Annotated in this window: 59 protein-coding genes and 1 other annotated feature (2 of these 60 only partly in view); of the genes, 6 read left to right on the forward strand and 53 right to left on the reverse strand. The window is 47.8% G+C overall.

From position 1 onward, the window contains the following. The 32 genes from KNQ08_RS07285 to KNQ08_RS07440 all read right to left on the reverse strand — a co-directional run. Positions 1-114, reverse strand: partial view of a dihydroorotate dehydrogenase gene (locus KNQ08_RS07285; protein WP_214805178.1) — the 5' end (the start) only. It extends 819 nt beyond the left edge of the window; only the first 114 of its 933 coding nucleotides appear in the window; it begins with the start codon at positions 112-114; its stop codon lies off the left edge, out of view. Beyond that, on the reverse strand, positions 111-842 hold the full coding sequence (locus tag KNQ08_RS07290) for a dihydroorotate dehydrogenase electron transfer subunit (protein WP_214805180.1): 732 nt from the start codon (positions 840-842) through the stop codon (positions 111-113). The genes KNQ08_RS07285 and KNQ08_RS07290 overlap by 4 nt, the downstream gene beginning before the upstream one ends. Then, the gene (gene carB, locus KNQ08_RS07295; RefSeq protein WP_055968653.1) at positions 839-4,048 is read right to left on the reverse strand and encodes a carbamoyl-phosphate synthase large subunit; all 3,210 of its coding nucleotides are present in this window, start codon (positions 4,046-4,048) and stop codon (positions 839-841) included. The genes KNQ08_RS07290 and carB overlap by 4 nt, the downstream gene beginning before the upstream one ends. Further along, complete coding sequence (locus tag KNQ08_RS07300) at positions 4,041-5,129, reverse strand: carbamoyl phosphate synthase small subunit (RefSeq protein WP_023468786.1); 1,089 nt, start codon at positions 5,127-5,129, stop codon at positions 4,041-4,043. The genes carB and KNQ08_RS07300 overlap by 8 nt, the downstream gene beginning before the upstream one ends. Next, the gene (locus tag KNQ08_RS07305; protein ID WP_214805182.1) at positions 5,122-6,393 is read right to left on the reverse strand and encodes a dihydroorotase; all 1,272 of its coding nucleotides are present in this window, start codon (positions 6,391-6,393) and stop codon (positions 5,122-5,124) included. The genes KNQ08_RS07300 and KNQ08_RS07305 overlap by 8 nt, the downstream gene beginning before the upstream one ends. Beyond that, complete coding sequence (locus KNQ08_RS07310) at positions 6,377-7,312, reverse strand: aspartate carbamoyltransferase catalytic subunit (RefSeq protein WP_149427623.1); 936 nt, start codon at positions 7,310-7,312, stop codon at positions 6,377-6,379. Before KNQ08_RS07310 ends, KNQ08_RS07305 begins: the two co-directional genes overlap by 17 nt. A gap of 123 nt (positions 7,313-7,435) precedes the next feature. Further along, positions 7,436-8,749 (reverse strand): uracil-xanthine permease family protein, encoded by a 1,314-nt coding sequence (locus KNQ08_RS07315; protein WP_050677526.1) that lies wholly within the window; start codon positions 8,747-8,749, stop codon positions 7,436-7,438. A 51-nt stretch (positions 8,750-8,800) separates the two neighbouring features. Next, positions 8,801-9,331, reverse strand: a complete 531-nt coding sequence (pyrR, locus tag KNQ08_RS07320; protein WP_035396895.1) for a bifunctional pyr operon transcriptional regulator/uracil phosphoribosyltransferase PyrR — start codon at positions 9,329-9,331, stop codon at positions 8,801-8,803. Between the two features lie 248 nt (positions 9,332-9,579). Further along, entirely contained in the window at positions 9,580-10,503 is a 924-nt protein-coding gene (locus tag KNQ08_RS07325) for an RluA family pseudouridine synthase (protein ID WP_023468791.1), read from the reverse strand. Beyond that, positions 10,500-10,976: a signal peptidase II gene (gene lspA, locus KNQ08_RS07330; RefSeq protein ID WP_023468792.1), complete on the reverse strand. Its 477-nt coding sequence runs from the start codon at positions 10,974-10,976 to the stop codon at positions 10,500-10,502. Before lspA ends, KNQ08_RS07325 begins: the two co-directional genes overlap by 4 nt. A 72-nt stretch (positions 10,977-11,048) precedes the next feature. Next, positions 11,049-13,784 (reverse strand): isoleucine--tRNA ligase, encoded by a 2,736-nt coding sequence (gene ileS, locus KNQ08_RS07335; RefSeq protein ID WP_214805184.1) that lies wholly within the window; start codon positions 13,782-13,784, stop codon positions 11,049-11,051. Between the two features lie 57 nt (positions 13,785-13,841). After that, positions 13,842-14,082: a binding site (T-box leader), on the reverse strand. Further along, a complete protein-coding gene (locus tag KNQ08_RS07340; RefSeq protein WP_023468794.1) occupies positions 14,083-14,604 on the reverse strand; it encodes a DivIVA domain-containing protein in 522 nt (173 codons plus the stop codon). 25 nt (positions 14,605-14,629) lie between these two features. Further along, entirely contained in the window at positions 14,630-15,400 is a 771-nt protein-coding gene (locus KNQ08_RS07345; protein ID WP_214723655.1) for a YlmH family RNA-binding protein, read from the reverse strand. Then, on the reverse strand, positions 15,397-15,672 hold the full coding sequence (locus KNQ08_RS07350; protein ID WP_023468796.1) for a YggT family protein: 276 nt from the start codon (positions 15,670-15,672) through the stop codon (positions 15,397-15,399). Before KNQ08_RS07350 ends, KNQ08_RS07345 begins: the two co-directional genes overlap by 4 nt. 2 nt (positions 15,673-15,674) lie before the next feature. Further along, positions 15,675-16,001, reverse strand: coding sequence for a cell division protein SepF (locus KNQ08_RS07355; protein ID WP_231496839.1), 327 nt, complete (start codon positions 15,999-16,001; stop codon positions 15,675-15,677). 193 nt (positions 16,002-16,194) lie between these two features. After that, positions 16,195-16,866 carry a YggS family pyridoxal phosphate-dependent enzyme gene (locus KNQ08_RS07360; protein WP_149427625.1) on the reverse strand — a complete coding sequence of 224 codons (672 nt, stop codon included), beginning with the start codon at positions 16,864-16,866 and terminating at the stop codon, positions 16,195-16,197. Next, the gene (gene pgeF, locus KNQ08_RS07365; protein WP_047393727.1) at positions 16,853-17,629 is read right to left on the reverse strand and encodes a peptidoglycan editing factor PgeF; all 777 of its coding nucleotides are present in this window, start codon (positions 17,627-17,629) and stop codon (positions 16,853-16,855) included. Before pgeF ends, KNQ08_RS07360 begins: the two co-directional genes overlap by 14 nt. A gap of 84 nt (positions 17,630-17,713) precedes the next feature. Beyond that, positions 17,714-18,868, reverse strand: coding sequence for a cell division protein FtsZ (ftsZ, locus tag KNQ08_RS07370; protein WP_029342137.1), 1,155 nt, complete (start codon positions 18,866-18,868; stop codon positions 17,714-17,716). 47 nt (positions 18,869-18,915) lie between these two features. Then, positions 18,916-20,220, reverse strand: a complete 1,305-nt coding sequence (ftsA, locus tag KNQ08_RS07375) for a cell division protein FtsA (protein ID WP_029342138.1) — start codon at positions 20,218-20,220, stop codon at positions 18,916-18,918. A gap of 229 nt (positions 20,221-20,449) precedes the next feature. Next, a complete protein-coding gene (locus KNQ08_RS07380; RefSeq protein ID WP_050677530.1) occupies positions 20,450-21,229 on the reverse strand; it encodes a cell division protein FtsQ/DivIB in 780 nt (259 codons plus the stop codon). A 60-nt stretch (positions 21,230-21,289) separates the two neighbouring features. After that, positions 21,290-22,384: an undecaprenyldiphospho-muramoylpentapeptide beta-N-acetylglucosaminyltransferase gene (murG, locus tag KNQ08_RS07385; RefSeq protein WP_214805185.1), complete on the reverse strand. Its 1,095-nt coding sequence runs from the start codon at positions 22,382-22,384 to the stop codon at positions 21,290-21,292. After that, the gene (gene murD, locus KNQ08_RS07390) at positions 22,381-23,727 is read right to left on the reverse strand and encodes a UDP-N-acetylmuramoyl-L-alanine--D-glutamate ligase (RefSeq protein ID WP_149427628.1); all 1,347 of its coding nucleotides are present in this window, start codon (positions 23,725-23,727) and stop codon (positions 22,381-22,383) included. Before murD ends, murG begins: the two co-directional genes overlap by 4 nt. Before the next feature lie 33 nt (positions 23,728-23,760). Next, entirely contained in the window at positions 23,761-24,723 is a 963-nt protein-coding gene (gene mraY, locus KNQ08_RS07395; protein WP_050677532.1) for a phospho-N-acetylmuramoyl-pentapeptide-transferase, read from the reverse strand. A gap of 23 nt (positions 24,724-24,746) precedes the next feature. Beyond that, on the reverse strand, positions 24,747-26,066 hold the full coding sequence (locus tag KNQ08_RS07400; protein WP_244290044.1) for a UDP-N-acetylmuramoyl-tripeptide--D-alanyl-D-alanine ligase: 1,320 nt from the start codon (positions 26,064-26,066) through the stop codon (positions 24,747-24,749). 108 nt (positions 26,067-26,174) lie between these two features. Then, positions 26,175-28,244, reverse strand: coding sequence for a penicillin-binding protein (locus tag KNQ08_RS07405; RefSeq protein WP_236627099.1), 2,070 nt, complete (start codon positions 28,242-28,244; stop codon positions 26,175-26,177). Between the two features lie 65 nt (positions 28,245-28,309). After that, complete coding sequence (ftsL, locus tag KNQ08_RS07410; RefSeq protein ID WP_023468808.1) at positions 28,310-28,696, reverse strand: cell division protein FtsL; 387 nt, start codon at positions 28,694-28,696, stop codon at positions 28,310-28,312. 13 nt (positions 28,697-28,709) lie between these two features. Next, the gene (gene rsmH, locus KNQ08_RS07415) at positions 28,710-29,648 is read right to left on the reverse strand and encodes a 16S rRNA (cytosine(1402)-N(4))-methyltransferase RsmH (RefSeq protein ID WP_029342146.1); all 939 of its coding nucleotides are present in this window, start codon (positions 29,646-29,648) and stop codon (positions 28,710-28,712) included. A gap of 161 nt (positions 29,649-29,809) precedes the next feature. Further along, positions 29,810-31,372, reverse strand: a complete 1,563-nt coding sequence (gene bshC, locus KNQ08_RS07420) for a bacillithiol biosynthesis cysteine-adding enzyme BshC (protein WP_214805187.1) — start codon at positions 31,370-31,372, stop codon at positions 29,810-29,812. Between the two features lie 29 nt (positions 31,373-31,401). Then, positions 31,402-31,758 carry a DUF3397 domain-containing protein gene (locus tag KNQ08_RS07425; protein WP_023468811.1) on the reverse strand — a complete coding sequence of 119 codons (357 nt, stop codon included), beginning with the start codon at positions 31,756-31,758 and terminating at the stop codon, positions 31,402-31,404. Continuing rightward, positions 31,755-32,564, reverse strand: coding sequence for a ketopantoate reductase family protein (locus KNQ08_RS07430; protein WP_035396708.1), 810 nt, complete (start codon positions 32,562-32,564; stop codon positions 31,755-31,757). Before KNQ08_RS07430 ends, KNQ08_RS07425 begins: the two co-directional genes overlap by 4 nt. Before the next feature lie 83 nt (positions 32,565-32,647). Then, positions 32,648-32,821, reverse strand: a complete 174-nt coding sequence (gene rpmF / locus KNQ08_RS07435) for a 50S ribosomal protein L32 (protein ID WP_012370841.1) — start codon at positions 32,819-32,821, stop codon at positions 32,648-32,650. Positions 32,822-32,867: 46 nt separating this feature from the next. Then, positions 32,868-33,377, reverse strand: coding sequence for a YceD family protein (locus KNQ08_RS07440; RefSeq protein ID WP_230088521.1), 510 nt, complete (start codon positions 33,375-33,377; stop codon positions 32,868-32,870). 171 nt (positions 33,378-33,548) lie between these two features. Here KNQ08_RS07440 and KNQ08_RS07445 point away from each other — a divergent pair, with 171 nt between their 5' ends. After that, complete coding sequence (locus tag KNQ08_RS07445) at positions 33,549-34,700, forward strand: tRNA(Met) cytidine acetate ligase (RefSeq protein ID WP_214723661.1); 1,152 nt, start codon at positions 33,549-33,551, stop codon at positions 34,698-34,700. On the opposite strand, the gene KNQ08_RS07450 is transcribed toward KNQ08_RS07445, so the two are convergent. From KNQ08_RS07450 to KNQ08_RS07470, 5 genes are read right to left on the reverse strand one after another with little or no spacing between them, the layout of a single operon-like run. Then, on the reverse strand, positions 34,673-35,671 hold the full coding sequence (locus tag KNQ08_RS07450; protein WP_064299609.1) for a SepM family pheromone-processing serine protease: 999 nt from the start codon (positions 35,669-35,671) through the stop codon (positions 34,673-34,675). The genes KNQ08_RS07445 and KNQ08_RS07450 overlap by 28 nt on opposite strands. Then, positions 35,671-36,162 (reverse strand): pantetheine-phosphate adenylyltransferase, encoded by a 492-nt coding sequence (gene coaD, locus KNQ08_RS07455; protein ID WP_029342153.1) that lies wholly within the window; start codon positions 36,160-36,162, stop codon positions 35,671-35,673. Before coaD ends, KNQ08_RS07450 begins: the two co-directional genes overlap by 1 nt. Beyond that, complete coding sequence (gene rsmD, locus KNQ08_RS07460; protein ID WP_149427632.1) at positions 36,159-36,740, reverse strand: 16S rRNA (guanine(966)-N(2))-methyltransferase RsmD; 582 nt, start codon at positions 36,738-36,740, stop codon at positions 36,159-36,161. The genes coaD and rsmD overlap by 4 nt, the downstream gene beginning before the upstream one ends. Before the next feature lie 46 nt (positions 36,741-36,786). Next, the gene (locus KNQ08_RS07465) at positions 36,787-37,044 is read right to left on the reverse strand and encodes a YlbG family protein (protein WP_023468818.1); all 258 of its coding nucleotides are present in this window, start codon (positions 37,042-37,044) and stop codon (positions 36,787-36,789) included. Positions 37,045-37,068: 24 nt separating this feature from the next. Further along, positions 37,069-37,536, reverse strand: a complete 468-nt coding sequence (locus tag KNQ08_RS07470; RefSeq protein WP_217448912.1) for a YlbF/YmcA family competence regulator — start codon at positions 37,534-37,536, stop codon at positions 37,069-37,071. Between the two features lie 95 nt (positions 37,537-37,631). On the opposite strand from KNQ08_RS07470, the gene KNQ08_RS07475 reads away from it, so the two are divergent. Both KNQ08_RS07475 and KNQ08_RS07480 read left to right on the forward strand, forming a co-directional pair. Then, a complete protein-coding gene (locus KNQ08_RS07475) occupies positions 37,632-38,378 on the forward strand; it encodes an ATP-grasp domain-containing protein (protein WP_241492307.1) in 747 nt (248 codons plus the stop codon). 110 nt (positions 38,379-38,488) lie between these two features. Beyond that, on the forward strand, positions 38,489-38,839 hold the full coding sequence (locus KNQ08_RS07480) for a YugN family protein (RefSeq protein ID WP_023468821.1): 351 nt from the start codon (positions 38,489-38,491) through the stop codon (positions 38,837-38,839). A gap of 145 nt (positions 38,840-38,984) precedes the next feature. On the opposite strand, the gene KNQ08_RS07485 is transcribed toward KNQ08_RS07480, so the two are convergent. The 9 genes from KNQ08_RS07485 to cyoE all read right to left on the reverse strand — a co-directional run bounded on the left by KNQ08_RS07485 (position 38,985) and on the right by cyoE (position 46,278). Then, a complete protein-coding gene (locus KNQ08_RS07485; protein WP_023468822.1) occupies positions 38,985-39,242 on the reverse strand; it encodes a hypothetical protein in 258 nt (85 codons plus the stop codon). Positions 39,243-39,248: 6 nt separating this feature from the next. Further along, a complete protein-coding gene (locus tag KNQ08_RS07490; RefSeq protein WP_050677540.1) occupies positions 39,249-39,854 on the reverse strand; it encodes an SCO family protein in 606 nt (201 codons plus the stop codon). Positions 39,855-39,866: 12 nt separating this feature from the next. After that, a complete protein-coding gene (locus tag KNQ08_RS07495) occupies positions 39,867-40,328 on the reverse strand; it encodes a DUF420 domain-containing protein (RefSeq protein WP_023468824.1) in 462 nt (153 codons plus the stop codon). 18 nt (positions 40,329-40,346) lie between these two features. Beyond that, complete coding sequence (ctaG, locus tag KNQ08_RS07500; protein WP_023468825.1) at positions 40,347-41,252, reverse strand: cytochrome c oxidase assembly factor CtaG; 906 nt, start codon at positions 41,250-41,252, stop codon at positions 40,347-40,349. A gap of 131 nt (positions 41,253-41,383) precedes the next feature. Further along, positions 41,384-41,713, reverse strand: a complete 330-nt coding sequence (locus KNQ08_RS07505) for a cytochrome C oxidase subunit IV family protein (RefSeq protein WP_029342160.1) — start codon at positions 41,711-41,713, stop codon at positions 41,384-41,386. Position 41,714: 1 nt separating this feature from the next. Then, positions 41,715-42,344, reverse strand: a complete 630-nt coding sequence (locus KNQ08_RS07510) for a cytochrome (ubi)quinol oxidase subunit III (protein ID WP_029342161.1) — start codon at positions 42,342-42,344, stop codon at positions 41,715-41,717. Position 42,345: 1 nt separating this feature from the next. Continuing rightward, entirely contained in the window at positions 42,346-44,214 is a 1,869-nt protein-coding gene (gene ctaD / locus KNQ08_RS07515; protein WP_174514739.1) for a cytochrome c oxidase subunit I, read from the reverse strand. A 35-nt stretch (positions 44,215-44,249) separates the two neighbouring features. Then, positions 44,250-45,281 carry a cytochrome c oxidase subunit II gene (gene coxB / locus KNQ08_RS07520; protein ID WP_081637364.1) on the reverse strand — a complete coding sequence of 344 codons (1,032 nt, stop codon included), beginning with the start codon at positions 45,279-45,281 and terminating at the stop codon, positions 44,250-44,252. A 64-nt stretch (positions 45,282-45,345) separates the two neighbouring features. Then, positions 45,346-46,278, reverse strand: a complete 933-nt coding sequence (cyoE, locus tag KNQ08_RS07525; protein ID WP_023468830.1) for a heme o synthase — start codon at positions 46,276-46,278, stop codon at positions 45,346-45,348. A 325-nt stretch (positions 46,279-46,603) separates the two neighbouring features. Between cyoE and KNQ08_RS07530 the strand changes: the two genes are divergently transcribed. Beyond that, positions 46,604-47,497 (forward strand): COX15/CtaA family protein, encoded by an 894-nt coding sequence (locus tag KNQ08_RS07530; protein ID WP_023468831.1) that lies wholly within the window; start codon positions 46,604-46,606, stop codon positions 47,495-47,497. 47 nt (positions 47,498-47,544) lie between these two features. On the opposite strand, the gene KNQ08_RS07535 is transcribed toward KNQ08_RS07530, so the two are convergent. From KNQ08_RS07535 to KNQ08_RS07550, 4 genes are all read right to left on the reverse strand, one after another. Then, the gene (locus KNQ08_RS07535) at positions 47,545-48,900 is read right to left on the reverse strand and encodes a cryptochrome/photolyase family protein (RefSeq protein WP_149427633.1); all 1,356 of its coding nucleotides are present in this window, start codon (positions 48,898-48,900) and stop codon (positions 47,545-47,547) included. Positions 48,901-48,975: 75 nt separating this feature from the next. Continuing rightward, positions 48,976-52,410: a pyruvate carboxylase gene (locus tag KNQ08_RS07540; protein ID WP_149427634.1), complete on the reverse strand. Its 3,435-nt coding sequence runs from the start codon at positions 52,408-52,410 to the stop codon at positions 48,976-48,978. Next, positions 52,403-53,674, reverse strand: a complete 1,272-nt coding sequence (locus KNQ08_RS07545) for an FtsW/RodA/SpoVE family cell cycle protein (RefSeq protein WP_149427635.1) — start codon at positions 53,672-53,674, stop codon at positions 52,403-52,405. Before KNQ08_RS07545 ends, KNQ08_RS07540 begins: the two co-directional genes overlap by 8 nt. A gap of 70 nt (positions 53,675-53,744) precedes the next feature. Continuing rightward, complete coding sequence (locus KNQ08_RS07550; protein WP_023468835.1) at positions 53,745-54,023, reverse strand: Fpa/YlaN family protein; 279 nt, start codon at positions 54,021-54,023, stop codon at positions 53,745-53,747. Between the two features lie 123 nt (positions 54,024-54,146). On the opposite strand from KNQ08_RS07550, the gene KNQ08_RS07555 reads away from it, so the two are divergent. Then, positions 54,147-54,608 carry a hypothetical protein gene (locus tag KNQ08_RS07555; protein WP_214805192.1) on the forward strand — a complete coding sequence of 154 codons (462 nt, stop codon included), beginning with the start codon at positions 54,147-54,149 and terminating at the stop codon, positions 54,606-54,608. Positions 54,609-54,647: 39 nt separating this feature from the next. Here the strand turns inward: KNQ08_RS07555 and KNQ08_RS07560 are convergent, their stop codons facing one another. Then, positions 54,648-55,964, reverse strand: coding sequence for a PhoH family protein (locus tag KNQ08_RS07560; protein WP_023468837.1), 1,317 nt, complete (start codon positions 55,962-55,964; stop codon positions 54,648-54,650). Between the two features lie 40 nt (positions 55,965-56,004). Next, a complete protein-coding gene (locus KNQ08_RS07565) occupies positions 56,005-56,457 on the reverse strand; it encodes a PNPOx family protein (protein ID WP_149427636.1) in 453 nt (150 codons plus the stop codon). A gap of 117 nt (positions 56,458-56,574) precedes the next feature. On the opposite strand from KNQ08_RS07565, the gene KNQ08_RS07570 reads away from it, so the two are divergent. After that, positions 56,575-56,778, forward strand: a complete 204-nt coding sequence (locus KNQ08_RS07570) for a YlaI family protein (protein ID WP_029342171.1) — start codon at positions 56,575-56,577, stop codon at positions 56,776-56,778. A 43-nt stretch (positions 56,779-56,821) separates the two neighbouring features. On the opposite strand, the gene KNQ08_RS07575 is transcribed toward KNQ08_RS07570, so the two are convergent. Next, positions 56,822-57,671, reverse strand: the 3' portion of a protein-coding gene (locus tag KNQ08_RS07575; protein WP_214805194.1) for a PQQ-dependent sugar dehydrogenase. It continues 245 nt past the right edge of the window; the window shows 850 of its 1,095 coding nt (coding positions 246-1,095); the start codon falls outside the window, past its right edge; its stop codon occupies positions 56,822-56,824.

Raw genomic sequence — 57,671 nt, forward strand, 5'->3', positions numbered from 1 at the left:
TGATAAATCATACAACTTCGCATATTCCTCACCGAATCCAAAACATCCGGATGCTGGCATGATCGGATTTTTTAAAGAGAGTCCCGGCAACTCGACACGCAATCGTTCCGTCATAATACGACCTCCTCTGCCCGAAAGACTGGACCATTGGAACACGTCTTGACGTATCCGCCCGTCGGTGTTTGACAGACACAGGCAAAGCATGCTCCGATACCGCACCCCATTCGGTTTTCGATCGACAGATACTTATGTTCGATCGGTTGTTGCTGTAACGTTCGCAACATCGGTTCCGGTCCGCAGGCGAGTAGGACATCGTAGCTTTCTGGACGTAAGGCTGCCGTGACGAATCCTGTCGTACCATGCGTCCCATCGACGGTCGTGACCGTCGTCTTACCGAGTGCTTGGAATTCCGCTTCGTAAAAAACGCTTGTTGCCGTATCGAATCCTAGAATTGCTTCACATGTCACGCCCCGGGCGACAAGTTGGCGCATCGTCTCATACAGCGGCGGGACACCGATTCCCCCACCAACGAGGACGACGCGTTGAGTTGGATGGATAGCAGCAATCGGAAACCCGTTTCCAAGCGGTCCGAGGGCATCGATCGTATCATCCGGACGCAAAGAAGCCAGTTCTGCTGTTCCTTGTCCGATTTCTTTAAAGAGAAACGTGATCAAATCATGGTCGACCCGTGCAATCGAGATCGGTCGGCGTAAGAGTGGCCCGACGCGAAGATGCATGAATCGCCCTGGCGCGATGACCTGAGGTTGCTCAAGGCGACAGACGAGTTCTGTCGCACCTTGAGCTACCGTTCGTCGAGAGACGACCGTCAAGAGTTGCTTCATTGGATCACCACTTTCTTTTCATGTGTGAAGGCTTGGATTGCACTGGCTTCAAACGAGCGACTTTCGATGACACGTAGAATTGCTTCCGCCGTATCGAGTGATGTCAGACAGACGACTTGATTCTCGGCTGCTGCCCGGCGAATGATGAAGCCATCTTTCGTGACTTGCGAGTCCCGACTCATCGTATTGATGACGTATTCGATCTCCCCTTTTTCAATCACGTCGAGCATCGATTCGGAAGACGAGTCGATTTTGCCGACCGTCTGGACCGGTAATCCTTGCTCCGTCAAGTACGCTGCCGTTCCTTCCGTTGCAAGTAACGTGAATCCAAGTGAGGCAAAGCGACGTGCGAGATCCGTCATTTCTGCTTTATCTGGATCTGCGACTGTCAAGAGGACACGACCGTGCTCTGGAATCGCCATCCCTGATGCGAGCAACCCTTTATAGAGCGCTTTTTCGAGCGTCCGGTCCGTTCCGATGACTTCACCGGTTGATTTCATCTCCGGTCCGAGTGTCGGATCAACTTCTTTAAGCTTCGCAAATGAGAAGACCGGTACTTTGACCGAGACGAGTGGTTCTTCCGGTAGGACACCACTTGTTAATCCATAAGAAGCGAGTGTCTCACCGAGAATGATGTCCGTTGCGAGACGCGCGACCGGAAGTCCCGTCACTTTCGAGATGAATGGCACCGTCCGGCTAGCACGCGGATTGACTTCAAGGACATAGAGAGCGCCGTCCGCGTAGACGAACTGGATGTTGAGTAAGCCTTTGATGCCGAATGCTTTCGCAATCCGTGTCGTGTAGTCGACAATCCGGTCCTTGATGTCTTGGGAGACACGTTGTGGCGGATAGACACCAATCGAGTCACCCGAGTGAACACCGGCACGTTCGATGTGCTCCATGATGCCTGGAATGACGACATCCGTTCCGTCGCAGATCGCGTCGACCTCGAGTTCGATTCCTGTCAGGTAGCGGTCTACGAGGACTGGTCGTTCCGGTGAGGCGATGACCGCGTGTTTCATGTAATGTTCCAGTTCTTCTTGAGCATAAACGATTTCCATTGCCCGACCGCCGAGGACATACGATGGACGAACGAGGACCGGGTAACCGAGTGACGCTGCTGCCGTGACCGCTTCTTCAACCGTCACGGCCGTTTTACCCGGTGGCTGTGGAATGTCGAGCGCAGTCAACGCTGCTTCGAACTGTTTCCGGTCCTCAGCCCGGTCGAGATCCTCAAGCGATGTCCCGAGGATTTTTACACCTTCTGCTGCTAATGACTCGGCTAAGTTGATCGCCGTCTGTCCACCGAACTGGACGATGACACCGAGCGGACGTTCATTTCGGATGACTTCCAGTACATCCTCCGTCGTCAGTGGTTCAAAGTAAAGCCGATCGGAAATCGAGAAGTCGGTCGACACGGTTTCCGGATTGTTGTTGACGATGATTGCTTCGTAGCCGGCTTGACGAATCGCTTGAATCGAATGGACTGTCGCATAATCGAACTCGACGCCTTGACCAATCCGGATCGGTCCCGATCCTAGGACGAGAATCGAAGAACGGTTCGTCGCGATGGCTTCATTTTCGCGTTCGTATGTCCCGTAGTAGTACGGCGTGTCGGACGCGAACTCTGCCGCACACGTATCGACCATCTTATAGACCGGGTGAATCGCTTGTGCTTCACGCATCCGGCGAATCTCCGTTTCCGTTTGTCCGGTGATCCGGGCGAGCATCGGGTCACTGAATCCATACCGCTTCACATGCAGGAGTAGTTCAGGTGTCAAACCAGCTGCGACCGATTGCTCGAGCTGCCAAATATGGTGCAACTTCTCGAGGAACAGGCGATCAATCGCCGTCCAGTCATGAATCTGTTCGACGCTGTAACCGCGGACGAAGCCCGCGTACAAGGCGAAGAGTCGATCGTCGGTCGCTTGGCGAATCGCTTGTTGTAAGGCATCGTCTGCCATTTCGATGAAGCGTGGCATATACAGATCCGCTGTACCGATCTCGAGTGAACGAACGGCTTTTAGTAAGGCCTCTTCCATCGTCCGTCCCATTGCCATGACCTCACCAGTTGCTTTCATTTGTGTGCCGAGTGTCCGGTCTGCCGTTTCGAATTTATCGAACGGCCAGCGCGGAATCTTGGCGACGACATAATCGAGTGCCGGTTCGAACGAAGCGAAACTTGTCTCGGTGATCGGGTTCTTTAATTCGGATAAGGCATACCCGACGGCAATTTTCGCAGCCAGTTTTGCGATTGGATAACCCGTCGCTTTTGACGCGAGTGCGGACGAGCGTGAGACACGTGGATTGACTTCGATGACATAGTAGTCGAAGCTCGTCGGATCCAGTGCGAACTGGATGTTACATCCACCCTCAATCCCGAGTGCACGAATGATATCGAGCGAGACGTTTCGTAGCAATTGATAATCGCGATCCGATAGCGTTTGTGTCGGAGCGAAGACGATCGAGTCTCCAGTATGAACACCGACGGGATCGAAGTTTTCCATCGCACAGACGATGATCGCCTGATTCGTCGCATCGCGCATGACTTCGAACTCGACTTCCTTCATCCCGGCAATTGATTTTTCTAGAAGTACTTGTGTTGCCGGACTTGCCTTGAGTCCCCCTTCGACGATTCGCGTGAACTCTTCTGGTGTGTTGGCGATTCCACCGCCCGTTCCTCCAAGCGTATACGCTGGACGGATGATGATCGGTAGACCGATCTGTTGCCGGAATTGTTGTGCCTCTTCAAGCGTATGCACGATTTCACTGTCCGGCACACCATGCCCGCGTTTAAACATCAGTTGACGGAACAAATCACGATCTTCTGCCTCTTCGATTGCTGACAATTTCGTACCGAGTAACTCGACACCATACTCAGCAAGGACACCGAGACGATCCAGTTCGACAGCCAAGTTCAGACCCGTTTGACCTCCGAGTGTCGCAAGCAAAGCATCCGGACGTTCCTTGCGGATGATCCGTGAGACGAACTCTGCTTGGAGGGGCTCGATGTAGACACGATCAGCGACCGTTGGATCCGTCATGATCGTTGCTGGGTTCGAGTTGACGAGGATGACTTCATATCCTTCTTCCTTCAAGGCTTGACACGCTTGTGTTCCAGCGTAGTCGAATTCAGCTGCTTGTCCGATCACGATAGGACCGGACCCGATAACGAGAATTTTCTGGATATCTTGACGTTTAGGCATGAGAGACCTCCTGTTGTTTCGTGATTTCTTCTAAAAACTGTTGGAATAGACCGTTCGCATCCATCGGACCAGGTGATGCTTCCGGATGGTACTGGACGGAGAAGACCGCTGCTGTCGTATGACGGATTCCTTCGACCGTTCCGTCGTTGATCGCAAGATGCGTCACTTCAAGCACGGTATCGCGTAATGACTGTTCGTCGACGGCATACCCGTGGTTTTGCGACGTGATATCGACGCGACCAGTCCGGATATCTTGGACTGGATGATTCGCCCCTCGGTGACCGAATGGGAGCTTGAACGTATCCGCCCCGTGCGCTAGTGCGATCAACTGATGACCGAGACAGATGCCGAAGATGACGACTTTTCCCGTCAATTCTTGAATCATCGGAATCGCTGTCGGGACATCCTTTGGATTCCCTGGTCCGTTCGATAGCATTACACCGTCCGGACGATAGCGTAAGACTTCCGTTGCACTGACGTCGTAGGGCACGACGACGACTTCACAGCCGCGTTTGACGAGTTCGCGGACGATTCCGAGCTTCGCACCGAAATCGACGAGAACGATCCGCGGTCCAGCACCCGGAATGATGTACGCTCGTTCCGTTGAAGCCCGCTTGACTTGATCCGTCTCGATAGGTGCATTTTGAAGATGAACCAGTTCTGCTGCTAAATCGAACTCACCGTCAACGAGTCGTCCACGCATGACACCTTTCGAACGGATATGCCGTGTCAGTTGACGCGTATCGATTCCACTTAATCCTGGAATATCAAGATCTTGAAGTGCTGCATCGAGCGACATCTCACTTCGGAAATTCGACGGCGTCTGACAATGTTCACGTACGATCAGTGCTTTAGCGAGCGGACGCGTCGTCTCATAATCTTCTCGATTAATCCCGTAGTTTCCGATCAACGGGTTCGTCAACACGATCATCTGATCGCAGTAAGATGGATCCGATAACATTTCCTGATATCCTGTCATTCCGGTCTGGAAGACGACCTCTCCTGTTGTTGTCGTATCTGAGCCAAACGCCGTTCCTTCAAACGTCATCCCATCTTCTAGTATCAGTGTCCGTTTACGCATGTGCTGTGTCCTCCTTGAATACGATTTCTCCCTTGACGAGCGTCATGACCGGGAATCCTTTTAACCGTTCTCCTGCGAACGGTGTGTTCTTGCCTTTTGAGCGGAATCGTTCCGGTGATACGGTACGCTCCGTTTCTAGATCAAGCAAAACTAGATCTGCTTCCGCCCCCACTTCGAGTTTCCCGTAAGGAAGTTCAAAGATGGCTGCTGCCTTGTCCGTTAAATTCCGGATCAGTGTCTCAAGTGTCATCTCTCCTTCAGAGACGAGTTTCGTATAGAGCAGTGGGAAGGCCGTCTCGAACCCTGTGATGCCGAACGGGGCACGTTCGATACCGAGTGCCTTCTCTTCTGCCGCATGTGGAGCGTGATCAGTCGCGATGCAATCAATCGTTCCGTCCGCTAGCCCCTCGAGCAATGCTTGGCGATCTGCTTCACTCCGTAAGGGAGGATTCATTTTAAAGTTCGGATCCTGATTCGGTATGTCTTCATCGATCAATACCAGATGGTGCGGTGCGACTTCTGCCGTCACCCGGACCCCTGCTCGTTTCGCGTCACGGATGACACGGACCGATTCCTTCGTCGAGACATGACAGACGTGATAATCACAGCCGGTCTCTTCTGCAATCAGGACATCACGTGCGATGTGGATGCTCTCAGCAAGCGACGGAATACCTTGTAGTCCTTCTCGTCGACTGTAGTTCCCCTCGTGCACACATCCTGCTTTTAGCGAATCATCTTCACAGTGGGCAACGATCGTTTTCCCGAGGCGTGCCGCTTGTTGCATCGCTGTCCGCATGACTGCTGCCGTCTGGACGCCGACACCGTCATCCGTGAACGCGACGGCATCTGTTAATTGGTCGAACGCGACGAGTTCTTGTCCGAGTTGATTTTTTGAAATCGCCGCGTAAGGCAAAACCCGGACGGACGCCGTCTCTTCAATCTTTTGGAACAAAGCATCGAGTGTTTGACGATCGTCTGGTACGGGGCGCGTGTTCGGCATCGGACAAATCGTCGTGAATCCACCCGCTGCCGCCGCTGCCGTGCCGGTCGCAATCGTCTCCTTATGTTCGCCACCCGGTTCCCGCAGGTGGACATGGATGTCGACGAATCCTGGTGCGACGAATAAGCCGGACGCATCAATGACCGTTTCATTCGCTTGCGGTGTTGCTGCTAAATCCGTGATTTTCCCGGCTTCAATCCGAATATCTCCAGTTCGAACTTGTCCCGCCTCGTACCATCTCGCATTCTCAATTCGTGTTGTCATCTGCATCGTCTCCTTTGATTGATTTCGTTGAAAAGCACCATTCCAGAATCGCCATCCTTGCAAAGACACCGTTTTTCATCTGTTCAAAAATCCGCGATCGCGGATGTTCGACCAGTTCGTCGGCAATCTCGACTCCCCGATTGACCGGTGCCGGATGAAGCACGATCGCGGAATGCTTCAGACGGTTCATCCGCTCATGTGTCAATCCGTGCGTTGTGTGGTAGACTGCTGGGTCAAATCGTGTCGTCCCGTCATGCCGTTCGTGCTGGACACGCAGTAACATCAAGATGTCGCACTGCTCGACGGCTTCATCCATCGGAAGATACGGTATGCCCATCGCAGGGTCGTACCACTCAATAGGTCCTGATCCATAAACGATGGCACCGAGTCGCTTTAAGATGTCCGCGTTCGATCGGGCGACGCGACTATGTTGTAAGTCCCCACAGATGACGACGACTTTTCCTTCGACCGTTCCGTACGTTTCGACCATCGTCATCAAATCGAGTAAGGACTGGGACGGATGTTGACCGCTCCCGTCTCCCGCATTGATGATCGGAATATCGAGTGTCTGCATCAGTTCTTCGTAATATCCGGTTGCTCCGTGGCGAATGACCAAAGCATCTGCGCCGATTGCTTCGAGTGTCTTGCATGTATCGCGTAACGTTTCTCCTTTTTGCACGGAGGAAGTCGCCGTTTCGAACGGCAGTAGATGCATGTTCAGACGATGCTCTGCCATCTCAAAGGAAGAGCGTGTCCGAGTCGAGTTTTCAAAGAACAGATTGACAAGCGTCTTATCGGAATAATCTGGCGCTGGCTCGCCTCGTTTAAAAGCGAGACTGCGTTCAATCAAAGAATTAATTTCTGTCGTGGATAAACTTTCTAGGTTGACGAAATGCCGGGTTTTTAGGATCGTCTTCATATCATTCACTCCTCTTCAGGTCATGAAAAAGGCGCACCTTCTAAGTGAAGGTGCGCCGAAAGAAGGCAGAGTGATTCCCTGCATCTTTTCATGGCCTTCACTTTATCGTTCTCTCGGAACGTCTTAAAAGTTGTTAGCTACCGATTGAGTTGTAGAGGTTTCCGTTGTTTCTTCGACCTGCTCTGTCGTTTTTGGAAGGACTAGATTCAGGATGATTCCAAGAATCGTCGCTAGTGCCATTCCTTCGAGAGAGAAGTTGCCGATTTTAAGCGCCGCGCCTCCGATACCTGTGACGAGAATGACGGCTGTAATCGTCAAGTTCCGTTTATCGGCAAGATCGATCTTACTTTCCGTCAGCGTCCGGAGACCGTTCGACGCGATGACTCCGAATAGGAGGATACTGATCCCACCCATGACCGGTGTCGGAATCGTCTTGATGAACCCTTCGACATATCCGAGGAATCCGAAGCTGATCGCAAGAACCGCCGCACCACCGAGGACATAGACACTGTAGACACGTGTGATCGACATGACACCGTTGTTCTCACCATACGTCGTAACCGGCGGTCCGCCAAGCATCGACGCGACTGTCTTCGCGATCCCGTCACCTAGTACGGTCCGGTGCATCCCTGGATCGAGGAGCGTCTCGCGCCCGATGATCCGTGATGTCACTTTTTGTTCGCCGATATGCTCCGTCAGTGTGACGAGCGTCACAGGAACGATCAGAAGCAAGGCGGCTGTATTCCACGATGGTGTGTAATTCAAGAACGGAATCGTGAAGTCCGGCACGTGGAAGAACGTGGCTTGTTGGAGTGGTGTGAAGTCAATGATTCCGACCGATGCCGCAACGAGATAACCAACTGTGATCCCGAACAAAATCGGAATCGTGCTCCACATTCCTTTTAAGTACGTCATCGCAAGGAGTGTGACGCCGAGCGTGACCATCGCAACGAGGAAGTACAGTCCGTTGTACTTACCGTCCGCTCCGTTCATCGCCATGTTGACAGCGGTCGGGGCGAGCGATAGACCGATGACCATGATGACCGGTCCGATGACGACCGGTGGGAGTAAGCGAAGCAACCAAGCAGCTCCCGTGTAGCGGATGAGGAGTGAGACAAGTCCGTAGACGAGTCCAGCGACCATTCCGCCGATTAAGGCATCCTCGACACCCCACCGCTCACTGACGGCGATGATCGGGGCGATGTAGGCAAAACTCGAACCAAGATATGTGGGTACTTTGAAGCGGGTGACGGCGAGGAAAATCAGTGTGCCGACTCCGCTTGCGACGAGCGCGACCGATGTGTTGAGTCCCGTTAAGAGCGGGACGAGCACGGTCGCACCAAACATCGCGAAGACGTGTTGTAAGCTGAGCATCAGCCAGTTTAGAGGGTGAGTAGGTACTTCTTGTACATCAAGTACTGCGGCATGTTTTGCCATATGGATGACTCCCTTTCTGGTCTCTCTGGACCACCTTAAAGGTTTTGAATTTTAGCGTTTAATGAATACTTGATCGGCTTCATCGACTTCGGCGAGCGCGACGACGACTTGTTCCTCACGGGATGTCGGAACGTTCTTACCGATGAAATCTGGTCGAATCGGTAACTCCCGATGTCCGCGGTCGACGAGGACAGCAAGTTGAATCATACTCGGTCTTCCGTGATCGACGAGCGCATCCATCGCGGCGCGAACGGTGCGTCCTGTGTAGAGGACGTCGTCAACGAGGACGACGATTTTCCCGGTGATGTCTTCCGGTAAATCAGAACCTTTGATTTCTGGTTCTAAACTTCGTTTCGACAAGTCATCCCGGTACATTGAGATGTCGACGACACCGAGTAAGACCGGTTTTCCTTCGATTTGTTCGATGCGCTTCGCAAGTCGACGAGCGAGTGTCTCGCCTCGCGTCTTGATTCCGACAATCATCAAATCATGAATTCCTTTGTTACGTTCGATGATTTCATGGGCGATCCGTGTCAGTGCACGTCCGATCGCGGCTTCATCTAAGATGACGGCTGGTTTCATGTTTTCTCCTTTCATACAAAAGACCTTCTGCGGAAATCCGCAGAAGGTCATCGAAGACAGAATCATGGCATACGTCATGTATGCATGCCTACACACAATCGTGGTAGGTTCTCCCTTTCGCAGCCTCTCCGGACTCGATTAAAGGTGATACTAGTTAGGTAGGATCGTAACTCGGACGACCGAAGTGTCAGTAGAGGATGTCTCGCATCGCTCTCTAGGTGATACTCTACCGTTTTATTAGAAAAACGTCAAGACTCTAATTCAAGTTTTTTCAATTGACCGATTTCAAATGTCATCTCTTCTGGGAGCGGTGCTTCAAAGCGCATCCACTCACCTGTGCGTGGGTGTTCGAAACCGAGAACCGCAGCATGCAAGGCTTGACCGTTCATTTTCATCGTCTTGCGTGGACCATATTTCGGGTCACCCGCAAGCGGGAAACCGATATAACGCATATGGACTCGGATTTGGTGCGTCCGTCCTGTTTCAAGTTTACATTCAACGACCGTAAAGCCTTCGTATCGATCGAGAACACGGAAATGGGTTACGGCAGACTTTGAATTCTTATCCGTTACCGTCATCCGTTGACGGTCGTTCTTATCGCGTCCGATCGGCGCTTCGATCGTTCCGAGTTCGTGCGGGATTTCACCGTGCACGAGCGCGATGTAGAGACGTTCCGTTGTCTTCTCTTTTAATTGATGCGCCAGTGACTCATGCGCTAAGTCGTTCTTAGCGACCATCAACAGACCTGACGTATCCTTATCGATTCGGTGAACGATTCCTGGACGTTTGACGCCATTGATGCCTGAGAGATCTTGACAGTGGTGTAATAAGGCGTTGACGAGCGTTCCTGAGACATGCCCTGCCGCCGGGTGGACGACCATCCCTTTTGGTTTGTTGACGACGATGACGTCCGAGTCCTCATACACGACTTCAAGCGGGATGTCTTCCGGTAAGATCTCGAGCTCCACCGCTTCCGGGATATGAACGACAATCGATTCCGTTCCCGATAATTTATAGTTCGGTTTGACGACACGACCATCGACTTCGACACGTCCCGCTTTCAACCATTCCTGTACTTGCGAACGCGACCAATCGTTTTGTTCTGCGAGCCATTTATCAATGCGCCCTGTCGCTCCATCCGCTTGTACGGACCATGTTTCTACTTCATTCATTTATCCATCGTTCCTTTCTTAGTCAACCGTTCTTCGAACATGACGCTGATCAGCATCGTGATGACACCAAACGTCAAACAGACGTCTGCGACATTAAAGATCGGAAAATTATAGCCGAACGGGAAGAAATGGAAGAAATCAACGACTTCTCCTCGTGCCATTCGATCAATGAAATTTCCGATCGCACCACTGAGCAATAACGCGATGCTCCAAGCAAATACCTTATTTTTCGTGCCTTCCTTGTAGAGGAAGTAAATCAATCCAATGACGACGACGACTGTAACGATGAAGAAAAAGCCGAATTTACCTTCGAGCATTCCCCACGCAGCGCCTCGATTTCGATACGAGTTGAGATAAAAGAAATCCGGAATGACCGTGATCGCTTGACCGATCGTCATGTTTTGAACGACAATCCATTTCGTCAACTGGTCGATTCCAACGAGTAAAGCAGCAATCCCTAAGTAAAGCCACATCCTATTGTCCTCCGCATCCAAAAATAATGAGGGACGTCCTGCGAAGTCGCAGTCGCCCCTCCCTTTGTATCATTATAAAGAATTGACGACTTCAGTACAACGTGGGCAAAGCGTCGGATGAGCCGGATCTTGTCCGAGTTCCGTCGAATATGTCCAACAACGTTCACATTTTTCACCGTCAGCTTTTTGAACCGTGATGCCGGTCGTCTCATACATCTTATCCGCCGTTTCCACGAATTCGAGTTGTGAGACTTGGAGTAACTGCTCAAGATGATCGATTGTTCCGAGCAAGGCTTTCGTCTCTTCCTTTGGTGCAAGCAAGAGTTTCGCTTCGAGTGTCTTACCGACGAGTTTCTCAACACGCGCTTCCTCGAGTGCTTTTAAGACATCATCGCGGAACGTCAGGAACGCGTTCCATTTCTCGATGAGGGCAAGTCCTTCTTCTGAGACTTCGACCGTTTCCGGAAGGTCTGTCAGGAAGATACTCTTCGTCTCAACAGCTGGTACGAATTCCCATGCTTCGTCTGCTGTGTGAGGCAAGACTGGTGCCATCAATTGCAATAAGGCAACGACTGTATCATACATGACCGTCTGAACCGCACGACGCGATGTCGCGTCTGCTTTTTCGATATACAGGATATCTTTCGTGTAATCGAGGTAGAACGACGACAAATCAAGGACACAGAAGTTGTGGAGCAATTGATAGACCGACATGAAGTCGTACGCATCATAAGCCGCTTTTACTTTTCCAACAAGTTGGTCCAGTTTCGTCCGCATGAAACGGTCTGACTCTGGTAAGTCTTCAAATGCGACGCGGTGCGTCGCAGGATCGAATTGATCCAAGTTTCCGAGGAGGAAACGAACCGTGTTGCGGATTTTACGATAGGATTCTGAGACTTGTTTAAAGTTATCCATCGATGCCCGGACATCAGCTTGATAATCGACAGATGCGACCCATAAGCGAAGGATCTCTGCTCCGAATTGTTGCATGACTTGGATCGGTGCAATCGTGTTACCGATCGATTTCGACATCTTGCGACCTTGACCATCCAGAACGAATCCGTGACTGACGACCGCTTTGTATGGTGCTTTTCCTGTCGTTGCGACGGCTGTCGATAGCGACGAGTTGAACCAACCACGATATTGGTCAGATCCTTCAAGATAGAGATCCGCTGGACGTGTCAATTCAGGACGTGTCGCAAGGACACCGGCATGTGATGAACCAGAATCGAACCAGACATCCATGATGTCCGTTTCTTTTTTGAAGATACCGTTCGGGCTTGCTGGATGTGTGAATCCTTCAGGAAGCAAGTCGACTGCTTCGCGCTCATACCAGACATTTGATCCGTGAGCTGCAAATAAATTCGCGATATGATCAATCGTTTCTGGTGTGACGATTTCCGTTCCATCTTCAGCATAGAAGATTGGAAGTGGAACGCCCCAAGCACGTTGACGTGAGATGACCCAGTCGCCGCGGTCTTTGAACATGTTGTGGAGACGTGTTTCGCCCCACTCTGGTACCCACTGGACGCCTTTGATTTCATCAAGGATTTCCGCACGGAAGTCTTTGATTGAAGCGAACCACTGTGGCGTTGCCCGGAAGATGACCGGTTTTTTCGTCCGCCAGTCGTGTGGATACGAGTGTTTGATGAACGACAGTTTTAAGAGAGCGCCTGCTTCTTCGAGTGCGAGACCGATTTCTTTGTTCGCATCTTCATAGAACATGCCTTCGAATCCAGGAGCTTCTGCTGTCATGACCCCTTTATCGTCGACTGGGCAAAGAACGTCAAGACCGTACGCTTGACCGATACGGAAGTCATCTTCCCCGTGACCTGGAGCCGTATGCACGACACCTGTCGCTTCCGCTGTAACGTGATCGCCAAGCATGACGAGTGATTCACGGTCGTACAATGGATGTTTTGCTTTCATGTATTCGAAGTCCGCACCATTAAAGATACGTCCGACTGTTGCGTCTTCCAATCCGAGTGCTTCGATGACTTCAGGGACGAGTGTTTCCGCTACGATATAGCCTTTTCCTTGATATTCGATCCGCGCATATGTCAGTTCCGCACTGACAGAGATTCCGAGGTTCGCTGGAATCGTCCATGGTGTCGTCGTCCAGATGACGAAATGATCCGTCGGCTCTAAGATGTTTTTCCCGTCCATGACTTGGAACGCGACATAGATAGCAGCTGACCGTTTATCTTGATATTCGATTTCTGCTTCAGCGAGTGCTGATTCAGAAGACGGTGACCAATAGACCGGTTTCTTCCCTTTGTAGATATAGCCTTTGTTCGCCATATCCCCGAATAAACGAATTTGAGCTGCTTCAAATTCTGGTTGCAGGGTGATATATGGGTTGTCATAGTCACCGAGAACGCCGAGGCGTTTGAACTGTTCGCGTTGGTGATCAACTTGTTCGAGCGCATATTTCGCACATAATTCACGGAATTCAGCGACCGTCATCGATTTACGATCAACACCGGCTTTTTGAAGTGCAGTTTCGATTGGTAATCCGTGTGTGTCCCAACCAGGCACGTACGGAGACTGGAAGCCATTCATCGATTTATAACGAACGATGATGTCTTTTAAGACTTTGTTTAATCCGTGACCCATGTGGATGTCACCATTCGCATACGGAGGACCATCGTGGAGGATGAACGTTGGCTTTCCAGCATTCTTTTCCTGGACCGCAGCGTAGAGATTCATCTCTTCCCATCGTGCTTGCATATCTGGTTCACGTTTTGGCAAGTTGCCTCGCATTAAAAACTCCGTTTTCATCATCAATAAGGTTTCTTTGTAATCCATCTGACCATCTCTCACCTTTCGCTTTAAAAGTACAAAAAAAGCCAAGCTCATCCCTGAGATAGGGACGAGCTTGGCTGAACTCGCGGTACCACCCTACTAATCCCGCTCGCCAGTTTGACGACGCAGGACCGCTTAAGAACTCGATAACGGGAGTGAGCCGGCATGACTTACTGTTCAGCGAACGTTCAGTCATGCACTCCAAGGGGATACCCCATCTTTTTCGTTGCTCGGGCTTCCACCATTCCCCGATTCGCTGTCAACCGTCCAAGATGCGACGTGTCCTTGTCATTGATTTTATTTATACGACATCGTCGTCATTATACGCAACTGCTGGAACATCGTCAAGCGCTCCACGAGAAGAGAAATCAAACGCATCCCAGTCATGGCTCGTCAATAATTCCATCTGCGCATCGATCAATACTTTGAATCGATTACGATAGAGTTCGATTTTTTTGCGCATTTGCTCTACTTCGAAGTCCGTCCGTTGTGCCCGGCGTTGCGCCGCATCTTGCAACTGCTCTGCTTCACGTTCTGCTTGCTTTAGGATCAAGCTTGCTTCTTTTGAAGCATTGGCTTTGACTTCTTCAGCCGCTTCCTGTGCGACGATGATCGATTTATTCAATGTTTCTTCCATCGAACTGAAGTAATCGACGCGTGCTTGCATGTTTTGGATGACTTCTTGTTGTTGACGATTCTCACGTAACAACAATTCAAAATCCTTGATGACTTGATCTAGGAATTCGTTCACTTCATCTTCGTCATAGCCGCGAAACTTTCGTGTGAACTCCTTATTATGAATATCGAGTGGCGTTAATGGCATGATGAATTCCTCCTCCGCATTTATCTTATCCTTTTAAAATACCGTATTGTAGCTTGATCCGGTCACGTTTCGTTGATCCGAGGATTGCAATCAACTTGACGCGTCCTGTTCCACGCAAGGAAAGCAAGTCGCCTTCTTCTAGCATGAAGCTCGAATCATCCACTACTTTGTAATTGACCTTACTTTCACCTTGTTTGATGAGCGTCTGTGCTTTTTGACGTGAGAAACCGAGAATTTCACTCACGACCGTATCGAACCGAAGTGAACTGACGAACCCAAGTGTCTCTTCCCACTCTTGATCCTTCACTTTCAAACGGTCTTCCGCCTCAACACGCGAAAGACGAATCTTCGTCTTCCCTGCACGTTCGACGTTTGCTTCGATATAGGTCGCGACTTCGTCCGCGACGGCAAACTGTACTTGATCCTGAATGATGACGTCGCCGAATTTAGATCGTTTCAATCCGACGTTCAATAATGTACCGGTGACTTGACGATGAGAAAGTTCAACGAATTTAGTAGGATAATGAATGCGATAGATGGAAATGTCAAAGTCATCCGCGTTGTATTCATAATAATCTGGTGCGAGGATTGCGCGTTTACGTTCAGCGCCTTCGAAACCGCCCTCAAAAAAGAGGGCGCATTTCGAGCCGACGAGTTCTTGTGTGATTTGTTGTTCACGTGGATCTAGGAAATCCGTTAATTTGAACGTATAGGTCGCTTCCACATGATCGATCCAGTTCAAGACTGAATCGACGAATTCCCGCTCGCTTCCACGATAATGATCGTATACGCTCATACTAAAAAGATTGCTCGGATACCCGATTGAGCCAAGTTCAAGACGAGGAAGGCTACAATCGGTGAGATATCCAGCATGCCCCCGATAGGCGGGATGATACGACGGAAGGGCGCTAGGAATGGCTCGACTAACATCGCGAGCACTTGTCCGAATTTAGAATCACGGGCATTCGGGAACCACGAAAGCAGGATATAAACGATCATGACGTAACTGTAATACTGTAATAACGTACTCAATGTACGACCAATTGCGTACATCACTTGAGAATCCATACTTACCACCCCTTATGATTAATATCATCTTCTCCAAGAAGATTCGAGATGCTACCAGCTAACTCGACGTTGTTCGGAACACAGAGGAGGGTATTCTGACTGATCGTCGTAATCGTTCCATCGAGAGCGAAGACGACACCAGATAAGAAATTGATCATCTGTCGTGATTGATCTTTTGACATACGCTGCATATTGACGATGACAGCACGGTTCTGACGAAGATGTTCCCCGATTTCCTGGGCTTCGTTGAAGACACGTGGTTCACTCAAGATGACTTGCGATTTCGTTTTTTTCGTCGCATGAAGCGGCACGATATTCGATTGTCTCACGCTGTCCTCCTTTTGAGTAACACTTGGGGTAGATTCCTCGTAATACTCTTCATACTCTTGTTGTGAAGCACCTCTACCTTTATTTATTGTAGCATCATTTTCATATTCAAGTTCATCTAAATCGTCGCTGTTGCCGAGAAATAGATTTTGCATTTTTGATTTAAAACCCATATCCATTCTCCCTTCTTCTCGTTTAGGTGTGAACGAGCGTCGTCCCGATTCGGACGAACGTCGCCCCTTCTTCGATGGCGATCTCAAAATCAGACGACATTCCCATAGATAACTCCGTACATGGAGCATACGACAATTTTTTCGCCTTGACCTCTTCTTGCAATGTTTTTAATGACCGGAATACCTCACGGATACGCGTCGTATCTTCCGTTAACGGTGCCATCGTCATCAGTCCGATGACACGAATCGCTGGATACTGACCGATTTCATGTAAGAACGACGGTACATCCTCAGGCGCGATGCCTTGCTTCGATTCTTCTCCAGAAACGTTGACTTGAATGAAACAATCAATGATTCGGTCCGTTCGTTTATTGATCTCTTCCGCCAAATGAAGACGGTCAAGGGAATGCAGCACGTCAATGGCATCGATGATCTGACGAACTTTACGCGTTTGTAGCGTACCGATGAAGTGCCATGTACAGGCGGTTCGTCCGAGCTCTGCCTGTTTTTCGAGCAATCCATCCGGACGATTTTCACCGAGATGGGTCACACCTGCTGCTAATAATTCAGAAGCAACTTGACTTGAGACTGATTTCGTCACGCCAATCAACTGTACCTGCTTTTCTGAAGAACTCTTTTCACTCGCTTGTTGCATTCGTTTCGTAACCTCTTGTACATTATCAAGAATTGACATCCAATGACTCCTTTACGATCAAACTTGCAAAGCGACCACCGTGGTCGCCGTGGCGATAAGAGAAGTAATCTTCCGCCTGACAGTGTGTACATAGACCTGTGTCAAGGACATCACCGACTCCACAACGCTCAGCTAGCGCAGCGTTCGTTTTTTGTAGCGATAACATCGCTTTTCCATCTTCCTTGCGTATGTAAGGAGACTCATCGAGTTCAAGCGCATCGATTGCATCGATGACGGGTTGATCGACTTCGTAACAACAATCACGGATCGATGGACCGATGACCATTTGAATCGATGAACGACTCGCACCCGCACGTTCCATTTGCTTGACTGTTTCCTCGACGATATTGCCGACAGTTCCGCGCCAGCCGGCGTGCGTATTCGCGATGATTCCTGTCGTCGGATCACAGAAGACAAGCGGCACACAGTCAGCGAACAGCATCATCAATAAGACATTTGAATCGGTCGTCACCAATCCATCTGTACCCGGAATCGCTGTTTCGTAATCCAAAGCACCGCGCCCAGAGTCAAGTGTCGTCACCTGTTCGACGTGATTTCCGTGAACTTGCTGTGCCCAAATCGAGTTCTCAAGGGAGAGATCAAGCTGACGTGCGATGACTTGTCGGTTCTGGATGACACCGTCGCGATCATCGTTGACATGTAATCCTAAATTTCCGTTCTCATGAGGGGCTGCGAACTTCGTCGTAAAGGCGGCACGTACGGTACCCGTCGGTGTATCCCATTTGATCCATTGTCCAAACATGTTCATGCCTCCTTTGATTTTAAAAAAAGAGGCGCCGCTTTCGCGACACCTCATCATTTAGCAGTCGTGTCACTGGAACATCGATCAACGATTATTCCGGCGAAGGAATGATGGGATGTCCATCGTTTCTTCGACATCTGGCGCTTTAGCCGGTTCAGGATTCGAGCTGACAGGTGTCTCTTCGACTTGTGGTTTAGACTCCTCAGTTGGTGGTGGAGTCGCTTGTTTTTTCTTCAAGAGGTTTTTCATCATCTCTTGTGCCGATGGGATTTCGAAATCGAGTGGTTCGTTTTCGAATTCCGTCGCGATGACTGTGACGATGATTTCATCTTCTAGGTTATCGTTGATGACAGAACCGAAGATCAAGTTGACTTCCTCATCGGCTGCACTCTGGACGATTTGTGCGGCTTCCGTCACTTCGTACAAGCTGAGGTTCGCACTACCTGTGATGTTCATCAGAACACCTTTTGCGCCTTCGATCGATGTCTCAAGCAACGGACTCGAAATCGCTTTTTTCGCTGCTTCCGTCGCGCGGTGCTCGCCTGTCGCGACACCTACACCCATCAAAGCAGAACCTTTCTCAGTCATGATCGTCTTCACATCGGCGAAGTCGAGGTTGATCAGACCAGGTACGGCGATCAAGTCAGTGATACCCTGTACACCTTGACGCAAGACGTTATCCGCTTCTTTAAACGCTTCAAGCATTGGTGTATTCCGATCGACGATTTCAAGTAATTTGTCGTTCGGAATGACGATTAACGTATCGACTTTTTCTTTGAAGTTCTGGACACCTGAAACAGCATGTTGCATCCGTTTACGTCCTTCGAACATGAATGGTTTTGTGACGACACCGACTGTCAATGCGCCGATCTCTTTTGAAATCTCCGCGATGACAGGAGCTGCTCCTGTACCCGTTCCGCCACCCATTCCCGCTGTGACGAAGACCATGTCAGCACCAGAAAGGATTTCTGTTAATTGCTCACGGCTCTCTTCCGCCGCTTTTTTACCGATTTCCGGATTGGCACCCGCACCGAGACCGCGTGTCAATTTAGCACCGAGTTGTAGTTTTACGTCAGCTTGTGACATGTTCAATGCCTGCGCATCCGTGTTTACTGCGATGAATTCTACGCCTTGGACACCGTGTTCAATCATTCGGTTGACGGCGTTCGAACCGCCACCACCTACACCGATGACCTTGATTTTTGCTACTTGGTCCATCATTTCATCAAAATGCAACATAAAAAGGGCCCCCTAATATTTTTTACTCATTGGATTTTTTGTAGGCATTAACCAAAGAATTTCTCAAAGAAACTGCTGAATGACTTTTTCTCTTTTGGAGGCTGTTCACGTGTCGACCGTTCTTCTCGAACAGGTGTCGCTTGTTCGTTCATGAGCAGTGCATCCTGTTCACGTCCGTGTGCTACGACTTCCTTCTCTTCCGCGCGGTCGAAACCTGATTTCGATACGGCGCTTCGTGACAGTACATAACGTAACATACCAGCTGCGACGGCATACTTCGGATGACGAATACCAAGACTAGCAGGTTGATAGACATTGACGCTCTGCTTGAAGATTCGTTTTCCAAGCTGGTCGATTCCCGGCAGTGAAGAACTTCCGCCACACAAGATTAAACCGCTGTTCATATGAGCGTATCCGGCTTGCGTCATTCGTTTTTGAATCATCTCGAAGATTTCCTCAAGTCGTGCTTCTAACACGAAACCGATTTCTGATTGTGGCTCGAAACGATGTTCCCCGTTGATCGTGACGTAAGAAACTTTCTCTTCCGGATCACCGAGTGCTTCAAGGGCAACACCGTACTCTTCTTTTGCGAGCTTCGCATCTTGATATTTACAATTCATCTTATACGTCAAATCACGTGTCAGATGATCGCCACCGTATGGCAACGTCGTCGAGTAGACGAGATCATTCTTTTCATAGATGGAAAGTGTCGTCGTCTCATGTCCGATGTCGATGATTCCGACACCGAGTTCGAGTTCATCAATCGATGCTGCGATTCTAGATACCGCTAAACTCTCCAGCACATATCCAGCAAGCTCTAAACCAGCCCGTTCAATGGAACGTTTAATGCTATGTAGGATCGTCTTTGCTCCGATGATGAGCTTCCCTGTTACTTCGAGACGATAACCAATCATTCCTCTAGGATCAGTGATCTCCGTTTGCTGATCGACCGTAAACGTCTTCGGTAGAACATCGACGACACTGAGTTCGTTTGGAATTCGCATGACCATCGCAGAATGCAGAACATCTTTCACGTCATCATCTGTGATTTCATTGTCCTCACCTTTGATCGATGTCATCCCCTGGCAATCCTTCACTTGAATGTGTTCGCCAGAAATAGCGACATATACTTCACCAATTGGTTCACCAAGTGTACGTTCCACTTCCGTGACCGCTTGTTTAATGGCATGTACCGTTTGATCGATGTCAACGATGACACCTCGTTTAACACCCGCGGATGGTGCAGAACCTTCAGCAAGAACGTTCAGCGTTCCACCAAGTAGTTCACCGACGATGAGTTTCACCTCCGATGTCCCTATGTCGAGTGCGGCAATCGTACCTTTCGTTTCCATGGGAGTGACACCTCCACTTTCATAATACTAATCCTTTTTATTCCTAATTATATTCTAGGAACAGGACAGGCTTCTTCTCGTTTAAGTCTACACTATATAAATACTTACGAAAAGAAGTTATTGCCCGTCTTAGCGTTCGAATAGATTACGATTTGATGACGATTCGAACAACGGTCGACGAATGAAAACACACGTTTGTTTTTTTGTTCGTCAACCCTTTACGAATCTTCTATTTTTTCCCTTTATATGGTTTGAAATAGATACCGCCATCAATTGTAATTGTTCCCGTCTTTCCTTTCGGTAAGGCAGAAATGACCTTCACGTATTCATTCAAGGAATTTGAAAAGGCAGACGTACTGAGTAATACCGTATTCCCATCCGTCATGAATAACTTCAGACCGCCTTTGTCCGTCTTATCGTTTGCGACGATCTCGGAAATCCGGCTTCGTACTTTCGGCTCGATTTTAACAAGTTCCTTCGTCAATCGATTTAATGACTGATCCGTGAATCCTGTCAAGATCGGAGCATCGAATAGTTCTTCCTTCGACTTTCCAGGAATGATCGTCCCGTCCGCAAGCACGATCCGGTCTCCCGGTTTATCCTTCGCGTAAGCAATCTCTTTCTCTTCCGTCACCGTCACGCGATATTGATGCAAAAACTGTTTTTGCATCGTCGCTTCTTGAATACCCGGAACCTTCTCGATTCGCTCAAGAACGTCTTCTTCCGATACATTAAAGGCGTGTGTTTCCTTCACCTTAATCCCGGACGCTTGCAAGATATCAGCAGACTTCACATTGACATTACCCTCGATATCAAATTGAGCAACCCGAGAATAACTCGATTGTAGATAAAAGACGACACCGACCAATAGACCAATCAGAATCAGGACATAAATGAGTCTTCGGTTGGCTTTTTTGCGACGTTGTTCACGGATATAAGGTATCTTATCCTCGAGGCTACGGACGTTCTCGTCCTCTTGTGGTCGTCCGACCGCTCTCCGTTCCCTCACGTCTCATTCCCCCTCTATACGTAACAGTTCATTTCCCTATCGGTCTTTTCCTGCAATAGTTTAGTTTTTTTGTGCCGTCAATCGTAACAATTCATCAACCAAGTCCCGTGAAGCGTTCGGCATACCGAGCGCAAGCGCCGCTTCAGACATCGTTTGTTGTTGTGCTAACGCTTTTTCACATGCCTCAAACAACCGATCACCTGTCAGTTCCTGTTCACGAATCAATAGACTCGCACCTGTCTCGACGAGCGATGAGGCATTGACCTCTTGATGATTTTCCGTCACGTAAGGACTTGGGATGAGCACACTCGGTAAGCCGAGTGTCGTCAGCTCTGCAAGCGTACTTGCTCCCGAACGCGAAATGACGAGTTGGCTGGCTTTTAAGATATTCGGTAAATCATATACGAATGGACGAAGTTGAATGCGTTCTGGTACGGAACCGACGCGTGACACAATCGTATCGTAATGAATTTGACCCGTAACGAAGAGGAGCGACCAGCCTGCTTGCTCGACCTTTGGCATCATATCGACGACTGCTTCGTTGATTGCGGGTGCGCCACGACTACCGCCATAGATGACGATGAGAGGGCGTCCTTCCTCAAAACCGAAACGTTGTCGCTCTTCAAGCGGATTGATGTTGAGCTCTGCCACTTCAGAAGCACGCGGATTTCCAATTAAAACCGTCTTCGCTTCATTCTTACCGAAGTGATGTCCAGACCCTTTAAAAGAGAGTGCAACCCGGTCCACATACCGAGCTAAGAATTTATTCGTGATACCAGGTAAACTGTTTTGTTCATGAACGAGTGTCTTGAAACCCATTTTTGCAGCCGTATACAATACCGGTCCACAAACGAATCCACCTGTACCGACGACGATATCCGGTTGGAACTGACGCAGTAGTCGACGAACACGCCGGACGCTCTTGACGAACCGGATACCGGTCTTGACGTTTTCGAACGACAAGGAACGACGGATGCCAGAAATCTCAATCGATTCAAATGGGATTCCCGCGCGACGGACGATATCCGCCTCGAGACCATTTTCTGTTCCGATATAGAGGACCTCACACGGCATGCGTTTTTCGAGCTCCCGGATCATAGCGAGTGCCGGATAAATGTGACCGCCTGTACCGCCTCCAGAGACGACGATTTTCATACTGTTGTTCCTCCTACTTCATGTACGGCACGAACGAAATGATCGCCGCGCTCTTCATATGTCTTGTATTGATCCCAACTTGCAGATGCTGGTGACAGAAGAATGATGTCGCCGGGTTGTGACACTTCAAACGCGACTTTCACCGCTTCATCCATCGCCTCAACAACGGTCGACGTATAGCCATTTTCTGACGCAAGCGTTCCGAATCGATGACCCGTCTCACCAAGTCCGATGACGTGTTTGACGTGCTTCATTGAATCGAGTAACGGTGTCAAATCCGCTCCACGCTCGAGTCCGCCACATAACCAGATGATAGGTGCCGTAAATCCGGACAACGCCGCTTCTGTTGCAACATTATTCGTCGCTTTTGAGTCGTTGTAAACTTTTCGACCAGCAATTTCACCGACGAACTGTGTCCGGTGCTCTACACCACCAAACGTCCGTAGAACGTGTTGAACGTCAGATAATGCTAAGTTAAACGGTTCGACGAGTGTTAAGGCTGCGAGAACGTTCTCGACATTATGCCCACCACCGAGAGCCAGTTCATCAACAGGTAAGATACTCGTCCCATTGATTGTCAACGTATCGTTCATGACTTCTGCGTACGCCGATTGACGACGAGAGAACAAGAGTGGCGTTACTTCAGCAGTCTTTCCGAGCGCATTAACGGACGTATCATCGGCATTCAAGACAAGACGATCCGTTTCTTTCATGTTCTTAAAGATCCGGGCTTTCGCTTCGCCATACGATTCAAAATCACCATGATAATCCAGATGCGCCGGTGATAAATTCAAAAACGCTGCCGTGTATGGTCGGAACTGCTCGATCCCCATCAATTGAAAACTTGATAATTCAATGACGATGATATCGTCCTGTTTCGCCTGACATGCGATTTCAATTGCCGGGAATCCAATGTTTCCTGCCAAATGTACACGCCGCGTACCGGTTTTCAACAATTCATGGACAAGCGTCGTCGTCGTCGTTTTCCCGTTCGATCCTGTGATGGCAATCCACGTCGCATCGGTTGCTTGATACGCCAGTTCTACCTCTGTCCAAACCGGAATATCGCGTCGCAAGGCTTCTTGTAGCAGATCAATGTGATACGGAATTCCTGGATTCTTGACGATCAAATCGATGTCGTCGAGTAGTGTGAGCGGGTGCTCACCGTAGACCGTCTTAACGTCGAGCGATGCAAGCGTCGCTTGATCACTCTCGGACGGCGTTTTCCCGTCATTGACCGTTACCTCTGCACCAACACTCGCTAAATACCGAGCTGCTGCGATTCCACTTTTCGCCGTTCCGAGAACGAGCACTTTTTGATCATTCCATTGTCGTTGTTCCATTGTTGAATCGCTCACTTTCTCTCTTCTTTTTTATTACACGAATAGATAGGCGATGAATGCCATCAAACAGCTGATTCCTGCGAATGTACCGACGATCCGCCATTCGCTCCAACCGACCATTTCGAAGTGATGGTGAATTGGGCTCATTTTGAAAATCCGTTTCCCTGTCGTCTTAAAGGAGATGACTTGTAGAATGACGGATAATGTCTCGACAACGAACACGATACCGATTAAGACGAGTAGTAATTCCAGTTTTAAGACAATCGATAGACCTGCTAGTGCAGCACCGAGTGCAAGTGAACCTGTATCTCCCATGAAGATCTTCGCTGGGTGCGCATTGAATAACAAGAATCCGATCAATGCACCGACTGCTGAGAAAGCAAAACAAGCAGCGCCTACTTCATCCGCGATAAACCAACTGTATAATCCGAAGAACAAGAATGTTGGAATCGCTGTGAATGATACGAGACCGTCCAATCCATCCGTCAAGTTGACTGCATTTGAGAAGCCAACTAACCAGAACAAGGCAACAAATGGATAGACGATACCGAAATCAAGCTCAAAATCGGTAAATGGAATCGATAGATACGTCGCATCACTCGTGAATCCACCGCTCAACCAGACGAATAACAATCCGACGACGATTTGTCCAATTAATTTTTGTTTCGAATTCAGACCAAGGTTACGTTTCTTGACGACTTTGATGTAATCATCAATGAAGCCGATGACGCCATAAGCAAGTGTTAAAAACAGTAACGATAATTGTGTCGTCGATAGATCGCCCATGACGACTGCACCGAGAACGCTGACGATCATCGCGACAAGAATGACGATTCCACCCATCGTCGGTGTTCCGGATTTGACCTGATGCCATTGCGGTCCTTCTTCCCGAATTTCCTGACCGAACTTCAATTGGTGTAGAAATGGAATCGCCTTTGGCATGACGAGTAGTACAACAAGAAATGCAAGAATAAGACTGATGAATAATGTGATCATAGCAGACACCCTTTTTTCAAAAATTAGTTTTCGTTCAGATAGGTTAATATCCGTTCAAGCGCCATCCCACGTGACGCTTTCAATAAAACGATTGTTCGTTCTCCGAGCAATGGACGCAATCGTTTTGCAGCATCCTCGACGGTTGTCGCGAATTGGATTTGAACAGACGGGTCGCTGATTCCTTCAGCAATCCACGCGCCTTTCTCCCCTACTAGGATAGCATGCGAGACAGGTAACGCAATCCGCTTTCCGACCGAGGCATGTAATAAGCGTTCTTGGTCCCCTAATTCATACATATCGCCGAGGACGAGAACGCGTGTCGTATACCCTTCCAGCGCAGTGACCGTCTCAATCGCTGCATTCATTGATGTCGGACTCGCGTTATACGCATCATTGATGACCGCAGTCTCTTCAAAGAGTAATCGTTCCATCCGCATCGGTGTCAATTCAACCGCATCGAACCCTTCTTGAATCCGGGCGTCCGTCACGCCAAGTGCACGTGCTGTCGCAATTGCATATGCTGCATTTCGGACTTGGTGTTTCCCTAGCACTGGTAGGTGAAAAGCGGTGCCATCGTAAGTAAAGGTCGTTCCAAAGAACGTTGCTTCCTTCGTTTCGATCCGGTACGTATTTCCGATTTGATAGCCGATCTTCTCCGCTTCGACTTCTGCGAGAAGTGGTTCGTCACCATCAACGAATAAATGACCACCTGGTTTGAGTCCGGATTGAATCTCAAGCTTCGCTTTGGCGATGCCACTGCGTCCACCGACTTGCTCCGCATGCGATTCGCCGATGTTCGTGACGAGTGCGATATCTGGCTCAGCTAGATTCGATAGGAATTCAATATCGCCAAACCCGTTCATTCCCATCTCAAGCACAGCGACTTCCGTATCAGCTGGCATCATGAGAATCGTTAATGGCATTCCGATATCCGAATTGAAGTTTCCTTGTGTCTTATGTGTCTTAAACGTCGTCTTGAGTACGCTCTCGACCATGTCCTTCGTCGATGTCTTCCCATTTGATCCAGTGATGGCGACAATTTTCGGCGCAATCTGCATTAAGTATCGTTTTGCGATTTGTTGCAGGGCAACCAATGGTTCATCGACTTCCAAGAAAACGATATCGATGTCTGGTCGATCAATGCCTTTCTTCCATAAGGTGACGATCGCTCCTTGGTTTTTTGCACCTTCAAGGAATCGATGACCATCGACGCGTGCTCCCTGAATCGGAACATAGAGACCGTCTTCCAGTTGTGCGCGTGAATCCGTTGCAAAATGACGAACGATACGATCATCTTTGACATCGAGATGCAACCATTCAGCGAGTTGCGTAATTGTTAACATGATATATACCTCCATTCGATGACAGCAAAAGAGGACGAATGCAAAAGTCAACGAATGACTCCTGTTCGTCCTCGTCTTCCTGTAGAAATCAGGAAACTTGCTCTACCGTTACTCTTTAGGTTCAGCTAGTTCGACCGTCAACTTTCCATTTTCCTTCACTAGTGTACCAGTTCGAGCCGATTGTTTGGTTACAAAACCTTTACCGATGACGTCGAGCTTCAAATCATATAAGCTGACAAGCTTTTTGACATCTCGTTGCGACCAACCGGTCAAATCCGGCATCTTGAACGTATTTGATGTTTTCAGCAAGACACGTTCTCCGCTGACGAATTCCTGTCCACGGGATGGAATCTGTGAAACGACTTCAGCACCATCGCCTAGGATGATCGCAACTGCCTCTTGTTCTTTTGCTAAATCAGTCGCTTGTCGAGCACTCTTCTTGATATAACTTGGCGTGATCTTCGCTTTGACATCCACCGAATCCTTTTGCGTTTCCGGTTGGATACTACGATACTGTAGTGCCGTATTCATGACACTTTTGAACACAGGACTCATGATGAGCGGACCAGAAACAGATGATTCGTTTTTCGATGGACGATCTACCGCGATGTACATGATCAATTCCGGATCATCTTTGGGGGCCATACCGATAAACGAGTGAATGAATTGTCCTTGAATATACTTTCCATTCTCAGAAATCTGAGCCGTTCCGGTCTTCCCAATGACCCGGTAATCTTTCAACTTATACATTTGACCTGTACCAAGCTTACTATTGACGACACCGTCGAGTGCTTCGCGTGTTGCTTTTGCCGCTTCAGCGGAGATCGGTTTACCGACGACCTCTGTTTTCGCTCGGTATGGTGCCTTATCCGTATGATCCGCTTTTTGGATGATATGCGGTTTGACCATCTCGCCGTCTCCAGCGATCGCTGTCGCTCCTTGAAGCAATTGCATCGGCGTGACCGCAGTCGATTGCCCCCATGAGGTGATGAGCGCATTCAACGGTTTAGACAAGTCGGATTGACTATTTACTTCTCCCGAGATGTCTATACCCGTTCGTTGGTCAAAATGAAACTTCTTAAAATAATCTTTATACCGTTCGATCCCAAGTTTTTCTGCTGTCAACTTCGAGAACATGACGTTTGAGGAGTGATAGACCCCTTCAATCATCGGAATGGTTCCCCAACCGACATCGTTATAATCCTTGATGACCGTTCCTTTGTAGTTATAACTACCCGATTTATACATCTCATTCGGACGGAAGACTCCCGCATCAATCGCCGCTGCGAGCGTAAAGATTTTCATCGTTGAACCTGGCTCGAATCGTGACGAGACGGCAAAATTCGTGAAATCTTTCATATCACGTAAATTCGGGTTGAACGATGGGCGATCCGCCATAGCGAGGATTTCACCAGTCTTCGCATCCATGACGATACCTGTCGCATTTTTCGGTTTGTACGTGTTGTACATTTTTTGCATCTCTTTTTCAAGCGACTGTTGGATTCGATGATCGATCGTCAAATAGAGATTCGATCCATCCTTCGGTTCGTTCGAGACACGTGACGCACCTTGAATCAGCGGATTACCGCTACGATCCTTTTCAAAGACACGGGCTCCGTAAGATTCACTTAAAGCATTATCATACTGCTTCTCGATTCCCATCTGACCTTGTAAAGCGACCCGACCATTTTCCTCGGTGATCTTTTGAACGAACCCCAGTGTATCAGACAAGAAGATGCCGTTCGGATAGTATCGTTTCGGCTCTTCAATCATCCGGATGCCAGGAAGCTTCAGATTGTCGATCTTCTCTTTTTGATCAAGCGTCAAATCATTTCCTTTTTTTCCGAATTCAATTTGAGAACGGTCTTTGTTTTCAATCAGATAGGTCTCCAGTTCCTTCGTCGTCATCCCAAGAATCGGCGCAAGACCTTCAGCCGTCTTTTTAAAGTCGACGATCGTCTCATCTGGATCTTTGACACCACCAAGTCGATAAACGCCAATCAGATGATAGGATGGAATATTGATCGCAATCGGGGAACCGAGACGGTCGAAAATCTCGCCACGTTCTGCTCCAAGCGTTTCTTGAGACTCCCATCGTTTCTTTTCCGCATATGCAATCATATCTTCACCGTGGAACTGTTTTGTCGTTGCTAAATACAAAAATCGGCCAATGAACACAAAAAAGAGAGTAGCAAATATCACCATGATAAAGGCTACTCTCCAACGGGATTTTTTCAGTGGATTCATTTAGGAATCACCTTGATGTTCCCTTTACGCATATCAAGACCCTGTTCTTTTGCAATCTTATAAATCCGTTCCGGAGAGCTTAAGTTCGTGACCTCTAGTTGTAAACGTTCGTTTTCTTTTTTGAGTGATTGTGTGACTTGGTTCTCTTTCGCTAAATCACGGCTCACATTATACGCTTCGTTATGCGTACTGATCGTCAAACTCCCAAATAACACAAGACCACCAATCATCGCGCTGTATAAGAATTTTTCAAAGGGATACAAGCGATACTTCGGACGGACGGCGACGCGACGCGCGATATCTTCCGTCTTTCGTGGTTCCTGAACAGGTTGTTGACGAACGGGTTGAACCGTTTGGACCGATTTACGAAGTGGTTCTGCCATTGGAATGCTCCTCTCAAGTTTCTTTCATTTTTTCAGCAACTCGTAATTTTGCCGATCGGGCGCGACGGTTATCATCGAGCTCTTCAACACCAGCCGTAATCGGCTTGCGTGTGACGAGTCGGAGTTCCGGCTCCATTTCGACGGGAATCATCGGTAACCCCGGTGGAAGCTCGGGTAGTGATGATTTTTCTTTGATTGCTTGTTTACACATGCGATCTTCAAGTGAATGGAACGTAATGACACATAGACGTCCACCGACCCGTAATAAATCAATGGCTTGGTGTACTGCACGGTCAAAGACATTCAGTTCATCATTGACGGCGATCCGGATTGCTTGGAATGTCCGTTTCGCAGGGTGACCACCTTTACGTCGTGCTGGTGCCGGAATCGCATCCTTGATCAATTCGACGAGTTCGAACGTCGTCTCGATCGGTCGCTCTTCCCGCGCTTTTTCGATTTTGCGCGCAATCTGTTTCGAGAATTTCTCTTCCCCGTATGTAAAGAAGATACGTACGAGATCATTGTACGGCCACTCATTGACGACTTCGTAAGCAGAAAGTGGAGAAGATTGATCCATGCGCATGTCGAGACGTGCGTCGTGATTGTAACTAAATCCTCGTTCCCCTTCGTCTAATTGTGGTGAAGAGACACCGAGATCGAATAAGATGCCGTCCACTTTCTCGACGCCATGTGCTGCTAATTGCTCTTTCAGATAAGCAAAATTACTCTTTATTAAAGTAAAGCGACCTTCATACGCCGCGAGACGTTCTGCTGCATGAGCGAGGGCGACATCATCTTGATCAAATGCGTATAGATGACCTGTCGTCAATTGCTTGACGATCTCTTCGCTGTGTCCTGCTCCACCTAATGTACAATCGACGTAAATACCGTCGGGTTTAATCGCGAGTCCTTCGATCGACTCCCATTTCAATACTGTTTCATGCTCAAACATGTCCTGCCTCACCTTTCACTGTCCTTGAAGGACGTTACTCTTTTTCAATGTATCACATTCTCTCGTGAAAACGTTACGAAAATGAGACAGTTTCCTTGATTTATTTAACTTTTGTGTAATTTTCGCTAAAAAAGAGAAAAAACCTGCTAGTTTCAGCAGGTTTAAAGGAAAATCTTCAGTTGATCACTCGCATTTGCTTCATAGGCTGTTCTTAAGTCCCGAACAAAATCAAGACCATGGTAATTCAACCACGGGAGGACAGAATGAATCCGCTCTTGCAGCGCTCCATCAGGAAGAAGATGATAAGCGGTCTCTTTATATTGCCGTGTTTGTCGATCGAACCGACGTCGATCTTCTGCCAGTAGACTAGCGACTGCTTGATCGAGCTGTCTCTTGACCTTCTCACTCTTACTCGATGTCCGCAGTAGATTCTGTTCGAGCGAAAGGAATTCGGAGACGAAACTGTCTTTTAACATTGCTGCCGTCTGCATACGTCCTGTCATTTTCTCTTCTGAATAAACCGGAATCGGAACGCCTGATCGGACGATTTCTTCGAGCGACACCTCGAGTTTAGCAAGACGTTTTTCATCGCTACGACGCACGAGTAACCCACCCATGCGGGGAATCAATAACGGCATCGTCCAATTCAGATGATGAAAGAGCGGTCGTAAGCGTGTCCAGTATGCTAACTCCCCCGGACCCCCGATATAGGCAAGCGTCGGGAACAGGTAATCCTGCATCAATGGACGTGTGACGACACTGTTGGAGAAACGTTCCGGACTGGCGTACAGCAACGCGATCAATTCAAGCTCCGTATATTGCTTTCCTTGTTTCGTTTCGAATCCGTCTGCTGTCGGATACAGTAACTGACGACCGTGATCATCGACGAAAAGATGCGCCGCTTCCTCGTTCAAGAATGTATCCGGTAACTCTTGCGTCTGTGAAATACCATCCGTCAATGCTCGTCTAAATTCCGCATTGTCTTGAATCAACCGTTCAAAGAACGGAATCTCGAGTTCACGGACAGAATGTGTATCCGCATCAAAGAAGACAACATCAAAATCGATCAATTCACCGATCAATTGTGAGAAAAACATCCCATACGATGTACACGCTTCAACGAGTTGCTTCAGGCGCGCAACTAATTGTTTCGTATGAACCGTTTCTGGCATTGCTCGGAATGTCTCTTCGATGATTTCAAGAAGTGCTGCTTGATCAAAAGAGAGCCGACTGACCGAACGGGCAATCGATTCTGAAGGTGTGACAGCGATTTTACGCGTTTGATAATCCGCTGTCGGAACGTAAACATGGTTAATCTCATCAAAATCGTGATCTTCGGTCGCGAGCCAAAAAATCGGAACGACAGGCCGCCCAAGTGTCGTTTCCGCCTGCTGCGCGACCTTCAGACAGGTCAACAATTTATAGATCGCATATAATGGTCCGCCAAAGATACCCGTTTGTTGCCCTGTAATGACAACTTGAGCTTCACCCGTACGAAGCTTCGCGACACGTTCCCGCAAACGCTCCGTCATGTTCGGATTTTGGCGTTCGAGTTCGTCTGTCAGTGCCGCAAGATGCGGGTAGTGACGTTCTTCAAGCAAACGGCTCCTCGACGCTAAACCACTCTCTCCAAGGTGGTCGACATATGTTAAGAATTCTTCTCGTGAAGCACGATGCATCAACGAGTTATCATCGTATAAGGCTTCAAATGGTTGTACCTTCAAACAAAATCCCTTCTTTCTTACCTAACTGGTCAGCTGATGAACAGTTGACGAATACCGAGTACGAACAGTATGAAATGGACGGGTAATGCCAGCAAGATGATGATCCGCCAACTGTGGCGAATCATTTGTCTCAAATCAACATCAAGTTGACGAATTCGTTGCCAGAGTGCATTCAACGCAAACACCAACAACACGACGATGACGATCCACCCTAAGTAATTTGTTCCGGTCAAGGCAATCAATGCAACATGAATCGCATACAGAACGATGAATGTTCCAAAGTCGAGTGCAAATCGAACAGCCTTCCCATGTTTCCGAAATAGAAGTAGAAAGACGAGATACAACGCAATCAGGCTGAATAAAGGAAAAATGATGAAGACTGTCACTGCGGACCCTCCCTCTGTTTGATCTGTTCATAATAAAAAGATAAACGTGGCGTCGCAGTCGTCGCCTGACGTAATGCGTATCCAAGTATCGGTTCTACTTCCGTTCGTCGTCCATACTCAAGATCTCGTAACATGGAAGAACGATTTTTGCTCGTATTCTTCATGATCCGCTCGATTTCGGAATAAGTAATGTCATGGTGCGGGAAAATCGTCCGCATTTCGTCAAATAATTGACGGGCTTCTTCTCGATAAGGCATCTCTAATAAGGATCCATTCTCAACACCGTAATAAGCCGTCACTGGATTGATGACGACGTTGATGAACAGCTTCGTCAATAAAACGGCTTCCATATCTGACTCAAGTTCAAAGCACAGCTGCTTTGACGACAAGTTCACTACCTCTTGATTTCCGTAGCGGATGCGTCCTTTTCCAGTATGCTGGACTTCAAACGGTGCAGTGCGCATGGCACCATGTTCGACGACACCAAATAAGACATGCGGCAATTGCTCTTTCCATTTCAAATGATCCATTCCATTTTGCAGGAACATGACGGGACACGTCAGCCGTTTAAGGAATGGAATCACACTTTTTATATCATACGACTTTGTCGCGACAAACACCAAGTCTTCTGACTCGAGCCGATCAATCTTCCGGATCCGTACGAGACGACTCGCTTGTCCATCGCGAATGATTGGTCGTTCCTCATCTTGTTCTTGTCGCACATAAAGCGTGACTGCATGATCTTCCGATAAATAAGAGGCAAGCAATAACCCGATGGCACCCGCGCCAATGATTCCAACATTCATCTATTCATATCCCCTTTCATGAAAAAAGCGACCTTAAAACCGATTTCTCGATTCGAAGGTCGCTTTTATACCGATCAATCAGCTTATTTGCTGACGATTTCTTTACCTTTGTACGAGCCACATGCTTTACAAACGCGGTGTGAAAGTTTCATTTCACCACAGTTTGGGCACTCGACCATACCTGGTACACGGAGTTTGAAATGAGTACGGCGAAGACGTTTGCGTGTTTTCGACGTTCTGCGGAATGGTACTGCCATCGTTGTCCACCTCCTTGAAAAAATACACTCGCCTTTACTTCAGAAATCAGGAATCCTGATCTTTTTTAAAGAACTGAGCGAGACCCGCGAGTCGCGGATCGATTTTTGGTTCGGTTTCCTCTGGATCTTCTTCAGAAAGAATCGTCCAGCCTTCCCCCTCAACCAACTGATTCTCTTCATCATCCCCATGCACTTGCACTGGCACATGAAGTAAAATCAATTCTTGCACGAGCGGTCGAAGATCGACCGTATTCCCGATCGGCACGTTGATGTCATCTGCTTCGTTCGAAACAGCATCGACCTCGAGCAGGAATGGCTCGATGGATTCAATCTCGAATGGATAAGCGACGTCATTTAGCGTCCGGGCATCCGGAAGCGTCATTTCGCCGGTAATCCGAAGATTGAATATTAATTGATTCGATGTAAACGATGCATTTGCACGAACGTGCACAGGTTGCACCGCCCGGATATCCGGATGGAGGGCGACTAGCTCATTGAGCTCGATCGTCTCGTTAACCTGAAGTTGACCCAGATTGCGCAATTTATTCAATTGCATCAGGGACCATTTCATCCGAATCACCTCAATTGCAACAATATGAATTATAGAGAGGACATCTTGTTTTGTCAATGTTTTTTCTTTACACTGAAATCGCTAGAGAACGAACACTTTTGGACGTCTTTATCCATATTACCGCACTTAATTCGGTTTGCAAAGGAGAAAGTTTTCATGAGGATGACAGCTATCATTTCAGAGTACAATCCGTTTCATAACGGACACTATTATCAAGCGACGACAGCACGACGGGAAACGGATGCCGACGTCATCGTCGCCATCATGAGCGGGACGTTCATGCAGCGTGGTGAGCCCGCCTTTACGGATAAATGGACACGTGCTCAGGCAGCCGTCGCGAGCGGTGCCATCGATCTCGTTCTTGAACTTCCCTTCTATTTTGCTGTCCAGCGTGCTGATCGCTTTGCACTCGGTGGTGTAACGATTGCCGAGACAATCGGCTGTCAGTCGCTTTCGTTTGGAAGCGAGTGCGGAGATATCGAACCTTTTCTCCATGCAGCAGCGGAACAGATCGAAGAGACACCTGCATACAAGCAAGCGTTACACGATGGATTATCAGCTGGGCTCTCTTCTGCTCACGCCGCCAGTCAAGCATTCAGGAGCGTCTCACGGACGCTTGATTTGACACAACCGAACAATACGCTTGGCTATTATTACGCTCGCGCCGCAAATACCCTATCGCTTCACACGACGAAACGGATTGGAAGTGGCTACCACGACTTATCCACCGGGGACATCATGAGCGCCACCGCGATACGCGCCCATCATCAGACACACGGTCAGCTGCTCGCACTTCCTGAACAGACCGAAGACGTCTTAGCAAGTGCCTCTTTCGCCAACTTCTCGCATTATTATCCATGGATTCGACAACGTCTACTAACGACTCCAGTAGCCGAGTTGATGCGAATCGCTGGGATCGACGCTTCGTTAGCACCACGACTCATCGAAGGGGCTAAACAAGCAACGACATTCGAGACCTTTCTGAATCACGTCAAAACACGCCGTTATACGCGGACGAGCCTGCAACGTGCCCTGATCTATCTGTTGACCTCAACGACAGCAGAGGAGGTCGCACGGATTGATTACGACCATATTGATTTCGTTCGTCCCCTCGCCTTTTCAGAACGAGGACGACAGGCACTCAAAACCATCAAAACGCGGACTACCGTCTTCAGTACCTTCACGAGTCATCCTTGGCTAACGAAAGAGAGCCAAGTGACAGCTGCATACGCACTGCCCTTGGCTCGCTACGACGCGTTGCTCGAACACCGTCGTTTTCCTTATTTTGCTGGAAGTTCTTCTAAATAATCAATCGCATCTTCGACTGTCTTGATCGGAACGAGCTTCATGTTCGTTCCGAGTTTTTTGATGGATGGTTTTGCTTCTTTGTAGTTCTCTCCTGCTGGCACGAACATGATTTCTGCTCCTGCCTCGTCAGCAGCGACGACCTTTTGCCATGCTCCGCCAATCGGTCCCACCTTGCCGCCTTCTTCAATCGTTCCCGTGCCAGCGATTTTATGCCCTTTCGCCAAATCCCCCGGCGTCAATTGATCATAAATTTCAAGGGTGAACATCATTCCAGCAGATGGTCCACCGACACCTTCGACCTGAAACGCAATATCAGGATCCGTCGTCACGTTTGAGATCGGAAGCGGTTCGTAAATACCTAGTCCGACTCGCTTGACCTCTTTAGATAACTGATCCACTCGAATCGTCGTCTTCTTGTCTTCCGATTTACGCGTGAACTGAATCGGAACAGCTGTTTTGGCTTTTTTCGCTTGAATCGTCTTCATGAAACCTTCAAATGACGTAATCGGTTTTCCGTCAACACTTGTAATCCGATCCCCTGCCTTCAGTTTCCCCTCGGCTGGACCACCGGGAATGACGCCGGAGACGTAGACCCCTTCGAAATCGACATCGACCTTTTGATCCGCCAATTCATACGCTTCGATCGTTGCGTTATGTTGCGCTTCTTCCATATACAGCTTCTGACGCGTTTCATACTGCGCGTCCGACTCGCCGTCGTACAGATAATCACTTACACTCGATGTTTCGGAGAACGGTAGAAATAAGCTTTCAATGAGAAAGTAAGGCGTGGCCCGGCGTTGTGCGATCGTCAGCATCATCAAATCTCCCGGTTCCTTGTCGCCTCCAGACACATCGATCAAATCTTCCGTCGACGTCGCGTCACCCGGATAGGAGATGAAATAGGGAAGCGGTACGAAAAATACGATCAAGGCAGCGATGATTGCTGCTAAGGCAGGTTTCCAAGCTTTCATCACAGTTCTCCTTTCGTATATTTCTGACGTAGCGCTTCTTCGACAGAAGGCGGTACGAGATCGGCAACGGAAGCACCATATTTGGCAGCTTCCTTAACGATCGAAGAACTCAAGAAGGAATACTGATTATTCGTCATCATGAATAGTGTCTCGATTTGATCATTCATCTTCTTGTTGATGGAAGCGACTTGCATTTCGTATTCAAAATCCGAAACTGCTCGTAGACCGCGTACAATCGCGGTTGCTCCGACTTCCGCCGCATAATCGACCAGTAGACCATTAAAGGAATCCACCTTGATTTGAGGTAAGTGCGATGTCACATCGGCAATTAACTCCATCCGTTCCTGGACAGAAAAGAGTGGTTGCTTCGAAGAATTATTCAGTACGGCAACGATGATCTCATCAAAAATCGGAACGGCACGCTCGATGATGTCTAAATGTCCGTTTGTGATCGGATCAAAGCTACCTGGGCAAATGGCGATTCGTTTCATTCGTGGTCTTCCTCCGCTTCCATGAATTCGTACAATGTAATCGAGATGACAGCGGAATAGCGAAGTCGACGCACGACTTCCAGTCGTCCGATCTGGTCCGGCAATTCAACCGCTGAGTCATGTTCACAGACGATGACACCGTTGTCCGTCAGCATATCGTGTTGCTCTATGTACGTGACATGTTCCGTCAATCGCTCTTTTGCATAGGGAGGGTCTAGATAAATCAACTTAAACGGCTCTTCAGATGCGAGTTCCGTTAAAGCGATCGCTACATCTTTTTTTAAAACACGTGCTTGGTCCGTATAGCGCGTCGTTCGTAAATTATCTTGGATCGTTTGGATCGCTTTATGGTGTTGGTCGACGAACACCGCCTCATCGCATCCTCTTGAAAGAGATTCAATCCCAAGACCACCGCTCCCTGCAAACAGATCCAGTGCTCGTCCTCCGTTGAAATAAGGACCGATGACGTTGAATAAGGATTCTTTTACCTTATCCGTCGTCGGTCGTGTTTGATCCCCTGGCACTGCTTTTAATCGTGTACCTTTCCGTTCCCCTGAAATGACTCGCATTTCCTTCATTCCTTTCAACAAAGAAGCGACGAGGATGTCCTCATCGCTCCATGGATTATGCTTCTTCTGGCATTTTACCTTTTTTGTTCGCGAACGTCTCCGTGATGAACGGTCGTTCTGAACGTTTGATCGATTCGACGAACGGGAGAGTCGAAATGACTTCCATCACCTGTTCATGCTGATCTAAATCGACATACAGATGAACGTATCGTTCACGTTTAGACGTAAAGTAGACGTTCCCGTAACGGCGTAATTGACGGGATGCTTTCATCGCATTGACATAGACGATGAGTCCCACTCGTTCCTTGATCACGCCAGCCTACCCCCTTCACCTTCGTTATCCGCTACAGCTACAGCTGCCACCGGTCGAACAACCTCCAGCGCATCCTTGATCGAAGAAAGGATTTCCCGTCGGTACTTTAATTTGCGGTGATACTTCTCCAGCGAGCTTCAGACTGATTTGTCCGAGTAACGTCTCGAGTTGTTTTTCCGCCTTTTTAAACTGCGCGACTTCCTCTTGTAAATCAAGTCGCCGTTTGACTTCATGGACCCTTTTCGTGATCGTCTGATAGTCAGGATGATACCGTCCGAATCGCTGTACGAGTTCGTAGTCCTCCTTGACTTGATGAAAATCGCGAATGACAGCCTGTGCCTCTGTTGACTCTTGCTGTGCTTGTTTCGCACATCTATATGCTTGCCCCGTTTCACTTTGAGCGAGAGATCGAATGAGGTCTTCCGCTGCGTTGATGAGGTCAATCGTCTTATCGGTATATATCACAACGAATCTCCTCCTTAACTTTACCATCTTATCATAACATTTCTCTCCCTCCTAGCCTGTTGAATTGTGTATAATTTGTTCAGAAGGAAGGAATGAACTTTATGCAACTGCTCTCTTTTAATATGTTCCGGACGATTGGAATCAAGACGGAACATGCCAAATCAGATTATCACTTTGATTCCTTGAAAAAAATCGAACAGGCGGATGTCGTCCTGTTCCCGGAATACTGGCAAATCCACTCAATCATCTACGGAATGAAAAAACCGATTTTCCCGTCGGCTGCTACGTTCCACTTAGGTCATGACAAGATCGAGATGACGCGGATTTTTCAAACCGTCATTCCGGATAACATCCCTCGAACCGGCATCTATGGAAAAAATGAATTCACCGTCGAACGTGTCTTACGTGAATTTTCGTTTCCGTTCGTTGCGAAGACAGTCCGTAGCTCCATGGGACAAGGTGTCCATCTCATCAAAAATGAAACAGACTGGAAAAAATACACGGATACACACGAGACGTTCTACATTCAGGAGTACATTCCGAATGAGAAGGACTTACGTGTCGTCGTCGTCGGCGATCAAGTTCTTGCTGCGTACTGGCGCGTCGGTGGTGCTCAGTTCTTAAATAACGTCGCTCAAGGTGGTGTCCTTGATTTTGATGATGTGCCACAAGGAGCAATCGACTTCGTGCTCGCTCTCGCGAAACAGCTCGATATCGATCACGCCGGTTTTGATCTCATCATCCGTGACGGACAGTGGTACGTTCTTGAGTTCAATGTCTTCTTCGGTGGAGAAGGACTGAATCATCTTGGTATCCACGCACCGGATACGATCCTTGAATATGTCGAACGAAAATATGGAAGTTCATGAATTCTTCAAAATGACTTCACATCTTTTACGTCATCGTTTCATTCATTATGGTATGATAGTTTGGAAAGACTAGTATCTACTAGCAAACTGGGGTATAGGGGGATTCAAACATGAAGTTTGAACAATATGGCATCGAAGGCAAGGAACTGAAGTTCGGTCTTCTCGAAACAATCATGGAACATCACCGCTTCGTTCGTGAAGGACAGTGGGATTACGAACGCGCGATGTACGACATGAAATATGAAAAACAATCAACAGGTGAAGTATTCTACCTGCGTGTTCCTGTCTACGCGATCCAAGGCGAGATTGAAGACCGCCATGCTGTCGTTCGTATGATGACACCACTTCTCGGGAAACACTACTATCCACACGGTGTCGAGTATGATGAGACGTTCCCTCCGGAAATCGTCAAAGACTGCGAACGTCGTTTAGCAGCATTGCTCGAAACACTCGAAAAATAAGATCCACACGTAGAGGTTCCAATGAGGAGCCTCTATTTTTTGTTCTTCATTCCAAACAAAAAAGCTAACGACCTCGCATCATCCACGAAATCATTAGCTGTTCTGTCCACCTGATTGTTATTCCTTAATACACGCGAAACGGCTTTTAACGCGCGACGAATTGTACATACGATACGACATCGTCTCCGAGCTGAATCCCGAGTTGCTCGCGTACATGAAGATAAAGTGCGTGAAGTGATGTTGCCGGTGCATTGACCTTTACGCTAAATGCGATTTCTTCCCGGTCCATCCGTTTGATCCGGGAGTGATGGATTCCATAATCCTCGATCGCACAAGCAAGTAATTCCTCGATGGCTTGAATAGAGACGGTAACATCTCCTTGCATGTACTCTTCATAAGTCATCTACCTTCACTCCTTTGCTAATTGTGTGACCGAAGACATGACCTCTTCTAAGTCGACCGGTTCATCCGGTGTCTTCGCCATCGATGAAATCGCCCGCACTTTATTCTCACGGTCCAAAATGAACATTTGTGTTCCGTGTGTCACTAAGCCACTCTCAGCCTTCGAGTAATAGAAATTCAACTGACGTGTCAGACGATCGATGACGACTGGATCTCCCGTCAATACTTTCCATCCCTTAGCATCCGCTTCAAAGTTCGAAGCATACTTTTTCAAGACTTTTGGTGTATCCACTTTTGGATCAACCGTCACAGCGACGAGTTCGACGTCATTTCCGTATAACTCTTCACTCCGAAGCTTCTTCTCAAGCTTTCGGTAATCATTCAATGTCAACGGACAAATATCAGGACAGTTCGAGTAGAAGAACGTCAACACTTTGACCTTTCCGTCTTCCGAATTGAATGATTTTCCGTCTACGGCATTCGTTAATTCAAATGGCGTCGGTTCAGCGATGACTGGTAACTTCTCTTTCATGAAGAAATAATAATATCCCCCGGCTGCCGCAACTAAGATAAGGACGACGGCAGCGACCGTCAAGTAACTGTTCTTTTTCAAGTTGGCTCCCCCTTAATGACTCCAGATCGCCCGGAATACGTTCGTCGTCTCACCCGGATCGTAGACGACATATAATAAGCAGTATACGATCACACCGGTAATGGCTGTTAAAAACCACACGATTGAGGCAACCGGTCCGATTTTACGGTGACGTGCAAAGTTCTTCTTATACGCGTGATAGAGTGCCATCAAACCGAGCACCCCACCAGATGTCGCAAGAAGGATGTGGAAGATCAAGAATCCTGTGTAGTAGGCTTTGACGGACTCTGGACCGCCAAAGGCTGTGTTACCGAGCAGAATCGTACGCAAGGCATACATGATGAAGAATAATAAAGCGAGTGCAGCTGCAATCGTCATCACGGTTTGGTGAGCTTTCATATTACGACGCGTTTGGGCGATTAAAAACCAGCCAATCGCTACGAAAATCGCACTGATGACAATCAGCGACACACAAATCAACGGCAAATAACTCATGTTCCAACTTCCTCCAATTTAATCCGCTTTTGGTGTGAAGGACATGCCTTCATCCACGGCAGTACTTTTTGAACGGCGCACCCATGTAAAGAAGGTCAGTCCGAAGAATAGACCATACACGAGTTCTTGACCGAGCTTCATGAGGACACCACCAAAGCGTTGGTCCTCTAATAAGTCATCTGTCGTTCCGAGCAATCGTTCCAGGTTCAATCCGCTTAAATCATTGTTCGGCATACAGTAAGCGAGTACTTTCGCGAACGTCGCCGGATCCTGATACGCTTGATACTGAAAACTTTGACTGAAGATCATGAAGGCACAGGCTGGTGTCAACAACACACCATTCGCTACGATGTAGACCATCTTCTTCAGGTCAGAAAGGCTGTCCGCCTCATTGACCGGTGCAATGATCGGATACCACATCGTCATACTCAAGAAAATCAATGTTCCGTGGAACAGACGGTGAACGGTATAGTTCGTCAAGACATAATCAAAAATAAATGGCATGTGATAGAACGTAAACAAGGCATTAAAGACGACAAGTGCAATCAGCGGCTTGATGAAGAAGCGAAGAATCCTACCAAGATACGGTGTATCGAACAAGCGCTTATAAAGCCACTCTGGTATCGCAATCAACAAGAGCGGCGGTGCGACCATATAGACGAATACCATCTGCAGCATGTGTGCTGAGAACGTGATATGTGCTAGCAGGTCTAATGGACTTCCAAAACCGATGTAAAAAACGATCAATGCCGCGAGCATCGAAAACTTTTGCCCAAGCGTTGTTTCCGGCTCATCCGGACGACGCAACTTTTCTGTCACGACAGCATATAGGATATACAATCCAACGAGTATCAACGCATAATACGGACTCCATAAGACAGTCCATTCGAATTGCGAAAGTGCTCCCCTTAAATTGCCTAACATATTTTTTCACCCCGTTCCTTTCTCTTACAAACTAAGATTACCGTTCCCCTATTTCATTGTAAAGGTTTCTCATAAAACGATTCCAAAATAAAAGACCATCCTGCTAAACGTTAGCAGAATGGTCACATTTCTTACCAGATCAACAGACGAAGCGTCGCAACGATCGTCAAGGCGACGAAGATGCCAAGACCCATCATGACTTTGATCCATGTGTTGCCTTTGTTGTTCATATGCATGAACATGTAAAGCTGAAGGTAAACCTGAACGATTGCCATGATGATCAAGAAACCACCAGCTGCCCAGTGCGGCATGAGATCAGCCATGACAGCACCGAAAGCGATGAGCGTCAAGAAAATCATGAGTGCGAAACTGATGAGTTGCAGTTGTGTCTCACGACCACGTTCTGCTTTCATCTCAAGCTCGATTTGATTGCGCGTAAGTTGCGGTTCGTGTTTTTCCATCTTATTTCACCATCCCCATGAGGTAGACGACTGAGAAGATAAAGACCCAGACGACGTCAATGAAGTGCCAGTAAAGACTTGAAACATAGTACTTCGGCGCATTCACGACCGTGATGCCACGGTTCCAGTTCCGGATGAGCAATGTCGAGATCCAGAGAAGACCGAACAAGACGTGCGCACCGTGGAAACCGACGAGAGTGTAGAAGGCAGAACCAAATGCACTCGACGTGAATGTATGACCGATGTGGTAGTAATGATTGAACTCATAAATCTCACCCGCTAAGAATGCTAGTCCAAGAACAAGTGTGATAATTAACCACATTTTCATCTTCTTGACATCATTACGTTTCATCGCCATCATCGCAAGAACACTTGTTAATGAACTTGTGAGAAGGAGCATCGTCATGATGAAGACGAGACCCATTTCGAAGATGTCATAACTGCGTAGACCTTCTTTTGCACCGGAGTTATGGAGACCGATGTATGTCCCGAAGAGAGAGGCGAACAAAGTCGTCTCTCCTCCAAGGAAGAACCAGAAGGCTACATATTTATTCTTACCCTCAAGTGTTGCTTTTTCAACATGATCCGGAATACCCGTGATCGGGTTATTCGGTACTGAATGATGACCCATCTTACTTCGCCTCCTTTTCTGCTTCAAGGCGTAGATCTTCTTCGACGACTGATTTCGGGATGTAGTATCCTTCATCATCGATCCAAGAACGGAGGAACATCGCGATCAATGTCATCGCAAGACCAATCAAGGCAACGACAAGACCAACAGTTCCATAGTCTAGGCGAAGAATGAATCCGAGACCTGCGAGGAATAGACCGACTGACATGACGAATGGCAAGATCGTGTTGTTCGGCATGTGGATATCGCCGACTTCTTCCGATACAGAAACTGTTTTGTTTCCTGCCATTTTTTCGAGCCAATACGTATCCAAACCTTTGACGAGTGGGATTTGAGCGAAGTTATACTCTGGAGTTGGAACTGGAAGTGTCCACTCAAGTGTACGTCCATCTCCCCAGACGTCGCGTTTTACATATTCTTTTGACATCAATGCTGCTGCAATCGAAATGACGAGAACGATCGTCGACACACCCATGAAGGCTGCCCCAATTGATGAAAGTAAGTTCATTGTTTCCCAGCCTTGGTTTGGCAAGTACGTGAAGACACGACGTGGCATACCTGTAAGACCAAGAATATGTTGCGGGAAGAACGTCAAGTGGAAGCCGATGAAGAACAACCAGAATTGAATTTTTCCCCAGAATTCGTTGAGCTGTTTCCCGAACATGAGTGGGAACCAGTAGTAAAGACCTGCGAAGAGACCAAAGACAACCCCACCAACGATAACGTAGTGGAAGTGAGCTACTACGAAGTAACTGTCATGGTACTGGTAATCGGCAGGTGCAACAGAAAGCATAACCCCTGTCATACCACCAACAAGGAATGATGGAATGAACGCGACCGAGTAAAGCATTGCGACTGGGAACGTCAACTTACCGCCCCATAGCGTAAAGAGCCAGTTGAAGATCTTGACCCCTGTCGGTACAGCAATCGCCATCGTTGCTACGGCGAAGATCGCGTTTGCGACCGGACCGAGACCAACTGTGAACATGTGGTGGACCCATACCATGAATCCGAGGAAACCGATCAACATCGTCGCAAAGACCATCGTCGTGTAACCGAAGAGACGCTTACGAGCAAATGTAGGAATGATTTCAGAGAAAATACCGAATGCCGGTAAGATCAAGATATAAACTTCCGGGTGACCGAAGATCCAGAAGAGGTGTTCCCAGATGACGATGTTCCCGCCCGCTGCCGGGTCGAAGAAGTGCGCTCCGAAGAGTCGCTCGAACGTCAAGAGGAACAATCCAACCGTAAGTGGTGGGAATGCGAAAACGATCAAGGCAGAAGCAACGAATGCTGTCCATGTGAAGAGCGGCATCCGCATCAGTTTCATACCTGGTGCACGCATGTTCAAAATCGTAACGAGGAAGTTAATTCCCCCCATAAGTGTACCGAAACCAGAAATCTGAAGTCCTAACGCATAGAAGTCTACACCGAGAGACTCAGGTACTGTCGAGAGTGGTGCGTATGCAGTCCACCCTGCGTTCGGTGCAGCGCCGAAGAACCAAGAAAGGTTCAACAAGACTCCACCGAAGAAGAACAACCAGAAACCAAGTGCATTCAAGAATGGGAACGCAACGTCACGTGCCCCGATTTGAAGCGGTACTGCTGCGTTCATGTATCCAATCAACATCGGCATCGCTGCCAAGAAGATCATCGTCGTACCGTGCATCGTGATCAATTGGTTAAAGAGTTCACCGCTGACGAAATCGTTCATCGGTTTAATCAATTGAAAACGAATCATTAGGGCTTCTACGCCACCGACTAGAAGGAAGAACAATCCAGACATGATGTAGAGAATCCCGATTTTCTTATGGTCGACTGTCGTTAGCCAGTCCATGATGCCGCTTTTTTTCTGCGGCATACCCATAGTATGTGTCCCCACTATGATTCCCCCTTAAAAAATTATTGGAGCTTTTTGTCCAATAGATAATCTGCCAATTCGCTCAATTCTTCATCGCTGATCTGATCTTCAGAGAATCCAGGCATTTTCGTACCTTGTTTCTCTTTTTGAGGATCGCGAATCCATTTTTCGAGGTTTTCTTTATCATGGTCGAGGTAACCCGCGATACGTTGACGATCACCGAAGTTCGTCAAGCTAGGTGCGACTTTTCCGCCACCATGACAGCTGAGACAGTTCTGGGCATAGACTTTCTCGCCAGTCGTCCAGTTCTTTTCATTCTTTTTATCAAGCTGCTTCGTCTCTGCTTCTTTCGCAGCTTTCATATCTTTCAACCAGTTGTCGTAGTCGTCTTGTTCAAGTGCAACGACTTTGAAGTCCATCAATGCGTGAGAAGGACCACACAACTCGGCACATTTACCGTAGTAAGTGCCTGCTTCTTTTGCTTGTAACCACATTTCGTTTTCAAGACCTGGGTTCGTATCTGTTTTACCAGAAAGAGCTGGTACCCAGAATGAGTGAATGACGTCTTTAGACGTCAAGTTAACAGCAACACGTTTACCGACTGGAATGACAAGTTCTTGTCCTGTCGAAACACCTTTGTCTGGGTATTCGAACTCCCACCAGTAGAGGTTTGCTGTAACGTTGATTTGTTCGTTTTTCTTCGCTTCTTTTGCATCTGCGAGTTCAACCGTTGTTTTGATCGTCGGAATTGCAAGAACGATCAAAAGAAGAATCGGAATGACTGTCCAGATGATTTCAAGCGTATGGTTCCCTTCGACTTGCTTCGGAACCGTGTTATCACCTGATTTACGACGGAATTTCATAAGTACGTAAATATAAATGACGGCTACGATCGCAAGGACGAACAACATGACCCACAAGCTAAGCTTGATGATCTCAAGTTGCATCTCAGCGCCTTCTCCGCGAGGCTGTAGCGCAGACAATTCCGGAATTCCACAACCTGATAACATGAGTGCCATCAAGCCGATTGGAAGAAGCCGGAAGAGCATTTTTACTGATTTTTTCACAACCATCCCCACTTTCTTTGTCCCCAATTTTGTCTTTCGTAATGGTGTACGTGAATTATGTCAAATCGTTTTAGAGAGAAACGAGTACGACCGTCACGATCCAAGCCGTGAAATAAAACAGTGAGAAGAAGAACATCTTCGACGCCCATTTGATTTCGGCTTGTTCATCTTGGATCTTCAGACCTTTCAGTCCCATATAGAGCCAATATCCACCGAGCAATGCCATGACGATCATGTAGATGATGCCATAGTGTGCTAAGAGGAGTGATGATGGAATGAGTACTGCAATCCACCATACAATTTGTCGTTTCGTGATCGCGAATCCGTTTACGACAGGTAACATCGGGATACCTGCTGCCCGATACTCCTCTGTCCGTCGCATCGCGAGTGCAAGGAAATGTGGTGGTTGCCACACGAACATGATGAGGAATAAAATCCACGCATCAATGTGAAGCGTCGGAGTGACTGCCGCAAATCCAATGATTGGTGGCACAGCTCCTGATATACCACCTACGACTGTATTGATCGTGTGCGTCCGCTTTAACCACATCGTATAAATCACGACGTAAACGAATGATCCGATCAATCCGAACACTGCCGCCACATGGTTGACGATCAACAACAATACCGTACCGGTCGCAAGAATACCGAGTCCTAGTGCGAGTATCCGCTGTCCATCCATCTTCCCAGTAACGCTTGGTCTTCCCATCGTCCGTTCCATCTTGTAATCGATGTCCCGGTCAATGTAGTTATTGAGGTAGCAACTTCCGGCAATGACCAATCCACTCCCGAGAAGCGTCCACAGTAACATCCACTTGGTTTGCCACAAGTACAACAGGACATCATCCGTTATGTACGATGCTGCTACGACATACCCCGCGAAGACCGTAATCAGATTGGCACGGACAATCCCCATTTTTGCTAGGGTAATATAGTCCTTGAATGTCGGCTGATCTGCTTGCTCGATCGCCATATCCAGTGCCTCTCCAGTAACTTTCGCCATGCTGTTCCCTCCTTTTCACCGTCTGCTTCCGTTTAGCACCTAGGCTTCACGTAATTTCTTCACAGAAATAACACAGACATGCCACGAAACGCCCTTTTCTCTATAAAAGATACCACATATCGAGGACCGTGACGTATGAAAATACTTTCGACATAATGAACAAAATGTGAAATCTATGTGATTTTCATCACAGTTCACCATATTTACCTAATACTAGAATAGCGTTGTTCTAAAAGATTGCAACCCTTTCAGTACTTTTTATGCGATACTAGACCTATGGAAATCCATGTATTTCGTATTTTTTTAGAAAGGTGGTGTCCAAATCTTGAATCGAAAACTTTCGATGTTTTCAGCCTTCGTCACGTTTACGATGATGATCGTCTTACTGATGGGTGGGACAGTCACAAAAACGGATTCGGGAGATGGTTGCGGAACGGATTGGCCACTCTGTCACGGGGAACTCATTCCGACGAACCCAAGTGTTGAAACGATGATTGAATATAGTCACCGCGCTGTGACTGGAGTCGTTGGACTCTTAATCATCGCCTTATGTCTCTGGACGCTCGTTGCCTTCAAGGATCGATTAGATACGAAGATCTTTGCGTTTCTTGCTTTCATCTTCATGTTGATTCAATCGATCGTCGGTGCTGGAGCAGTCGTTTGGCAACAATCAGACCTCGTCATGGCGTTACATTTCGGAATCTCTTTGATTTCCTTTGCTTCGCTATTGATTTTGACACTGTTGATCATGGAGCGTCCGGGTCAGGAATTCAGGGAATCTGTCCCAGCATTCTTACGGAAGCTCTTGTACGGTCTACTCATCTATACGCTGATCGTCGTTTATACGGGTGCTTACGTACGCCACGTCGGGGCTACATATGCTTGCGTTGGTTGGCCTGTCTGTTCTCAACCTTCCATGACATTCGAAGCGTGGGTGCAGATGATTCACCGGATCATGGCAGGATTACTGTTCCTGTTCACCTTATTCGTCCATGTCGTTGCGATTCGCTTAAAGCATCGGACGACAACGATTGGTATGGCGTTCGCGACGTTCTTCATCTCGTGCCAAGTCGCCACTGGGGCTTGGATCGTTCTTGGTGGACATGCAACGTATGTGCCGTTACTCCACGCCTTCTTGATCACATGTTACTTCGGGGTCTTATCTTACTTGACGTACCATGCATTCCGAACACGTAAGGCAAATAGTCGTCTTCAATAAGGTCGTAAAAAAAGGATGTTCCTCAAGCGAGGAACATCCTTTTTTCATTATTTGAATCGAGCAATCGCACGCTTTCGCGCTTCGTCATGTGCGACGATTGGTTCTGGATAGCCATAATCCTTGCGTTGCTCAGCAGTCGGTTCATGAATATACTGCTTTGATAAATCCTTGATTTCCGTGACATACTTTCGAATGAACTCTCCATCCTTATCGAACTTCTTCGATTGAGTCGTCGGATTGAAGACGCGGAAGTACGGGACGGCATCCGTTCCGACTGATGCTGCCCATTGCCAACCCCCGATGTTTGATGCCGCTTCATAATCAACGAGTTTCTGCTGGAAATATCGTTCGCCTTTCTGCCAATCGACCAACAAGTCTTTTGTCAGGAAAGAAGCGACGATCATCCGTAGACGATTATGCATCCACCCCGTTTGATTCAATTGCCGCATCGCTGCATCAACGATCGGATAGCCCGTCTTGCCTTCACACCACGCCTTGAAGCCCGCTTCATCTTCTTCCCATTCGATTTCCCGATATTGCGTATTGACGGCTTGTCGTTTTGATTCCGGGAAATGCATTAAAATCATGTAATAGAATTCACGCCAGATGAGTTCGGTGATGAAGGTCTGTTTCCCTTTTGATTCTTTTGCCTCCTGAACAGCCGCATAGACGGTCCGAATGCCGACTTCTCCAGTCCGTAAATAGCGAGAAAGTAAACTCGTACCGTCGACAGCAGGAAAATCACGATTCTCTTCGTAATCTTCAAGCGATTGTTCGATGAATTTCTTCAAGCGTTGTTTCGCCTGCTTTTCACCAGGATGGAAGACGGCTTCCGACTCTGCCTTTTTAAAATAAGCGTTGATGAAACTATTATCGTGCTGACGCTTTTGATAATGATCCCGCAGCGTTTGCCATTTCACTTCATATGGTGCAGGAATATCTTTTTTCATGAATGCATTCTTATATGGCGTGAATACTTTATAGAACTTTCCATCTTGCTTTTTAATGTCATGTGGGTGAAGAAGATGTCGGTCTAGTAGTCGCTCCGTCTGACGATCTTTACGCTTTTTAATGATTTTTTCATCTCGCGTCTTGAATGGTTCGACATATTCCGCATTAAATAACAAAACGTCCGCATCACCAGTTGCGTCTAAGAAAGCCTGTTCATCGCCTTCGATGAAACGGATTGGCATCTCTTTCTCTTTGCAGGCATCAGAAAACATCTCGAGCGCTTGGAAGAAATATTGTTGCCGTGCTTCATATTCTCCGATGTAATCCGGATTGAGCCAAAAGACGAACTCGACCGTCGCCTTCGGATTTTCATTTAGTAATTCAACAGCACGTGCCAACATGTGGTTATCTTGTAATCGAAAATCACTTCGTACCCAACAAATAATGTTCAATCGTATCCTCTCCCACTACGTATTGAATGAAAAACAGGCAGCCCGCCGAGCGTGCGCCTGTTTTTCGTTGTGACCTTATACGAATTCAATCAGTAAGTCTTGACTTGCGATGGCTTCGCCTTCCTTGACGTGGACGGCTTTGATTTCACCGTCTTCCGGTGCTTGGATCGTCGTTTCCATCTTCATCGCTTCCGTGACGAGGAGTTGCTCTCCTTTACGGACACGTGTACCCGTCTCGACGAGTACCTTCAGCACGCTACCCGGCATTGATGCACCGATTTGTTTCGCATTGCTTCGATCTGCTTTTGGACGACTTGATGAACTTTCCTTAATACTGATGTCTTTGACTTCGACTTCACGAGGAACACCGTTCATCTCATAATAGATCGTCCGCATCCCATGATCGTCTGGCTGACCGATTTGAATCAACTTGAGGTAGAGTGTCTTGCCTCGTTCGATTTCAACCTCGATCGTCTCCCCTAGACGCATTCCATGGAAGAACGTATTCGTATCAAGAACAGAGATATCACCATATCGCGCGACATACGAACTGTAGTCCATGAAGACTTTTGGATAGAGCGCGTAAGCGAGTGCATCAAATTCTGTAACTGGACGTTCAAGTTTTTCGAACAACTCATGTTTGATCGCATCAAAATTGAGTGGTTCCATCATCTTACCTGGACGTTCTGTCAGCGGAGCAGCTCCCTTGAGAATAGCCTGTTGAACGTCTTGCGGGAAACCATCTGGTGGAGTTCCGAGCTCCCCTTTCATCAGTTCGACGACTGAATCCGGGAAATCAAGTCCACTTGCACGGTGCAAGACATCCTCTTCTGTCAGATGATGTTGAACCATGAAGAGTGCCATGTCTCCGACGACTTTTGACGATGGTGTGACTTTGACGATATCGCCAAACAGCATATTGACACGCGCATACATCTCTTTGACTTCAGACCAACGATCCGCAAGTCCAACCGCTTTTGCTTGTTGCTGTAAGTTCGAATACTGTCCACCCGGCATCTCATGGTCGTAGACCGTTGGATTCGGTGCGATCATATCGAGTTCGAATGCTTGATACAGATGACGCACGTCCTGCCAATAATCCGAAATCTGTTCAAACTTCTGTGCTGATACGAGCGGTTGACGTGGATGACCACTTAAGGCATGAATCAAGCTACCACCCGCTGGCTGACTCGTCAGTCCCGACATGCTTGATGCCGCGACGTCTACGACGTCGACACCTGCATCAATCGCACGCGCATACGTATAAATCCCGTTCCCACTCGCATCGTGTGTGTGGAGATGGATCGGTAGCGATACCGCATCTTTAAGTGCTGATACGAGCGCGTAGGCTGCCTCCGGTTTCAAGAGACCCGCCATATCCTTGATGGCAATGATATGAGCGCCGCTTTCTTCCAGTTGTTTCGCTAGATTGACGTAATACGGCAGGTGATATTTCGGTCGATTCGCATCGAATAAATCCCCTGTATAACAGACAGCTGCTTCCGCGATTTTACCTGTCGGCAAGACCGCATCGATGGCAAGTTGAATCGACTCCGGGTTGTTCAAGCTATCGAAGATTCGGAAGACGTCGACTCCTGCCTGCGCCGCTTCCTTGACGAACGTGTGAATGACATTGTCCGGATAGTTTTTGTAACCAACGCCGTTCGCACCACGAAGCAACATTTGAATGAGGACGTTCGGCATCTTTTCACGTAATTTCATCAGACGAACCCATGGATCCTCCGATAAGAATCGGTAGGCGACATCAAATGTCGCGCCTCCCCATGCTTCGACAGAGAACAGTTCAGGTAGCAGTTTCGCTTCCGCCTCTGCAATCGCAACGAGATCCTTCGTCCGCATCCGCGTCGCAAGGAGCGACTGATGGGCATCACGGAATGTCGTATCTGTCAACATAACGTTCTCCTGAGCTGCCAACCATTTTGCGACGGCTTCTGGACCTTCCGCATCGAGAATCGCTTTTGCACCTGGTGTATAGTCTGTCGGGAGATTTCTCGGAATCCGGACGTCACGCGCAAGCGGCTTGTCCAATTTTCCGATTCCCGGGAATCCATTGACGGAAACCTCTCCGATGTACGTCAAAAGTTTCGTTCCCCGGTCTTGACGTTTCGGGAAGATGAATAATTCTTGTGTATCATCAATGAACGATGTATTGTAATCCCCGCTGACGAACGCATGGTGCTTCAAGACGTTGCTTAAGAATGGGATATTCGTCTTGATCCCACGGATTCGGAATTCACTTAAGTTTCGACGCATCTTCGCAACGGCTTGATCGTATGTCAAACCATGCGTCGAGATTTTAACGAGCAGTGAGTCATAATATGGTGAAATTTCCGCTCCAACATAAGCATTCCCACCATCGAGACGTACACCAAAACCGCCTGGTGAACGATAGGCTTTAATTTTCCCTGTATCCGGCAAGAAACCGTTCTCCGGATCTTCTGACGTGATTCGGCTTTGGATCGCAAAACCAAGCATCTTAATGTCTTCTTGTTGCGGAATACCAACGAGGTCGCTATGTAACGATTCGCCTTCAGCAACACGGATTTGTGTCTGGACGATATCAACGCCCGTGATCATCTCCGTAATCGTGTGCTCGACTTGGACACGTGGGTTGACCTCGATGAAATAGAACGATTCATCTTGTGTCACGAGAAATTCGACCGTACCCGCATTTTCGTATCCGACATGCTTCATCAATGTGACGGCTGCGTCACAAATCTTTTGTCGACCTTCGTCTGATAGCGTCACACAAGGTGCCACTTCGACGACTTTTTGGTGACGACGCTGTACAGAACAATCACGTTCAAACAAGTGAATGATGTTCCCATGGGCGTCACCGATGATTTGAACTTCAATATGTTTTGGTCGTTCGATTAATTTTTCGACGTAAATCTCATCCGAACCAAATGCTTTCAAGGCTTCAGATTTCGCACGTTCGATCATGTCTGGAAGCTCTTCTTCTGTCCGGACGACACGCATACCGCGTCCACCACCGCCAAGCGATGCTTTGACCATGAGTGGATAGCCTGCTTCCTTTGCGAACGCATACGCTTCATCAATGGATGAGATCGGACCATCCGTTCCTGGAATGACAGGAAGACCGGCTTCAATCGCTGTCGTTCGTGCCCGTACTTTATCCCCGAACTTATACAGATGCTCTTCTTGCGGTCCGATGAAGATGATTCCTTCTTCACGGCAACGTTTGGCTAGCTCAATATTCTCAGAGAGGAATCCATAACCAGGATGGATCGCATCACATTCGGCTTTTTTCGCTGTTGCAATGATATCTTCAATATCGAGATAAGCTTCGATCGGTTTTTTCCCTTCTCCGATCCGGTAAGCTTCATCGGCTTTATAGCGATGAAGAGAACCCATATCCTCTCGCGAATAAATGGCAACGGTACGAATACCGAGTTCTGTCGCTGCACGGAAAACGCGAATCGCGATCTCCCCGCGGTTTGCTACGAGAATCTTCTGGATTTTAGTCAACTGATGCTCCCCCTTTAGTTAATGAGCTTGTGGCACTCATCGAACGTGCAGTCCGCACTTCTTTCTGATAAGCCACTCGATATTTGTTTTGCATGGAAATGTTCGCCATTACACCAAGCATCGTACTCATGACGAGTAACGATGACCCACCGTAACTGATGAATGGCAAGGTAACACCTGTACCTGGAAACAGACCGGACATGGCCGCGATATTGATACATGTCTGGATGAAGATGATACCGGATATCCCGAGAGCGAGCATGCTCGAGTAAAGCGAGACACACCGATTAGCGATGACCGCACCTTGAATCATCAAGTAGAACAGTAGACCAAGCACGACGAGGACACCGACGAACCCGAGTTCCTCCGAGATGATCGACATGATGTAGTCGGTTTCAGGTTCAGGCAAATAACCATACTTCTGAAAGCTATTCCCGAGACCTACTCCGAATAATCCCCCGTGGGCAATCGATATGACGGAGTTGATGAGCTGATACCCCTTCCCTTCTGCGTCAAGGAAGGGATTCAAACTTGCTTGAATCCGTTGCATCTGATTATCCGAAAAATTATTCCATGCGTACAAGAAGATGATTGGTACGGTGACGACACATAACATGATGTAACCACTCGGTAATCCAACTGCGAATAAAATCATCGCCGTGATGAGTAACAGAATGAACAATCCGCCGTCATCCGGTTGCATGCGAATGATGATCGCGTAAGGTGCAAGTAATACAACCATCGGAATCAAGATCCAGTCCGAGAAACTAAGTAAAATCCGTCTTCCTGGAGACGTCGCTGGAATTTGACGATGGATGAAGTGATGGACGATCCCAATCACGCCGTCCATTTTCCCTTTGTGCTTTTGATCAAAATAACTCGCAAGTCCGACGACGAGCACGAATTTACAAAGCTCGATTGGTTGAATCAAGAAGATACCGAAGTTCAACCATGCGCGAGCCCCGTTTAGTGGTGCCGAAAACAGCGTCGCCATCAACATCAACCATGTAATCGCGTACAAGAGTAAACGAATCACTGGTCCACGGAACACCTCATGATTGATTTGTGAAACGAAAAGGAACAGCACGATCGCCATCGCATCAAACATCAACTGCTTCTCAAAGAAGGACGTATTCGCATAATCTCCACCGTTCCACACGCTCGCACTATAGACCATGACCGTACTGATCGCCATGAGGATGAGCATCGTAAAGAAGAGACCATAGTCAAAAAATGCTCGTTTTTCTTTAAACTTCGCTAACATATGTACACGTCCTTTTTTCATTTTCTAAAAAAAAATACCCAAACGCCGCATTTCACGTTTGAGTAGAAAATCAGCACGTCTCCGCATCATGTAAATCAGATAATTGCTGTTCAAGTGATTCGAGTAATTGTTTCCCCTCACCCGCATCAATCAGTTCAAGACGTACCGCAAAATCAATTTGACGGGATAATCCGAACATTTGTGTATCCAATACTTCCTCGTAAAGAGGACATTGTGGCATCGTTAAATTCGCAAGCTGGACCTCGATCAACCGGCGGATTTTTTGTGCATCCGCTTCTAGTAGCTCAAGAGCGCGCTGGCGATGAACTGTCTCGATTTCAGTTGACAATCCAATCCCTCCTCATGAAATGACGCGTTCCTGTTATAGCTAAACTTTACCTTACTTTCGCCAACAATTCAACGTTTCGGTATAATGGATTTGTTGGACTTACACATTTAGGGGGTAGAACAAATGATTTTTCCGATTAACGGTAAAGTACGACATCAGTTAACGATTGATCCGACAGTCTGGATCTTTGATGAACGAAAGGTGGAAATCGAGAAAATCGGTCAACCAGCCGACACAAGTGAACAAGAAGCGTACTACGCGAAAATGGGGGCTGCGTGGGATAAAGGCATCATGGAAGGCAGTCGTACGGATCACAATCGTCCGATGACACGTGCTGAAAAAGAAGCTGCGCTTCAAGGGTCATTCGCCATGGCGCTTGCGCCGTTCATCCGGAATGCCGAGCTCTTACCGGACGCGATCGCTATTCGTTTCGAAGGCGAAGAAACGGTTGAACTTTCACTTGAGCAACTCGACGAAGTGTATCTGCAGTTCTCACAAGACGGCAAAGTGTTAGCAGATGGACCCGTTCATCTGTTACACGGACAACGGATCGTCAAATCCGTTCATACGGTTACCGTCATATAAGGAAAACGTGGTGCGCCTGAATAGACGCACCACGTTTTTTCATAGTAAATCGGCTGCGAGGCGTGCCAAGTTCGAGCGCTCCCCTTTGACGAGTTTGACGTGTCCCGTCATCTTCTCATTTTTAAGTCGTTCTACAGCGTAGGATAGACCATTGGAATACTCATCTAGATACGGATGATCAATCTGTTGCGGATCCCCGACTAACACGATTTTCGAGTTTTCACCGACACGTGTCAAAATCGTCTTGACTTCATGTTTCGTCAAATTCTGCGCTTCATCGATGATGATGAATTGTCCCGGCATACTACGTCCCCGGATATACGTTAACGCTTCCAGTTGAATCGTCTTCATTCCGGCGAGAATGTTACCTAGTTCGTCTCCCGATCCCGTATTGAAAAGGTGTTCGAGGTTATCATAGATCGGTTGCATCCACGGACGAAGCTTCTCTTCCATTTCACCCGGCAAGTAGCCGATATCGTTTCCCATCGGTACGACAGGACGAGCAACGACCAATTTTTTATATTTATGCTCGTCTTCCACTTGCAGGAGACCCGCAGCGAGTGCAAGTAACGTTTTTCCGGTACCTGCCTTACCAACGAGTGTCACAAGTGGTACATCGTCACGTAATAATAACTCAAATGCCATCCGTTGTTGGACGTTTCGTGGAATGACGCCCCAGACTTGATCGACATCGATCGAAAGTGCTCGAATGATTGGCAGGTTCTGATCAACGACGGCGATGGCTGAAGCTTTCGACATGTTACTTTTTAAGATGACGAACTCATTCGGTTGCACTTTTTCTGGCAAGACATCCACCGAAAGGCGTTTGTCCTGATAGAAGGCATCAATATATTCCTGATCGACGGTCACTTCGATGAATCCTGTATAAAGACCGGTCAAATCAGCGATATGATCCGTCATATAGTCTTCAGCGACTAATCCATACGCATCCGCTTTGACGCGGACTAAGATATCTTTTGAGACGAGAATGACATCTCGTGGGGTCGCTTCGGTTTGTTGTTCCTGATGAATCGACCACGCCAGTTCAATGATCTTATTATCGTTTGATTCATGCGTAAACGGCGAACCTTCATGAATGGAGTCCCCGATATCGACGCGAAGAATACCGCCGTTTCCGAGTGGCACTCCCGCATGAAGCTGACCCGTTTCTCGTAATTGGTCTAAAATGCGAGCTGTTTCTCGTGCATTACGTCCAACCTCATCCATGTTGCGTTTTTTTCCATCTAGTTCTTCTAGTACGATCGCTGGTATGACGACGTCGTGCTCCTGGAATTGGAATAGAGAAAGTGGATCGTGAAGCATGACATTAGTATCAAGTACGTATATTTTTTTCATTCCATCGTTCGCCCCTTTAGAGTCGAGTTTGTGATGAATGTTACGCTTTTAGGATGCGATGAACGAGTTGATCCAACCGTTCAGCTGCCTGTTCATCGTATGTTTTTTCGATAGTTGGTCGTTGTGTGACAGCTGCTCCGTAAAACAAGATGTCACGTACCTCCTCAACGCGTCCCTCATAAAAAGCGAGTGGCAACGGAAGGTCTTCTTGCGGCGTAAACGCCTTGACGTCCGTACATGTTAAGCTGTACGTCGACTGATCTGCAAAAAAGATCAATGTGAAGACCGGATGTTCTCGTAATGTTTTAACGAGATGAGAATCTGCTTCGATTGTAAAACGAATCGTTTGTGAATCCGTCGCATGTACCCAACTGATTGCATGTGTGATGGGCCAATGTTTGGATTGATCATGCGTAATCAAAAAAACGAGTGGTAATTGCGATAGTGCTTCTAGTTGACCTGAGTTGAGCTGTTGTTCAACTTTATTTGCCATGACATCACCCCCTCTACGACTTAGTGATGATATTTCGAGATATACTTCTCGTTTCCCTTTTTTACATCTGAATAATCTTCTAATATGATATACTAAGAAAAAAAGGGAGGACCTGACATGCGAGTGAAATGTACGATTTGCGATAAGCGTGAAACGATTGATGATTGGTCCTTCACGGCGAAGCGATTACGCAATAAACCTGTTCGTGTCCATATCTGTGATGAGTGTCGATCACGCGTAGAAGAACGGACACTTGAACGCCACGCTTCTGGACAATTCCATTTATACCCGACTTGGGAAACGAAACGAAAACACTGGTAAACAAAAGGTCTGCGGGAAAATTCCCTGACAGACCTTTTATTGTTCATCGATTGATTCGAACGAGTCGATCATCATCTGCCGATGGATTCCCTCTTCCGTCCGTATTATTTGTAATATAGTAAATCGATGTCTCGTCAATCCAGACATCTCGAATCCGACCTTGGTTTTTGACGATCGTCTTGACTTGCTTCGTCTCTAGATCGATGGTTTGTAATCGTTGTCCGACAAGTGTTGCAAAATAAAGTGTATCCTCTGCTGTTGCAACTCCACTTGGTGCAACAGATTGTTCTCCTACTTCATACCACGGCGTCACCAGTCCGTCTGCTTGCTCTTTCCCTTCAATCGTCGGCCATCCATAATTCTTTTGTTCGATTCGATTGATTTCATCGTGCCCACTTTGCCCATGTTCGCTTGCATACAGTTGATCATCGACGAAAACAAGTCCTTGTGGATTCCGGTGACCGAGACTGTAGACGTATCCTTTTTGATTCCCCTCGAACGGTTCTCCTTCAGATGTGATGCGTAAAATCTTTCCTGCCAATGAATCAATGTCTTGCGCCAGTTCAGGATTCGCTGCGTCTCCTGCTGTGACGTAGAGCGCGCCTTCAGGTCCCCATTCCAGCCGTCCACCGTTATGAATCGTCGCTCCGGGAATATCATCGAGTAAGACACGTTCTTCCGTCCACTGGTCACCCTCTTCTTTTATCGCGATGACGCGATTCGTCGCTTGTCCTTGTTTGGCGTACGTATGGTAGACGTATGCCGTCTTATTGTCCTTAAAATCAGGATCAAGTACCATTCCAAGCAATCCACCTTCTCCTTCAGCGAGGACATCCTCTTTCAGCTGAAGGCGCATCCGTTCATAATCATCTTTTTCTCCTTTGACAATCGTT

Origin of the sequence: Exiguobacterium sp. s46 (assembly GCF_018618875.1) — a bacterium.
Taxonomy (GTDB): Bacteria; Bacillota; Bacilli; order Exiguobacteriales; family Exiguobacteriaceae; genus Exiguobacterium_A; species Exiguobacterium_A abrahamii.

Bases quoted from the DNA above. Each gene is read 5' to 3' on its own strand.
- KNQ08_RS07290 (WP_214805180.1), bottom strand. From the start codon at position 842: ATGAAGCAACTCTTGACGGTCGTCTCTCGACGAACGGTAGCTCAAGGT.
- carB (WP_055968653.1), bottom strand. From the start codon at position 4,048: ATGCCTAAACGTCAAGATATCCAGAAAATTCTCGTTATCGGGTCCGGT.
- KNQ08_RS07300 (WP_023468786.1), bottom strand. From the start codon at position 5,129: ATGCGTAAACGGACACTGATACTAGAAGATGGGATGACGTTTGAAGGA.
- KNQ08_RS07305 (WP_214805182.1), bottom strand. From the start codon at position 6,393: ATGACAACACGAATTGAGAATGCGAGATGGTACGAGGCGGGACAAGTT.
- KNQ08_RS07310 (WP_149427623.1), bottom strand. From the start codon at position 7,312: ATGAAGACGATCCTAAAAACCCGGCATTTCGTCAACCTAGAAAGTTTA.
- KNQ08_RS07315 (WP_050677526.1), bottom strand. From the start codon at position 8,749: ATGGCAAAACATGCCGCAGTACTTGATGTACAAGAAGTACCTACTCAC.
- pyrR (WP_035396895.1), bottom strand. From the start codon at position 9,331: ATGAAACCAGCCGTCATCTTAGATGAAGCCGCGATCGGACGTGCACTG.
- KNQ08_RS07325 (WP_023468791.1), bottom strand. From the start codon at position 10,503: ATGAATGAAGTAGAAACATGGTCCGTACAAGCGGATGGAGCGACAGGG.
- lspA (WP_023468792.1), bottom strand. From the start codon at position 10,976: ATGTGGCTTTACTTAGGGATTGCTGCTTTACTCGTTGGAATCGACCAG.
- ileS (WP_214805184.1), bottom strand. From the start codon at position 13,784: ATGGATTACAAAGAAACCTTATTGATGATGAAAACGGAGTTTTTAATG.
- KNQ08_RS07340 (WP_023468794.1), bottom strand. From the start codon at position 14,604: ATGCCATTAACGCCACTCGATATTCATAATAAGGAGTTCACACGAAAG.
- KNQ08_RS07345 (WP_214723655.1), bottom strand. From the start codon at position 15,400: ATGAGCGTATACGATCATTATCGTGGAAGCGAGCGGGAATTCGTCGAT.
- KNQ08_RS07350 (WP_023468796.1), bottom strand. From the start codon at position 15,672: ATGGATTCTCAAGTGATGTACGCAATTGGTCGTACATTGAGTACGTTA.
- KNQ08_RS07360 (WP_149427625.1), bottom strand. From the start codon at position 16,866: ATGTCAATTCTTGATAATGTACAAGAGGTTACGAAACGAATGCAACAA.
- pgeF (WP_047393727.1), bottom strand. From the start codon at position 17,629: ATGTTTGGACAATGGATCAAATGGGATACACCGACGGGTACCGTACGT.
- ftsZ (WP_029342137.1), bottom strand. From the start codon at position 18,868: ATGTTGCATTTTGATGAAATGATGGACCAAGTAGCAAAAATCAAGGTC.
- ftsA (WP_029342138.1), bottom strand. From the start codon at position 20,220: ATGGAAACGAAAGGTACGATTGCCGCACTCGACATAGGGACATCGGAG.
- murG (WP_214805185.1), bottom strand. From the start codon at position 22,384: ATGAAAATCGTCGTCTCTGGAGGCGGTACAGGCGGTCACATTTATCCG.
- murD (WP_149427628.1), bottom strand. From the start codon at position 23,727: ATGGAACAACGACAATGGAATGATCAAAAAGTGCTCGTTCTCGGAACG.
- mraY (WP_050677532.1), bottom strand. From the start codon at position 24,723: ATGATCACATTATTCATCAGTCTTATTCTTGCATTTCTTGTTGTACTA.
- KNQ08_RS07400 (WP_244290044.1), bottom strand. From the start codon at position 26,066: ATGTTAACAATTACGCAACTCGCTGAATGGTTGCATCTCGATGTCAAA.
- ftsL (WP_023468808.1), bottom strand. From the start codon at position 28,696: ATGGCAGAACCACTTCGTAAATCGGTCCAAACGGTTCAACCCGTTCGT.
- rsmH (WP_029342146.1), bottom strand. From the start codon at position 29,648: ATGTTTGAGCATGAAACAGTATTGAAATGGGAGTCGATCGAAGGACTC.
- KNQ08_RS07430 (WP_035396708.1), bottom strand. From the start codon at position 32,564: ATGAATGTTGGAATCATTGGCGCGGGTGCCATCGGGTTATTGCTTGCC.
- rpmF (WP_012370841.1), bottom strand. From the start codon at position 32,821: ATGGCAGTACCATTCCGCAGAACGTCGAAAACACGCAAACGTCTTCGC.
- KNQ08_RS07440 (WP_230088521.1), bottom strand. From the start codon at position 33,377: ATGCAATTGAATAAATTGCGCAATCTGGGTCAACTTCAGGTTAACGAG.
- KNQ08_RS07445 (WP_214723661.1), top strand. From the start codon at position 33,549: ATGAGGATGACAGCTATCATTTCAGAGTACAATCCGTTTCATAACGGA.
- KNQ08_RS07450 (WP_064299609.1), bottom strand. From the start codon at position 35,671: ATGAAAGCTTGGAAACCTGCCTTAGCAGCAATCATCGCTGCCTTGATC.
- coaD (WP_029342153.1), bottom strand. From the start codon at position 36,162: ATGAAACGAATCGCCATTTGCCCAGGTAGCTTTGATCCGATCACAAAC.
- rsmD (WP_149427632.1), bottom strand. From the start codon at position 36,740: ATGAAGGAAATGCGAGTCATTTCAGGGGAACGGAAAGGTACACGATTA.
- KNQ08_RS07470 (WP_217448912.1), bottom strand. From the start codon at position 37,536: ATGGTAAAGTTAAGGAGGAGATTCGTTGTGATATATACCGATAAGACG.
- KNQ08_RS07475 (WP_241492307.1), top strand. From the start codon at position 37,632: ATGTTCCGGACGATTGGAATCAAGACGGAACATGCCAAATCAGATTAT.
- KNQ08_RS07480 (WP_023468821.1), top strand. From the start codon at position 38,489: ATGAAGTTTGAACAATATGGCATCGAAGGCAAGGAACTGAAGTTCGGT.
- KNQ08_RS07485 (WP_023468822.1), bottom strand. From the start codon at position 39,242: ATGACTTATGAAGAGTACATGCAAGGAGATGTTACCGTCTCTATTCAA.
- KNQ08_RS07495 (WP_023468824.1), bottom strand. From the start codon at position 40,328: ATGAGTTATTTGCCGTTGATTTGTGTGTCGCTGATTGTCATCAGTGCG.
- ctaG (WP_023468825.1), bottom strand. From the start codon at position 41,252: ATGTTAGGCAATTTAAGGGGAGCACTTTCGCAATTCGAATGGACTGTC.
- KNQ08_RS07505 (WP_029342160.1), bottom strand. From the start codon at position 41,713: ATGGAAAAACACGAACCGCAACTTACGCGCAATCAAATCGAGCTTGAG.
- KNQ08_RS07510 (WP_029342161.1), bottom strand. From the start codon at position 42,344: ATGGGTCATCATTCAGTACCGAATAACCCGATCACGGGTATTCCGGAT.
- ctaD (WP_174514739.1), bottom strand. From the start codon at position 44,214: ATGGGTATGCCGCAGAAAAAAAGCGGCATCATGGACTGGCTAACGACA.
- coxB (WP_081637364.1), bottom strand. From the start codon at position 45,281: ATGGTTGTGAAAAAATCAGTAAAAATGCTCTTCCGGCTTCTTCCAATC.
- cyoE (WP_023468830.1), bottom strand. From the start codon at position 46,278: ATGGCGAAAGTTACTGGAGAGGCACTGGATATGGCGATCGAGCAAGCA.
- KNQ08_RS07545 (WP_149427635.1), bottom strand. From the start codon at position 53,674: ATGTTAGCGAAGTTTAAAGAAAAACGAGCATTTTTTGACTATGGTCTC.
- KNQ08_RS07555 (WP_214805192.1), top strand. From the start codon at position 54,147: ATGATTTTTCCGATTAACGGTAAAGTACGACATCAGTTAACGATTGAT.
- KNQ08_RS07560 (WP_023468837.1), bottom strand. From the start codon at position 55,964: ATGAAAAAAATATACGTACTTGATACTAATGTCATGCTTCACGATCCA.
- KNQ08_RS07565 (WP_149427636.1), bottom strand. From the start codon at position 56,457: ATGGCAAATAAAGTTGAACAACAGCTCAACTCAGGTCAACTAGAAGCA.
- KNQ08_RS07570 (WP_029342171.1), top strand. From the start codon at position 56,575: ATGCGAGTGAAATGTACGATTTGCGATAAGCGTGAAACGATTGATGAT.